General features: G+C 57.4%; 44 protein-coding genes (1 of these 44 running past the window's edge). 24 read left to right on the top strand and 20 right to left on the bottom strand.

Annotated features, from left to right (window positions below; all coding sequences use genetic code 11):
* Positions 1–182: 182 nt before the first annotated feature.
* Positions 183–608 carry a hypothetical protein gene (locus ACW5W8_RS01635; RefSeq protein ID WP_005340360.1) on the top strand — a complete coding sequence of 142 codons (426 nt, stop codon included), beginning with the start codon at positions 183–185 and terminating at the stop codon, positions 606–608.
* A gap of 360 nt (positions 609–968) precedes the next feature.
* On the opposite strand, the gene ACW5W8_RS01630 is transcribed toward ACW5W8_RS01635, so the two are convergent.
* Together ACW5W8_RS01630 and arfB are read right to left on the bottom strand one after the other, a co-directional pair.
* Entirely contained in the window at positions 969–1,460 is a 492-nt protein-coding gene (locus ACW5W8_RS01630) for a methylated-DNA--[protein]-cysteine S-methyltransferase (RefSeq protein ID WP_498626111.1), read from the bottom strand.
* Positions 1,461–1,490: 30 nt separating this feature from the next.
* On the bottom strand, positions 1,491–1,907 hold the full coding sequence (gene arfB, locus ACW5W8_RS01625; RefSeq protein WP_021230947.1) for an alternative ribosome rescue aminoacyl-tRNA hydrolase ArfB: 417 nt from the start codon (positions 1,905–1,907) through the stop codon (positions 1,491–1,493).
* 201 nt (positions 1,908–2,108) lie between these two features.
* Between arfB and glnK the strand changes: the two genes are divergently transcribed.
* The 5 genes from glnK (at position 2,109) to ACW5W8_RS01600 (ending at position 7,439) form a co-directional block, all read left to right on the top strand.
* Positions 2,109–2,447, top strand: a complete 339-nt coding sequence (gene glnK, locus ACW5W8_RS01620; RefSeq protein ID WP_033114048.1) for a P-II family nitrogen regulator — start codon at positions 2,109–2,111, stop codon at positions 2,445–2,447.
* A gap of 193 nt (positions 2,448–2,640) precedes the next feature.
* Positions 2,641–3,648: a Fe(3+) ABC transporter substrate-binding protein gene (locus ACW5W8_RS01615; protein ID WP_498626116.1), complete on the top strand. Its 1,008-nt coding sequence runs from the start codon at positions 2,641–2,643 to the stop codon at positions 3,646–3,648.
* 39 nt (positions 3,649–3,687) lie between these two features.
* Positions 3,688–5,313 carry an ABC transporter permease gene (locus ACW5W8_RS01610; RefSeq protein ID WP_498626110.1) on the top strand — a complete coding sequence of 542 codons (1,626 nt, stop codon included), beginning with the start codon at positions 3,688–3,690 and terminating at the stop codon, positions 5,311–5,313.
* An 82-nt stretch (positions 5,314–5,395) separates the two neighbouring features.
* On the top strand, positions 5,396–6,430 hold the full coding sequence (locus ACW5W8_RS01605) for an ABC transporter ATP-binding protein (RefSeq protein WP_498626109.1): 1,035 nt from the start codon (positions 5,396–5,398) through the stop codon (positions 6,428–6,430).
* Positions 6,431–6,533: 103 nt separating this feature from the next.
* The gene (locus ACW5W8_RS01600) at positions 6,534–7,439 is read left to right on the top strand and encodes a Dyp-type peroxidase (protein WP_498626108.1); all 906 of its coding nucleotides are present in this window, start codon (positions 6,534–6,536) and stop codon (positions 7,437–7,439) included.
* A 90-nt stretch (positions 7,440–7,529) separates the two neighbouring features.
* On the opposite strand, the gene argR is transcribed toward ACW5W8_RS01600, so the two are convergent.
* Positions 7,530–8,000: a transcriptional regulator ArgR gene (gene argR, locus ACW5W8_RS01595; RefSeq protein WP_005340378.1), complete on the bottom strand. Its 471-nt coding sequence runs from the start codon at positions 7,998–8,000 to the stop codon at positions 7,530–7,532.
* A 201-nt stretch (positions 8,001–8,201) separates the two neighbouring features.
* On the opposite strand from argR, the gene ACW5W8_RS01590 reads away from it, so the two are divergent.
* The 6 genes from ACW5W8_RS01590 (at position 8,202) to ACW5W8_RS01565 (ending at position 13,160) form a co-directional block, all read left to right on the top strand.
* A complete protein-coding gene (locus ACW5W8_RS01590; RefSeq protein WP_498626107.1) occupies positions 8,202–8,942 on the top strand; it encodes an ATP-binding cassette domain-containing protein in 741 nt (246 codons plus the stop codon).
* 24 nt (positions 8,943–8,966) lie between these two features.
* Positions 8,967–9,704: a transporter substrate-binding domain-containing protein gene (locus ACW5W8_RS01585; RefSeq protein WP_019445594.1), complete on the top strand. Its 738-nt coding sequence runs from the start codon at positions 8,967–8,969 to the stop codon at positions 9,702–9,704.
* A 3-nt stretch (positions 9,705–9,707) separates the two neighbouring features.
* Positions 9,708–10,358: an arginine ABC transporter permease ArtQ gene (gene artQ, locus ACW5W8_RS01580; protein WP_111806089.1), complete on the top strand. Its 651-nt coding sequence runs from the start codon at positions 9,708–9,710 to the stop codon at positions 10,356–10,358.
* 3 nt (positions 10,359–10,361) lie between these two features.
* Positions 10,362–11,024, top strand: coding sequence for an arginine ABC transporter permease ArtM (gene artM, locus ACW5W8_RS01575; protein ID WP_421344886.1), 663 nt, complete (start codon positions 10,362–10,364; stop codon positions 11,022–11,024).
* Positions 11,025–11,244: 220 nt separating this feature from the next.
* A complete protein-coding gene (gene mdh, locus ACW5W8_RS01570) occupies positions 11,245–12,180 on the top strand; it encodes a malate dehydrogenase (protein ID WP_005357980.1) in 936 nt (311 codons plus the stop codon).
* Positions 12,181–12,575: 395 nt separating this feature from the next.
* Positions 12,576–13,160: a tetratricopeptide repeat protein gene (locus ACW5W8_RS01565; RefSeq protein ID WP_498626115.1), complete on the top strand. Its 585-nt coding sequence runs from the start codon at positions 12,576–12,578 to the stop codon at positions 13,158–13,160.
* A 99-nt stretch (positions 13,161–13,259) separates the two neighbouring features.
* Here ACW5W8_RS01565 and hmpA read toward each other — a convergent pair whose 3' ends face one another.
* Entirely contained in the window at positions 13,260–14,453 is a 1,194-nt protein-coding gene (gene hmpA / locus ACW5W8_RS01560) for an NO-inducible flavohemoprotein (RefSeq protein ID WP_498626105.1), read from the bottom strand.
* A gap of 112 nt (positions 14,454–14,565) precedes the next feature.
* Here hmpA and ACW5W8_RS01555 point away from each other — a divergent pair, with 112 nt between their 5' ends.
* A complete protein-coding gene (locus ACW5W8_RS01555) occupies positions 14,566–15,036 on the top strand; it encodes an Rrf2 family transcriptional regulator (RefSeq protein WP_498626104.1) in 471 nt (156 codons plus the stop codon).
* Between the two features lie 40 nt (positions 15,037–15,076).
* On the opposite strand, the gene ACW5W8_RS01550 is transcribed toward ACW5W8_RS01555, so the two are convergent.
* On the bottom strand, positions 15,077–16,357 hold the full coding sequence (locus tag ACW5W8_RS01550) for an HlyC/CorC family transporter (RefSeq protein ID WP_429122275.1): 1,281 nt from the start codon (positions 16,355–16,357) through the stop codon (positions 15,077–15,079).
* 42 nt (positions 16,358–16,399) lie between these two features.
* The gene (locus ACW5W8_RS01545; RefSeq protein WP_498626103.1) at positions 16,400–17,188 is read right to left on the bottom strand and encodes a cytochrome C assembly family protein; all 789 of its coding nucleotides are present in this window, start codon (positions 17,186–17,188) and stop codon (positions 16,400–16,402) included.
* Positions 17,189–17,390: 202 nt separating this feature from the next.
* On the opposite strand from ACW5W8_RS01545, the gene ffh reads away from it, so the two are divergent.
* The 5 genes from ffh to rplS all read left to right on the top strand — a co-directional run bounded on the left by ffh (position 17,391) and on the right by rplS (position 20,903).
* Positions 17,391–18,767 (top strand): signal recognition particle protein, encoded by a 1,377-nt coding sequence (gene ffh / locus ACW5W8_RS01540; protein WP_005340391.1) that lies wholly within the window; start codon positions 17,391–17,393, stop codon positions 18,765–18,767.
* 177 nt (positions 18,768–18,944) lie between these two features.
* Complete coding sequence (gene rpsP / locus ACW5W8_RS01535; RefSeq protein ID WP_005340392.1) at positions 18,945–19,193, top strand: 30S ribosomal protein S16; 249 nt, start codon at positions 18,945–18,947, stop codon at positions 19,191–19,193.
* Positions 19,194–19,217: 24 nt separating this feature from the next.
* Entirely contained in the window at positions 19,218–19,739 is a 522-nt protein-coding gene (gene rimM / locus ACW5W8_RS01530; protein WP_498626101.1) for a ribosome maturation factor RimM, read from the top strand.
* 34 nt (positions 19,740–19,773) lie between these two features.
* Positions 19,774–20,523 carry a tRNA (guanosine(37)-N1)-methyltransferase TrmD gene (gene trmD, locus ACW5W8_RS01525; RefSeq protein ID WP_005340400.1) on the top strand — a complete coding sequence of 250 codons (750 nt, stop codon included), beginning with the start codon at positions 19,774–19,776 and terminating at the stop codon, positions 20,521–20,523.
* Between the two features lie 32 nt (positions 20,524–20,555).
* The gene (gene rplS / locus ACW5W8_RS01520) at positions 20,556–20,903 is read left to right on the top strand and encodes a 50S ribosomal protein L19 (protein WP_005313505.1); all 348 of its coding nucleotides are present in this window, start codon (positions 20,556–20,558) and stop codon (positions 20,901–20,903) included.
* A gap of 108 nt (positions 20,904–21,011) precedes the next feature.
* Here rplS and ACW5W8_RS01515 read toward each other — a convergent pair whose 3' ends face one another.
* Positions 21,012–21,335, bottom strand: a complete 324-nt coding sequence (locus ACW5W8_RS01515; RefSeq protein ID WP_498626100.1) for an isoamylase early set domain-containing protein — start codon at positions 21,333–21,335, stop codon at positions 21,012–21,014.
* 80 nt (positions 21,336–21,415) lie between these two features.
* A complete protein-coding gene (gene mutH / locus ACW5W8_RS01510) occupies positions 21,416–22,090 on the bottom strand; it encodes a DNA mismatch repair endonuclease MutH (protein WP_498626099.1) in 675 nt (224 codons plus the stop codon).
* A 733-nt stretch (positions 22,091–22,823) separates the two neighbouring features.
* On the opposite strand from mutH, the gene rppH reads away from it, so the two are divergent.
* The 6 genes from rppH to ACW5W8_RS01480 all read left to right on the top strand — a co-directional run bounded on the left by rppH (position 22,824) and on the right by ACW5W8_RS01480 (position 29,149).
* A complete protein-coding gene (rppH, locus tag ACW5W8_RS01505; RefSeq protein ID WP_005340421.1) occupies positions 22,824–23,351 on the top strand; it encodes an RNA pyrophosphohydrolase in 528 nt (175 codons plus the stop codon).
* A gap of 14 nt (positions 23,352–23,365) precedes the next feature.
* Positions 23,366–25,645, top strand: a complete 2,280-nt coding sequence (gene ptsP, locus ACW5W8_RS01500; protein ID WP_236356670.1) for a phosphoenolpyruvate--protein phosphotransferase — start codon at positions 23,366–23,368, stop codon at positions 25,643–25,645.
* A 67-nt stretch (positions 25,646–25,712) separates the two neighbouring features.
* Positions 25,713–26,537, top strand: a complete 825-nt coding sequence (lgt, locus tag ACW5W8_RS01495) for a prolipoprotein diacylglyceryl transferase (protein ID WP_197928713.1) — start codon at positions 25,713–25,715, stop codon at positions 26,535–26,537.
* Entirely contained in the window at positions 26,537–27,331 is a 795-nt protein-coding gene (thyA, locus tag ACW5W8_RS01490; RefSeq protein ID WP_005340427.1) for a thymidylate synthase, read from the top strand. The genes lgt and thyA overlap by 1 nt, the downstream gene beginning before the upstream one ends.
* A 223-nt stretch (positions 27,332–27,554) precedes the next feature.
* Complete coding sequence (gene nhaA / locus ACW5W8_RS01485; RefSeq protein ID WP_498626098.1) at positions 27,555–28,745, top strand: Na+/H+ antiporter NhaA; 1,191 nt, start codon at positions 27,555–27,557, stop codon at positions 28,743–28,745.
* Entirely contained in the window at positions 28,742–29,149 is a 408-nt protein-coding gene (locus tag ACW5W8_RS01480) for a hypothetical protein (RefSeq protein ID WP_498626097.1), read from the top strand. The genes nhaA and ACW5W8_RS01480 overlap by 4 nt, the downstream gene beginning before the upstream one ends.
* A 341-nt stretch (positions 29,150–29,490) precedes the next feature.
* On the opposite strand, the gene ACW5W8_RS01475 is transcribed toward ACW5W8_RS01480, so the two are convergent.
* The 12 genes from ACW5W8_RS01475 to lysC all read right to left on the bottom strand — a co-directional run.
* Positions 29,491–29,883, bottom strand: a complete 393-nt coding sequence (locus ACW5W8_RS01475; RefSeq protein WP_498626095.1) for a hypothetical protein — start codon at positions 29,881–29,883, stop codon at positions 29,491–29,493.
* Positions 29,884–30,572: 689 nt separating this feature from the next.
* On the bottom strand, positions 30,573–32,183 hold the full coding sequence (locus ACW5W8_RS01470; RefSeq protein ID WP_498626094.1) for a hypothetical protein: 1,611 nt from the start codon (positions 32,181–32,183) through the stop codon (positions 30,573–30,575).
* Complete coding sequence (locus ACW5W8_RS01465; protein ID WP_498626093.1) at positions 32,180–32,743, bottom strand: baseplate complex protein; 564 nt, start codon at positions 32,741–32,743, stop codon at positions 32,180–32,182. The genes ACW5W8_RS01470 and ACW5W8_RS01465 overlap by 4 nt, the downstream gene beginning before the upstream one ends.
* Positions 32,740–33,201 carry a hypothetical protein gene (locus ACW5W8_RS01460; protein ID WP_498626092.1) on the bottom strand — a complete coding sequence of 154 codons (462 nt, stop codon included), beginning with the start codon at positions 33,199–33,201 and terminating at the stop codon, positions 32,740–32,742. The genes ACW5W8_RS01465 and ACW5W8_RS01460 overlap by 4 nt, the downstream gene beginning before the upstream one ends.
* A gap of 205 nt (positions 33,202–33,406) precedes the next feature.
* Positions 33,407–36,100 (bottom strand): SGNH/GDSL hydrolase family protein, encoded by a 2,694-nt coding sequence (locus tag ACW5W8_RS01455; RefSeq protein WP_498626091.1) that lies wholly within the window; start codon positions 36,098–36,100, stop codon positions 33,407–33,409.
* Positions 36,097–36,777, bottom strand: a complete 681-nt coding sequence (locus ACW5W8_RS01450; protein WP_498626090.1) for a phage tail protein — start codon at positions 36,775–36,777, stop codon at positions 36,097–36,099. The genes ACW5W8_RS01455 and ACW5W8_RS01450 overlap by 4 nt, the downstream gene beginning before the upstream one ends.
* Positions 36,770–37,957, bottom strand: a complete 1,188-nt coding sequence (locus ACW5W8_RS01445; RefSeq protein ID WP_498626089.1) for a baseplate J/gp47 family protein — start codon at positions 37,955–37,957, stop codon at positions 36,770–36,772. Before ACW5W8_RS01445 ends, ACW5W8_RS01450 begins: the two co-directional genes overlap by 8 nt.
* On the bottom strand, positions 37,954–38,277 hold the full coding sequence (locus tag ACW5W8_RS01440) for a DUF2590 family protein (protein ID WP_498626087.1): 324 nt from the start codon (positions 38,275–38,277) through the stop codon (positions 37,954–37,956). Before ACW5W8_RS01440 ends, ACW5W8_RS01445 begins: the two co-directional genes overlap by 4 nt.
* On the bottom strand, positions 38,277–40,046 hold the full coding sequence (locus ACW5W8_RS01435) for a phage tail tape measure protein (RefSeq protein ID WP_498626085.1): 1,770 nt from the start codon (positions 40,044–40,046) through the stop codon (positions 38,277–38,279). The genes ACW5W8_RS01440 and ACW5W8_RS01435 overlap by 1 nt, the downstream gene beginning before the upstream one ends.
* A gap of 6 nt (positions 40,047–40,052) precedes the next feature.
* The gene (locus ACW5W8_RS01430; RefSeq protein ID WP_498626084.1) at positions 40,053–40,193 is read right to left on the bottom strand and encodes a DUF6890 family protein; all 141 of its coding nucleotides are present in this window, start codon (positions 40,191–40,193) and stop codon (positions 40,053–40,055) included.
* 44 nt (positions 40,194–40,237) lie between these two features.
* A complete protein-coding gene (locus tag ACW5W8_RS01425; RefSeq protein ID WP_275930766.1) occupies positions 40,238–40,501 on the bottom strand; it encodes a putative phage tail assembly chaperone in 264 nt (87 codons plus the stop codon).
* Positions 40,501–40,581, bottom strand: the final stretch of a protein-coding gene (gene lysC, locus ACW5W8_RS01420; protein ID WP_498626083.1) for an Rz1-like lysis system protein LysC. It continues 162 nt past the right edge of the window; 81 of the gene's 243 nt are visible here — the last part of the coding sequence; its start codon lies off the right edge, out of view; it ends in the stop codon at positions 40,501–40,503. The genes ACW5W8_RS01425 and lysC overlap by 1 nt, the downstream gene beginning before the upstream one ends.

The raw sequence follows: 40,581 nt of genomic DNA, 5'->3' as shown, positions 1-40,581 counted from the left end.
AGCGTTACGGGAGGGGCGTGAATATCAAAGCATGTTTGCATGAGGCGCTGGGGCACCCCATGCAACACGTAATTGGGACATAGCCTTTTTTATTGCCGTTTTTATTGTCCATCGATTGCCTTCGCGGGGACTATGTGGTTCAGATAGACTCAAGACAGGGAGTGAGTCGTCGCGAGGTTTATATGGAACAGAAAAATGCCATTCGGCAGGTTGCCGTCCCTTGGGCTCCGTCCCGCCAGCTACCGCCCGGTCTGGTTGTGGCCGAGCTGCATCAGGATCTCTGGAGCGACTCTCTGACCATCATGCTGGGGCGGGCACGCAGCATCGATCTGCCCCCGCAAATCCTCTGCCGGGTTTATTTTCGTCACATCTATGCCCTGCGGGTGATCGAGGATTGCGATCTGGCCGAGGGGAAGGATAGTCACGCTATCGAAGAGCAGATCCAGCTCATCACCCCATCCCGTTTTGCCAGCTGGTTCCATCAGGAGTCGGACGGTCTGCATCTGGATGAAGATCTGCAGCACTATCGCATCTCGACCTGGGATTATTGCGCCGATGTGCTGACCTCCTCGGCGCCGGAGCTGCAGTTCCTGCCCCAGAGCGAGTAGCCAGCTGTTACGTCAGAGGCGAAGGATGATCCTTCGCCTCTTGGTTTTTGGGCGTGTGCAGATTTTGTGGCGCTCAGGCCACTCAACCCGGGTGGTAGCCTGTTGTGTTGGCACAAAAAAAGCGCCTCAGAGGAGGCGCGGGGAAAAGACAGATTGGAAGCGTCACATGGGTGCTACTTGAATCAGCGAATGAGCCGTGCCATTCAAGTATGGAGCCATCATGCCAAGCTCAATCTGAAGTAGTTCTGAGGCGATTCTTCATTTTCTGTTCATCTTGTCAGCAAAGCGTGGCCACTGGCAGAAAGCCTTTTCATTTTGGCCACGATATTGTCCATTCCCTCTCCACGGTGGCTCATCGTCTCATTGGGCCAGCTCGAATGCCGTGCCTGTCTGCTCCAGCTCCAGTAGCCAGCGCTTGATGGGAATGCCGCCAGCATAGCCGGTCAGATCGCCGCTGCGTCCGATCACCCGATGGCAGGGTACTATGATGCTCAGCGGATTGCGGCCATTGGCAGCGCCTACCGCTCGCACTGCTTTGGGATTGCCGATCGCCTGGGCAATCTCGAGATAGCTGACGGTTTCGCCGTAGGGGATGTCACACAGGGCGCGCCATACTGCCTGCTGGAATGGTGTGCCACGGGCGGCCATGGGCAGATCGAACTGCTGCAACTTCCCGGCGAAGTAGGCGGCGAACTGGGCGAGATAGGGGGCCAGCGCCTTGTCATCCCGTTGCCAGTCAGTTTGCGGCATGACGGGCCGCTCCCCGTGCATGAACTCCACGTGGCGAAGGCTATCCTGATCGATGGCGACCAGCAGGGGGCCGCGGGTGCTGTTGCAAAAACTGTATCTCATCGGCTGACATCCTTTGGGGGCTGGGGGGGCTCAGTCCAGAACCGGTTTGCCGCGGGCGGACTTGATATCCCCCTTGCGCTTTTTGGCATCAACCCGCTTGCGCTGGGAGCTGCGGGTCGGCTTGGTGGCATGGCGGGCCTTGGGGCGCCAAGCTGCTTTTTTCAGCAACTCCACCAGACGGCTCATCGCCTCCTTGCGGTTCATGTCCTGGCTGCGATGGCTCTCGACCCGGATCAGGATAAAGCCATCGTGTACCCGGCTGTCGCTCAGCTTGTCGAGACCTTCCTTGTAGAGGGGCGTCAGGCTGGGAGAGTTGCGGTAATCGAAGCGCAGCCAGACGGCGGAGTCGGTCTTGTTGACGTGCTGTCCACCGTTGCCCTGTGCCCGCATGGTCTGAAATTGCAGCTCATGCCAGGGAATCGTGACGCTATTGGAGATAACTAGCATGCTGTTTTGCTCTTGTTTGGTGCATACCCGCTGACCGCTGCAGCATGGTGCCTCATTATGGGGCGTGCTGGCCGGTTATGGGGATGTGCCTGGCGAATGGCGCCGACATTAAACTCTATCTATATGAAATAAAACAATAAAAATACTTGGCATAAGAATTGAAACCCGATTCATGACACACCATGGATTGGGAGCAACCAGATGAAGCTGATTAGTGCGATTATCAAACCGTTCAAGCTGGACGATGTCCGCGAGGCCATTGCCAACCTGGGGGTGGAGGGGTTGACCGTGTCCGAGGTCAAGGGATTTGGCCGCCAGAAGGGACACACCGAATTATACCGGGGTGCCGAGTATCAGGTCGACTTTTTACCCAAGGTGAAGCTGGAGATCGCCACCACGGATGACAACGTGGAAGGGGTGATCGAAGCGATCTGCAAGGCGGCCTATACCGGCAAGATCGGTGACGGCAAGATCTTTGTTTATGACCTGTTGCAGGCGGTGCGTATTCGTACCGGCGAGAACGACGAAGAGGCGCTCTGATCGCCGGTTTGTCACCTCGCTTGCCATGGCAAAACCCGATTGGGGCTGGATGGGATTCTATCCGGCCCGTTTATTTATGCCGTGTTTAAATATGTGAACTTCCCCCGCCACTCCTCCTTGATCTCGCAATCGGAATATGCAGAATGCAAACGGCAATTGTTCTCACTCGATTTAGCAACTCAAGGAATGGATGATGAAAATGAAGATGTTGGCACTGGCTTTCTCTGCGTTGGCCGCTCAGTCGGCATTGGCGGCCGGGGAAGTGAATGTCTACTCCAACCGGCAGGATGAGCTGATCAAGCCCATCATCCAGCAGTTCGAGAAGGAGTCGGGCATCAAGGTGAACGTGGTGTTCGCCAAAGAGGGGTTGAACGAGCGTCTGGAGCGGGAAGGCAAGCTCTCTCCGGCCGACCTGATGCTGACCGTCGATATCAGCCGTCTGACCGATCTGGTGGACAAGGGGCTGGTACAGCCGGTGGACAGCAAGATCCTGCAGGAGAACATCCCCGCCAGCTATCGTGATCCGGAGAACCGCTGGTTCGCCCTGACCACCCGGGTTCGCGCCATCTACTCCAGCAAGGAACGCCTCGGCAAGCTCGACACCATCAGCTACGAAGATCTGGCCAAACCGGAATTCAAAGGGAAAATCTGCACCCGCAGCGGCAAGCATGAGTACAATGTGGCGCTGGTCTCCTCGATGATTGCCCATCACGGCATGGCCGAGACCAAGAGCTGGCTGGAAGGGGTCAAGGCCAACCTGGCGCGCAAGCCGCAGGGCAACGACCGGGATCAGGTCAAGGCGATCAAGGATGGTATCTGTGACCTGTCGCTCGGCAACAGCTACTATCTGGGCGCCATGTTGAAAGATCCGGCGCAGAAGTCCTGGGCGGATGCGGTCTATATCAACTTCCCGAACCAGGCTGACCGCGGTGCCCACGTCAACGTGAGCGGCGTGGCCATGACCAAGTATGCCAAGAACAAGGCCGAGGCCCAGAAGCTGATGGAGTTTCTGGCTGGCGACATCGCCCAGCACATGTATGCGGATGTGAATGCCGAATATCCGGTCAAGGCCGGAGTCGAGCCTTCCGCCATGGTCAAGTCCTGGGGCAGTTTCAAGTCTGACGCGCTACCGGTCAGCGATTACGCCAAGCACCGCAAGGACGCCTTGCAGTTGCTGGATGAAGTGAAGTTCGACTTGTAATCAGATGGGGCCAACGGCCCCATCAACCTCTGTGGTCTCATGAAAAATTTTGGATGGATGACCGGCAGCTGGGCCACCGCCCTGCTGCTGGGTTTACCGGTTATAGCCCTGCTTTTCTCTGCCTTCTCGGCTGAGGGGGAGCTGTTTCGCCACCTCGCCGATACAGTGCTGCTCGACTATCTCGGCAATACCCTGGGGCTGGTGGTCGGCGTGGTGCTGCTCAGCCTGCTGTTTGGCGTGCCCACCGCCTGGCTGGTGGCCATGTGTCAGGTGCCGGGGCGGCGCGCTTTGCAGTGGGCCTTGATGCTGCCGATGGCGATGCCCTCCTATATCGTCGCCTACGTCTATACCGACTTGCTCGACTACTCGGGCCCGTTGCAGGCCGGGTTGCGCGCCCTCTTTGACTGGAACAGTCCGGCCGATTACTGGTTTCCGGGCATCCGCTCCCTCGGCGGTGCCGCCTGGGTGCTGGCGCTGGTGCTGTTCCCCTATGTCTATCTGCTGACCCGCGCCTCCTTTCTCGAGCAGTCGGTCAGCCTGATCCACTCCAGCCGCCTGCTCGGCTGTACCCCGTGGCAGAGCTTTCGCCGCCTCAGTCTGCCGCTGGCGCGCCCGGCCATCATGGTGGCAGTGTCGCTGGTGGCGATGGAGACGTTGGCCGATTTTGCCACTGTCCACTTCTTTGCCATCAACACTCTTACTACTGCGGTCTACGACACCTGGCTCGGCTACGGTAGTCTGGCCACCGCGGCCAAACTCTCCTGCCTGATGCTGCTGGCTGTGGTGCTGCTGATCGCGCTGGAGCGCCGCTCGCGCAGTCGGCAGCAGGTGTTCCAGAAGTCGATGGGCCATGAGCAGCCGCTGCGCTATCCGTTCAAGGGGATTGGCCGTTGGTTGGCCGGTCTCTGGTGCTGGGGGCTGGTGCTGGCCGGTTTCGGCCTGCCGTTTGTCATCCTGCTCGATTACGGGGTGCGCTACTTCGAGTTGTCGTGGACGCCGGAGTTTGTCCGCTTTGCCGGCAACAGCTTGGCTATCTCGGCGTTGACCGCACTGCTGGCGATGGGCATCGCCCTGCTGCTTGGCTTCTTCCGCCGCCTCGATGGCGGGATAAAGAGTCTGTTGCCCCTTCGTATCGCCGCCATGGGTTACGCCATGCCGGGTACCGTGCTCGCGATCGGGGTGTTGGTGCCGCTCACCGCCCTCGACTTTGCCATCAACGATCTGGCCGAGTGGCTCGGTCGTCAAGGCCCGGGCTTGCTGCTGACCGGTACCATCACCGCCATCGTGTTCGGTTATCTGGTGCGCTTCGTGGCCATTGCCATCGGCTCGGTGGAGAGCAGCATGGGCAAGATCTCCCCCAGTCTCGACATGGCAGCCCGCTCCCTGGGGCAGGGGGATGGCGGCATGCTGCGGCGGGTCCATCTGCCGCTGGTGCGCCGAGGTCTGTTTGCCGGTGCCATGCTGGTATTCATCGAATCCATGAAGGAGCTGCCCGCCGCCCTGCTGCTGCGGCCGTTCAACTTCGATACCCTGGCGACCCACGTCTACCAGTTCGTCTCGGACGAGATGCTGGAGCGTGGCGCGCTGGGGGCCATCGTTATCGTGCTGGTGGGGTTGTTGCCGCTGATCTGGGTCAACCGCAGTCTGGACAGTCCGGGCCACTGAGTCGCCACGTCGGCCAATGAAATTGCATGCGGTGCGCTGAACCAAAAGGCCACGCGCCGCCAGAAACGAGAGGAAGTCAGCCTTGTCCTGTTTGCAGGTTGAAAATGTCAGCTGCCGTTACAACGGCCGCAATGTGCTGGAGCAGCTCTCCCTGACGGTGGCAGACAACGAGATTGTCTGCCTGCTGGGGGCCAGTGGCTGCGGCAAAACCACGCTGCTCAAGGCGATCGCCGGGCTGCTGCCGTTGGCTGAGGGCTCGACTCGCCTCGGCGATACCCTGCTCGACGGGCCGGGTGCCAGCGTGCCCCCCGAGGCGCGCAATATCGGCATGATCTTTCAGGATTACGCCCTCTTCCCCCACCTGACGGTGGCTGACAACGTCGGCTTCGGTCTGACCAAACTCGAGCGCCGGGCCCGCCAGCAGCAGGTGGACGAGGCGCTGGCGCTAGTCAATCTGCAGGGGCTGGGGGATCGCTATCCGCACCAGCTCTCCGGTGGTCAGCAGCAGCGGGTAGCCATCGCCCGGGCGCTGGTGTGCAAGCCGCGGCTGATGCTGCTGGATGAGCCCTTCTCCAACATCGATACCCAGGTGCGGATGAAGCTGATCCTCGAGATCCGCGCCCTGCTCAAGCAGCAGGGGATCGGCGCCATCTTCGTCAGCCACAGCAAGGAGGAGGCGTTCGCCTTCGCCGATCGGCTGGCGCTGTTTCGCGCTGGCCACATCGAGCAGGTGGGCCAGCCGGAGCAGCTCTATCGCCGCCCGCAAAATCGCTTCGTGGCGGAGTTTCTCGGCGGGGTCAACTATCTGGCTGCCGAGGTGGTGGACAGCCACTGTGTGCAGACGGCGCTCGGTGTCATCTGTGGCAGCGAGCCTCATGGCCGGGCGCTGGGCGAGCAGTTGCAACTGATGCTCAGACCCCAGCAACTGCTGCTGGAGAGCGCCGCAGATGGGGAGCTCAAGGTGGTGGAGCAGCAGTTCCTCGGCCACCATTGTCGGGTGCTGTTCGAGTGTGGCGAGCTGCAGCTGGAGGCGAGCATTGGCGAGCCCCTTGATGGGATGCGGGCACGGATCAAGGTTGCCCCCCATGGGCTGGTGTTGTTTGACCCTTTGCCCTGAACGCGTGATATCGTCGTGAAATCAAAGAACTGGATCCACTCTGGTTTATAATCGCGCAACGCAAATAGCCCGTAACGCTAACGCCTACTCAGGGGAGAGATATATGAAAGCCCAAGCCGGGATCTGCGCAGAGTCGAATCTGCACGCCCTCTATCTGATGTTCAATCGCACCGGCGATGCCGCCGAACTGGTCGGCCGTCTGGCCAAACTGCCCGCCTTGTGGCAGGCGGTCGCCGCCGATTTCCCTGATGCCGGTTTCAGCGGTCTGGTTGCCGTTGGCGCCGATGCCTGGGATGGTCTCTACCCTGCCGCCCGTCCGCCCCAGTTCCGCAGCTTTATGGCGCAATCCGCCAACGGTCAGGAAGCCCCCAACACTCCGTTTGATCTCTTTATTCAGCTGCGTGCCGATCGGGTGGACGTGCTGCACCACGCCGGTCATCGCGTGATGGCGCTGCTGGCCGGACTGGTCGCGCTGGCCGAAGAGGTGCGCGGTTTCCGCAATCTGGATTGCCGCGACCTGACCGGTTTCGTCGACGGTACCGAGAACCCGCAGGATGAGCACCGTGCCGAAGTGGCGCTGCTGGCCGATGGCGAGTTTGCCGGTGGCTCCTACATTCACGTCCAGCGCTGGGTGCACGCCATGAGCGACTGGGAGAAGCTGGCGCAAAAAGAGCAGGAAGACATTATCGGTCGCACCAAGCCCGACAACATCGAGTATGAGTCTGCCGCCAAGCCGCTGACCGCCCACATCAAGCGGGTCAACCTCAAGACCCCGAAGGGCGAGTCGATGGAGATCCTGCGCCAGAGCATGCCCTGGGGCACCATGACCGAGCAGGGGCTCTACTTCATCTCCTGCTGCCGCACGCCGCAGCACTTCAACGCCATGCTGGCCAGCATGTACAAGGGGGAGGGCAGCCACTTCGACCACCTGCTGCGCTTTACCAAAGCAGTGACCGGTGCCGCTTTCTTCGCCCCATCGGAAGGTTTTCTGATGGCGCAGGGCAAATAAGCCCGCCTGACGAAGACTCAGAAAACAAAAATCCCGGCCTTGGCCGGGATTTTTCGTTCTGGCTTGACTGCTATGACGCGGTGGCGGCCATTACGGGGTCTGTTCGAACAGCTCGAGGGCGGAGAGGTAGAGCTCTTCGATATCGGTATCGCTGGTCGGGGTGATGAAGATGGTGTCGTCACCGGCGATGGTGCCGAGGATCCCCTCTGCCTTGCCAAGGGAGTCGAGCAGGCGGGCGATCAGCTGGGCTGCGCCCGGGCTGGTGTGGATCACCACCAGTGCGCCGTTGTGATCGACGTCCAGCACCAGATTTTTGAGCGGGCTGGAGGTGGTGGGCACGCCCAGTTCCACCGGCAGGCAGTAGACCATCTCCATCTTGGCATTGCGAGTGCGAACGGCGCCGAAGCGGCTCAGCATGCGCGATACCTTGGACTGGTTGATGTTCTCGAAGCCAAGCTCTTGCAGGGCGGTGACGATTTCTGCCTGGGAGCCAAAGCGCTCTTCTTTCAGCAAGGCTTTAAAGGCCTTGGCCAGTTTTTCTTGCTTGTCGTTGTGTTTCATCTTGGTCTCACGAATGAGGAGGTGTGGCGGCCTGCGCGATACAGGCGGCAGATACGAACAGCGGTGCCATTTTGCATTCATATGCCGTTTTTTGCAAGGAAGCGGCGCTTGTTCTGCATATTGATTCAAAAATGGCTTGCATCAACCTTTATTAGGGATAGAATCGGGATGAAATTTTGAAAACTTATTCAATTGGGCTGTATGGGTATTGAATTAATAGGTATCGAGAAGTCCTGGCACAAGGTGCCGGTTCTGCAACAGGTCAGCTTTCGGACATCCCCCGGTGAAACCTTGGTGTTGCTGGGCCCGAGCGGTGCTGGCAAGAGTTCCCTGCTACGGATGATGAACCTGCTGGATACCCCGGATACGGGTGTTCTGCGGATTGGAGAAAGTGAATTTTCTTTCCCAAACGCCCTCTCTGCTGCCGAATTCAACCGCCAGTCCCAACTGCTGCGCCGCAAGGTGGGCATGGTGTTCCAGCAGTACAATCTCTGGCCACATCTCACTGTGATGGAGAATCTGATTGAAGCGCCGGTCAAGGTGCTCGGCATGAGCAAGGAGGCCGCCATCGAGAAGGGGGCCTATCTGCTGGCCCAGCTGCAACTGGCCGACAAGCGCGATGCCTGGCCGGCCCGTCTCTCCGGCGGTCAGCAGCAGCGGGTGGCCATTGCCCGTACCCTGATGATGGATCCGGAAGTGCTGCTGTTTGACGAGCCGACAGCTGCTCTCGATCCCGAGATCACCAAGGAGGTGGCCGAGATCATCCGTAACCTGAGCCAGACCGGCATTACCCAGGTGGTGGTGACCCACGAGGTTGACTTTGCCCGCAAGGTAGCCAGCCAGGTGATTTATCTGGAGAAGGGGCGGATCATCGAATCCGGCACCGCCGCCATTTTCCAATCCCCGCAAACCAGCCGGTTTGCCGAATTCTTGATGCATTGATACTGAATCGATAAGGAAGCTGTCATGAAAAAGAGTCTGTTGTTGGTTGCTGCCATGGGTCTGTTGAGTACCTCCGTCATGGCCAAGGAGATCAAGTTCGCCACCGAGGCCACCTACGCGCCGTTCGAATACCTGGATGACAAGAACGAGTTTCAGGGTTTTGACATCGATCTGGCCCGTGCCATTTGCGAGCAGGCCAAGCTGGAGTGCAGCTTCCACAACCAGGCCTTTGACAGCCTGATCCCCAGCCTGAAATTCCGTCGCTACGATGCCGCCATCGCCGCCATGGACGTGACGCCGGAGCGTTCCGCGCAGGTCGATTTCTCCGACATCTACTACGAGAACTCGGCCGTATTCGTCGCCAAGAAAGGGGCCTTCAAGGGGCCGGAAGAGATGGTCGACAAGACCGTCGGTGTGCAGAACGGTACCTCTCACCAGTCCTATCTGGTGGATAACTGGGTGAGCAAGGGCCTGCTGACCGTGCCTTACGCCAGCTACCAGAGCGCCTTCCTCGACATGATGAATGGCCGTACCGACGGTGTCTTTGCCGATACCGCCGTTGCTGCCGATTGGCTGAAGCAGCACAAGGAGTATGCGGTGGTGGGTGCGCCGGTGACCGATGCCAAGTACTTCGGTACCGGCTTTGGCATCGCGGTCGCCAAGGGCAATCAGGAGCTGCTTACCCAGCTGAACAAGGGGCTGGCCGAGATCAAGGCCAACGGCACCTATCAGAAAATCTTCGACAAATACTTCGCGCAGTAAGCCATGTTGAGCCTGTTGTTGGATGCAGCCTGGATGACCCTCGGGCTGGCCTTGGCATCACTGGTCGGGGGCATGGTGTTGGCACTGGCGTTCAGTGCCGCCGAGCTCAGCAAACAGCGTGCGCTGGTGTGGCCGGTGGCCACCCTGACCACGCTGATCCGTGGCCTGCCCGAGTTGCTGGTGGTGCTGTTCATCTACTTCGGCTCGACCCAGGTGCTGTTCCTCATCACTGGCGAGTATGTGGAGTTCAGCCCGTTTGCCTGTGGCGTGCTGGCGCTCTCCCTGCTGTTTGCCAGCTATGCGACCCAGACCCTGCGAGCGGCGCTCAATGCGGTGCCTGCCGGGCAACGGTTGGCGGCGATGGCGCTGGGTCTTGGCAAGGGCCACATCTTCTTTCGTATCGTGCTGCCGCAGGCGTGGCGGCACGCCCTGCCTGGCCTTGGCAACCAGTGGCTGGTATTGCTGAAAGACACCGCGCTGGTGTCGCTTATCGGGGTGAACGAGATGATGCGTCAGGCGCAGATGGCCTCGGCCAGTACCTATGAGCCGTTCACCTGGTATGCCGCCGCGGCCCTCATCTATCTCGCCATCAGTCTGGTGAGTGAATATGGCCTCGGGCTGGCTGCCCGCTACACCCGCCGCTACGGAGGCTAACTGATGCACGAGTATCTCGTTACGTTGCTGGGCGGTCTGGTCACCACGCTGGAGCTGACCCTGTTCAGCCTGCTGCTGGGGATTGTGTTGGCGGCCCTGATGACCTGGGTGCTGGAGCTGCGCCTGCCGGTAGCGACCCAGTTGGTGCAGCTGTGGGTGCTGCTCTTTACCGGTACGCCGCTGTTGATCCAGATCTTCCTTATCTACTACGGGCCGGGTCAGTTCGAGTGGCTGAAAGCCAGCCCGCTCTGGCCGCTGCTCAAGCAGCCCTGGTTCTGCGCCGTGCTGGCGCTGGGTCTCAACACGGCGGCCTACTCCACCCGGTTGTTCAAGGGGGCGCTCGATGCCATCCCGGCTGGTGAGGTGGAGGCGTGTCGTGCGCTTGGTTTCAATGGCCGCCAGACCTTGTGGATGAAGGTGCGCCACGCCGCCCGTCATCTGGTGCCTGCCTACTCCAACGAGGTGATCCTGGTGCTCAAGGGGAGTTCCCTCGCCAGTACCATCACCATCATGGACATTATGGGGCTGGCGCAGGGGTTGAACGCCCAGACCTACGATACCTTGGCGGTGTTCGGGGTGGCTGGCGGGCTTTATCTGGCGATGAACGGATTGTTAACAATTGGTTTTCGCTGGTGTGAAAAACGGGCGCTGGCATTCCAATCCTGAGACCTTCGATCTACCTCTTTATGGTAAGGAGAAGTGCAGAAAAACTGTGCTTCTCCTCCAACTTTCTGTATTTCCCTCCAATTTTTGCTCCCGCATGTTTCGTGGCTCACAGAACCCGTGACTGCAACTGTTATCAGATTGTTTTTTATGGGGGGATCCATTAAGGTTGGGCGCACAACAACAAACAACCTTAAACCTACGCTTAAACATGGAGTTGATCATGAAAGTTGCCGTTCTGGGTGCCGCTGGTGGCATCGGTCAAGCCCTCGCTCTGCTGTTGAAAAACCGTCTGCCGGCTGGCTCCGAGCTGAGCCTGTATGACATCGCCCCGGTTACTCCGGGTGTGGCCGTTGACCTCAGTCATATTCCTACCGACGTCGCCATCAAGGGCTTCTGTGGTGAAGACCCGACTCCTGCGCTGGTTGGGGCCGATGTGGTGCTGATCTCCGCCGGTGTGGCACGCAAGCCGGGGATGGATCGCTCCGACCTGTTCAATATCAACGCCGGTATCGTCAAGAATCTGGTCGAGAAGTGCGCGGCCACTTGCCCGAAAGCACTGATCGGCATCATCACCAACCCGGTCAACACTACTGTGGCTATCGCCGCCGAAGTGCTGAAGAAAGCCGGTGTCTATGACAAGCGTCGCCTGTTCGGTGTCACCACTCTGGACGTGATCCGCGCCGAGACCTTCGTGGCCGCCGCCAAAGGGCTGAACGTGGACAAGGTTCGCGTCAACGTGATCGGTGGCCACAGTGGCGTCACCATCCTGCCGCTGCTCTCCCAGATTGAAGGCGCCTCCTTCACCGCTGAAGAAGTGGCTGCCATGACCAAGCGCATCCAGAATGCCGGTACCGAAGTGGTAGAAGCCAAGGCCGGTGGCGGTTCCGCTACCCTCTCCATGGGTCAGGCGGCTTGCCGTTTTGGTCTCTCCCTCATCAAGGGTCTGCAGGGCGAAGCCAACGTCATCGAGTGCGCCTACGTGGAAGGCAACGGCGAGCACGCCACCTTCTTCGCGCAGCCGGTACTGCTGGGCAAGAACGGCGTCGAAACCGTACTGGATTACGGCAAGCTGAGCGCGTTCGAGCAGGAAGCGATGGAAGGCATGCTGGCTACCCTGAAAGCCGATATCCAGCTGGGTGTCGATTTCGTCAAGTAAGCGAGTCAACCGTGCCAACAAGGGAGCTTCGGCTCCCTTTTGTATTGATGAGATCCGCCCGGCAGGCTAAGGGGATGGGGCTTGGTGCCGATAACAGAGTGCAGCAGGAGATCCTTATGATGAAACCCCTTACCCTTCTCGTTCTTGTCGGTGCATTCACCGCGCCCCTCTATGGTGCCGAGGCGGTATCGGCTGCCGTATCAAGCGATGCACCTGCAGCAAGTGCATCGACACCGACCGCAAGTAGTGCTGCGGTGGCAACGGCCCCTGTCTCTGCTGCTACGCCTGCGCCCTCTGAGGCCGTCCCCGTCTTGCTTCCGGCTGAGCCGGTCACGCCCGTTGCCAGCAGTGGTGAGGGGGCCGCGCCGCTGCCAAAACCGGCTGAGCCTGCCGCTGTGGTGGCGCCTCCCGCACCTCTGGCCGCTGGCGAGTTGCAGGCGGTGCCGCTCTATCGTCAGGACGAGCTGCTCAACTGGATTGAGCAGGGGCGCCACCTCACTCAGGTGAAGCAGGATCGCTGTCAGTTGACTCAGGATATCGAAGCGCGCGCCTCGGTGATGAAGATCCCGGCCTATCAATTCCTCTGGGGGGATATGTTGGCGTGGGGTGTCTGTACCAAACCCAATGCCAAGATCGGGGTGCAATATATGTGGGAGGCGGCCAATCAGGGGTTGGCGCCGGCGCTGGAGCAGCTGGGTCGCTACTACTGGAAAGGAACCCTGGTGCAGAAGGATCTGGTGCGAGCCGAGACCCTGATGCGCGAGGCGGCCAGCCTCGGTTTTCTGCGGGCCCGCATCGAGTGGGTCGAGATGCTGTTGCAGGGGATGGGCAGTCCGCTCGATTATGAGGACGCCTATCGCTGGCTCCATGGCTCCGTCATCGGTGACAAGGCGCTACACCAGAAGGCGGCGAGTCTGCTCAACCGTCTTGGCAACCGGATGCCGGCCAACGTGGTGGCCCGCGCCAAGGCGATGCACTGATCCAAAAAAATGACCCACAGATCTGCACCTGTGGGTCCGGTTCCAGCCGCCGTGCCATGACAGGCCGGAACCTCACTCTGTTATATGGCTGCCTGCGCCTTAGAGATCTTGGTGGGGGCCAAAAACTTCGTAATGGAGCTGCCCGGCTGGCACCCCAGCCGCCAGCAGCTGCCGTTTGATCTCCTGCATGAAGCCGACAGGGCCACAGAAGTAGTAGTGGGCCTCTGGCGTGATGCGCTCCTTCACTGCAGTCAGATCCATGGTGCCGGCCAGATCGTAATCTTGACCTTGTACGTCACAGGCCTCCGGCTCCCGATACCAGGTCCGGCTCAGCAAGTTGGGGTGCTGGCGGGATTTTTGCTGAATATCCTCCCGGAAGGCGTGTACAGCGCCCTGTTCGCAGGCGTGCAACCAGGTGATATCAGCCTGATGGCCGCTCGCTAACAGCTGGTTGAGCATGCTCATCATCGGCGTCACGCCGACACCGGCGGATAGCAGTACCACCGGGGTATGGCTGTCGGCTTTCAGGTAGAAATCACCGGTGGGGGGCATCACCTCGATCTTGTCACCCGCCTGCAGGTGATCGTGCAGCAGATTGGAGACCTGACCCTGTGGCTCGCGTTTGACGCTGATGCGGTAATCCTGCCCGTTGGGGGCATCGGAGAGGGAGTACTGGCGGATCTCCTGATATTCCAGTTCGGTGTGAACCAGCTTGATGCTGAGGTATTGGCCCGGTTTGAAGGCCAACACCGGCTTTCCATCTTCCGGAGCCAGCAGGAAGGAGGTGATGAGGGCGCTCTCGGCCCGCTTCTCCTTGATGATGAAGGTGCGGGTACCTTGCCAGCCGCCATCCTGATTGGCCTTTTCCTGATAGATCTCCCGCTCGCGGCCGATGAAGATGTCGGCCAGCACGCCATACGCCTTGCCCCAAGCCTCCAGCACCTCGTCGGTGACCGCACTTCCGCCCAATTCTTTGAGCGTGGCCAAGAGATGACTACCTACAATGTGATATTGTTCCGGCTGGATCAGGAATCCGGTATGTTTGTGCGCAATCCGCTCGACCGCACCGGCGAGCGCTCCCAGATTGTCGATATTCTTAGCATACGCGGCGACTGCATTGAACAGGGCCAGCGGCTGGCCGCCACTGCGTTGGTGGGCCAGGTTGAAGATATCTTTCAGCTCCGGGTTATGGCTGAACATCCGTTGGTAGAAGTGCTGGGTGAGGGCAGGGCCTGCCGATTCGAGCAGCGGAATAGTGCTTTTGATGACGGCAATGGTGGTTTGATCTAGCATAGGGGCCTCGTTGTTAATTGAACATCTAAAATGCCATTTAATAAGTGGCATCCTAGATGTTTATTTGATTTGAATCAATACTCCACTTTTCGCATTGCGCTAATCAGGTTTTATGAGACTAACCAGTTATACAGATTTCGGATTGAGAGCCCTGCTCTATCTTGCCACCCTGCCGGAAGGGGAGTTGTCGAGCGTTGCCAAGGTATCGGCCCTGTATGGCGTTTCCCGCAACCACATGGTTAAGGTGGTCAATCAGCTGGTGAAGCTGGGCTATCTGCAATCCCAGCGGGGCAAGCATGGCGGTATTCGTATGGCTTGCGATCCGGCCACCATCAACATCGGGCAGGTGATCAGGGCGCTGGAAGGCAATCTGGACGGCATTGACTGCGGCTCGCCCGCTTGCCACATCGTCTCTGTCTGTTTGCTCAAGAGTGCGCTGAAAGAGGCGATGGATGCGTTTCTTGCGGTAATGGACAGCTATACGCTGCAAGACCTGCTGGCCAACCGCGACGAGTTGCAACGGGTGTTTGGCGAGTTGATCCCGACGCTGGTGCTGGAGCCGGATGGCGAAGACGAATACTGAAAATGAGCAATAGAAAAGGGCTGCCACTGGCAGCCCTCTTTTAATCTTGTGAATCCGACTCCGCCCGGTACGATGCCGGCATGATCCGCGCCATTTTCACCATGTTGTTCTCCACATCGAGGATCTCGATAGGATAACCGGCCAGCCGGATCCCGATGTTGGGCTGGGGGATCTCCTCCAGATATTCGAGGATCAGACCGTTGAGGGTGCGCGGGCCGTCGATGGGCAGGTGCCAGTTCATCTCCTTGTTCAGCTCGCGCACACTGGCCGAGCCTTCCACCAGAAACGTGCCGTCCGGCTGGGGGTGGATCTCGTCACTCGGCGCTGGCGTCATGGAGGTGGTGAAGTCGCCCACGATCTCTTCCAGAATATCGTCCAGAGTGATTAGCCCCTGAATATCACCGTATTCGTCGACGATCAGGCCGATCCGCTCCTTGTTGCGCTGGAATTTGGCCAGCTGCACGTTGAGCGGCGTTCCTTCCGGAATGAAGTAGATCTCGTCCACTTCCCGCAACAGGCTCGATTTGTTGAACTGGTCCCTTGCTACCAGCCTCAGGGCATCGCGCGCATGCAAAAAGCCGACAACGTCGTCGATATTATCGCGATAGAGGAGGATCTTGGTGTGAGCGCAGTGGGCCAGCTGGCGCTGGATGCTCTTCCAGTCATCGTTGATGTCGATGGCGTAGATATCGCTGCGTGGCACCATGATGTCCTCGACCAGCATCTTGTCGAGATCCAGAATGCTCAGCAGCATCTCCTGATGACGTTGGGGGATCAGGTTACCCGCCTCATTGACTATGGTGCGCAGCTCCTCGGTGTTGAGGGAGTCATCCTTGTTGGGATTGATCTTCAGCATCTTGAGCAGGCCGCTGGTGATGCCGTTGATCAGCCAGACCAGCGGTGAGAGCGGCACCATCAGCCCCTTGAGGATCCAGGAGGCGGGATAGGCGATCTTCTCCGGAAACATGGCGGCCAGGGTCTTGGGGGTCACTTCACCGAATACCAGTACCACTAGGGTCAGGCCGAAGGTGGCGATGGCGACCCCGAGATCACCAAACAGCCGGATACAGACGATGGTGGCGATGGCGGAGGCGAGGATATTGACCAGATTGTTGCCGATCAGGATCAGTCCCAGCAGGCGATCGGGGCGGGCGAGCAGTTGCTCGACGCGACGTGCTGCTTTGTGTTTGGTCTGTGCCAGATGCCGCAGTTTGTAGCGGTTGATGGACATCAGGCCGGTTTCGGAACTGGAGAAAAAGGCGGAAAGAAGGATCAAGATAACGAGAACAATCAGTAATGTACTCGTTGAGATGCTGTCCAAAAAGGGCTCCTGTTGGATGGTATGGCTAAAAGAGTATAGGTGTCAGCTCAACAGCACTTCTTTGACGAAACGACTGCCAAAGTAGGCAAGAGTCAGGATGAAGCTGCCGATCAGACTGAGTGTGATGACTTTACGGCCGCGCCAGCCATAGGTGTGATGACCCCACAGCAGCAACACGTAAACACACCATGCCAGGATGGAGAGCACTGCCTTGTGGGATTTGCCCTGAGCGAACATGTCTTCGAGGAAAAAGAGGCCGGAGGCGATGGAGAGGGTCAGCAGTAGTACCCCTGCAGAGATCAACTGAAACAGCCGTTTTTCCACTGTCATCAGTGGCGGCATGGCTGGCAGGTTGCTGATTTTTCGAGATTTAAGCTGTTTGTCCAGACAGGCGAGCTGCAGCGCAAACAGACAGGCGATCATCAATACCGAGTAGGCCATCAGGGCGAGGCCGATGTGCAGCAACAGCTGGGGATGGGCCTCCAGATGGGTTATGTAGCGACCCGGGATCAAGGCGCTGGCCGCCAGCAACAGGGCCGAGAAGCTGTAGACCACCGGCAGCAGGATCCAGCCGTTGAAGCGGCGGGTCACGCAAGTCATGAAGCAACAGATGATGAGGCTGACCAGCGAGGCAACGTTGAGCATGCTCAGGTTCTGGCCGTAACTCTGCAATACCTCTGAACCGAGGGCGCTGGCATGGGCGATCAGGGCCAATCCGATACAGGCAAACAGGGAACGCTGTCCCACCGGCTTGGCGCTCAGTAACAGATGCAGGGAGGCGATGATGGCCAGCAGATAAAACGCCAGGGCCAGAACAGAGATTACGATCATAACCAGGTCGTTGTTGCACAAGCTTTTGAGGGTAAGAGGGGCAGTATACCTTGCACGAGAAGTGCTCGCCAGTTGTGCAACGGCCGATCTGCCCATATATAGGGAGAAGGTCCCTGTTGCTACGGTGCGGCGAATAATCGTCCTCGCGCCCGCTCTGGGTTATAATGCCCCCAATTTATTACGCCAAGAACCGGAATCCGTCATGTTTGAGAATTTGACTGAACGACTCTCGCGCACCTTGCGCAATGTCAGTGGCCGTGGTCGCCTGACCGAAGACAATATCAAGGAAACCCTGCGTGAAGTCCGCATGGCGCTGCTCGAGGCGGATGTCGCCCTGCCGGTCGTGCGGGATTTCGTCGCGCGTGTCAAAGAGCGCGCAGTCGGGCAGGAAGTGGCCAAATCCCTGAGCCCGGGCCAGGCATTCATCAAGATTGTGCACGGTGAACTGGTCACCGTGATGGGGGAGGCCAACGAACAGCTCAACCTGGCTGCCCAGCCGCCAGCGATCATCCTGATGGCCGGTTTGCAGGGTGCCGGTAAGACCACCACGGTTGGCAAACTGGCCAAGCTGCTTAAAGAGCGCAGCAAGAAGAAGGTGCTGGTGGTCAGTGCCGACGTTTATCGCCCTGCGGCGATCAAGCAGCTGGAGACCCTGGCGAGCGACATCGGCGTCGACTTCTTCCCGAGTGATGCCAGCCAGAAGCCGGTTGACATCGCCACCGCCGCCATCGATCAGGCGCGCAAGAAATTCTATGACGTGGTGATCGTCGATACTGCCGGTCGTCTGCACGTTGATAGCGAGATGATGGCCGAGATCCAGGATCTGCATGCCACCATCAAGCCGGTCGAGACCCTGTTCGTGGTGGATGCCATGACCGGACAGGATGCCGCCAACACCGCCAAGGCGTTCAACGAAGCGCTGCCGCTCACTGGCGTGATCCTCACCAAGGCGGACGGCGACGCCCGCGGTGGTGCCGCCCTGTCGGTGCGTCACATCACCGGCAAGCCGGTCAAGTTTATCGGTATGGGTGAAAAGACCGATGCGCTGGAGCCGTTCCACCCGGATCGTCTCGCCTCCCGCATCCTCGGTATGGGCGATGTGCTCTCTCTTATCGAAGAGGTCGAGCGCAATGTCGATAAAGAGAAAGCGGCCAAGCTGGCCAGCAAGGTCAAGAGCGGCAAAGGCTTCGATCTGGAAGATTTCCGCGAGCAGCTGGCTCAGATGCGCAACATGGGCGGCATGATGGGGATGCTCGACAAGCTGCCCGGCATGTCCGGTCTGCCGGATAACGTGAAAGATCAGATGGATGACAAGCTCACCGTGCGAATGGAGGCGATCATCAGCTCCATGACGCCGAAGGAGCGTGCTCACCCCGATCTCATCAAGGGTTCCCGCAAACGCCGTATCGCCGCAGGTTCCGGTATGCAGGTGCAGGATGTGAACAAGCTGCTCAAGCAGTTCACCGAGATGCAGCGCATGATGAAGAAAATGTCCGGTAAAGGCGGCATGCGCAAGATGATGAGCCAGATGAAGAACATGATGCCCCCCGGTTTCGGTGGCGGTCGCGGCCCGTTCTGATCCGGCCTGCGTGTTGATGGGGGTCTGCAGCGGCAGGCCCCTTTTCATTGCCGCTCTGCGTAAAAAATGGCTGGCTTGGTTGCAATTATTACGAATCCAAGTAGAATTACGCGGCTTATTTTAAGCTAGGGTCCGCGTGTTTGCGGGCCTTGTTCATTAGATGTTAATGAGGACGATATGGTAACCATTCGTTTACAACGTGGTGGCGCGAAAAAGCGTCCGTTCTACCAGGTAGTAGTTTCTGACAGCCGTTGCGCCCGTGACGGTCGCTTCATCGAGCGCGTTGGTTTCTTCAACCCGGTTGCTGCTGGTCAAGCTGAAAAGCTGAACCTGGACCTGGCTCGTATCGAGCATTGGGTTGCTACTGGTGCCGCTGTTTCTGACCGCGTTGCCAAGCTGATCAAAGACGCTAAAAAAGCTGCTTAATCAGCCCAACGGTAAGGAGTTAAGGTGGAAAAACCTGTAGTTCTGGGCACCCTGGGTACCGTTTATGGCATCAAGGGCTGGCTTAAAGTGAACTCCTTCACCGATGTTGCCGAAGCGATTTTCGATTACAACCCCTGGCTGATCAATCAGAACGGGGTGTGGCGTGAACTCAAGGTCTCGGCCTGGAAGCGTCACAACAAGGGTCTGATCTGCAAACTCGATGGTATCGATGTGCGCGAAGATGCCCTGGCATTGACCAATGTCGAGATTGGCGTACCCGCCGATCTGTTGCCTGCGTTGCCCGAAGGTGAGTTCTACTGGCGTGACCTGATTGGTTGCTCCGTGGTGACCACCAAAGGATACGACCTGGGCAAGGTGACCGAATTGATGGAAACCGGCTCCAACGATGTGTTGGTGGTTGAGGCCAATGTAAAAGATGCCTTTGGTGCAAAGGAGCGGTTGATTCCGTTCTTGGAAGAGCAGGTGATCAAGAATATTGATCTGACTGCTCGAACAATCGAAGTTGATTGGGATCCTGGTTTCTAGTTTCCCGCGCTAACACGGGTGCCGGAGGTTTCTTATGTGGATTGGGGTTATTAGCCTCTTCCCTGAAATGTTCCGAGCCATTACCGAGCACGGGGTAACGGGTCGGGCCGTCAAGAGTGGCCTGCTGCAGATTGAGTGCTGGAACCCCCGGGAGTTTACCCACGATAAACACCGTACGGTCGATGATCGTCCTTATGGTGGTGGGCCCGGCATGTTAATGATGGTTCAGCCGCTGCGTGACGCGATTCATGCAGCCAAGCAAGCAGCGGGAGACGGGGCGAAAGTCATCTATCTCTCTCCTCAGGGACGCAAGCTGACTCAAGCGGGCGTAACCGAGTTGGCGACGAATCAGAAACTGATTCTGGTAGCCGGTCGATACGAAGGTATCGATGAACGCGTGATACAAACCGAAGTCGACGAAGAGTGGTCTATCGGGGATTACGTGTTAAGTGGTGGCGAGTTGCCTGCCATGACCCTGATCGATGCGGTTTCGCGTCTGGTCCCGGGGGTTTTGGGCGATCAGGCCAGTGCCGAGCAAGACTCCTTCACGGATGGCTTGCTGGATCATCCCCACTATACTCGGCCGGAGGTGTTGGATGGATTGGCGGTGCCCGAGGCGCTGACAAGCGGCAATCACGAAGTGATTCGACGCTGGCGTCTCAAGCAATCGCTCGGACGAACCTGGCAAAGAAGGCCGGAACTTATTAACAACCTAGCTCTGACTGACGAGCAAGAATCACTTCTTGCCGAGTATGTCCGCGAAGTGCGTGACAGCGTTAAGTAGAGTTTTCAGTTTATCCTAGGTAAGGAAAGACAATGAGCAAGATTATTCAGCAGCTTGAACAAGAGCAACTGCGTACCGACATCCCGGCTTTTGCCCAGGGCGACACTGTACGTGTTCAAGTTCGTGTTAAAGAAGGTGGTAAAGAGCGTCTGCAGGCTTTCGAAGGCATCGTTATTGCCAAGCGTAACCGCGGTCTGCACTCTGCTTTCACCGTTCGCAAGATCTCCAACGGCGAAGGTGTTGAGCGTGTATTCCAGACTCACTCTCCGCTGATCCACAGTGTAGAACTGAAGCGTCGTGGTGATGTTCGCCGCGCCAAACTGTACTACCTGCGCAACCTGTCCGGCAAAGCTGCTCGTATCAAAGAGAAGCTCAACTAATTCGATTCGAATTGGTGTCGGTATGTCGGCAAATAGCTCGACAGGTAGTGAAAAGGCTCGCCAATGGCGAGCCTTTTTTGTATCCGTCTATTGGCTCTCTGGTTGCCGTTACTGGATGACCCGTACCACCGAGTTGTCACGCCCGAAAGGGCCAGGCACATAGTCATCCGCTGCCCAGTCATTCTCGTAGAGGGTATCCCCTGCCGGGGTGATGAGCTGGTAGCAATATTCGAAGTACCCCGGGCCGTCGGTCGGCAGATTGAGGGTGGCTTTGAACTCGCCGCTCTTCATGCGTTTCAGCTCGACCGGTTGCCACTGGGTGAACTCGCCAATCAGCATCACCTGTTCCGCCCCTGCAGCCGCCTCTTTCTCTACTGCAAAGGTCACCTTGACCTCGGGCTTGGACTTCAAAAACTGTTTGATCAGTGGCATGACGCCTCCTTGTCTGTGAGTTAAAAATGGCTCCTGTCTATTTTTATACCACCATATGACAAAGATGTTGATAAGGCAGATCAAGTCGGCAAGGCAAAATAGTGTTGCAGCAAACTGTGGGTAAAGTCGATCTTGAGATAGAAGCCGCGCGGCAGGGTCATGATGGGTTGCCCATCGCGGCCGATGGCGCGAGTCAGCGCCTTGTTGTTGGCCGCCTTGGGCCGCAGTTGCATCACCTGGCCGTGGCGGGCGCTGATCTGCTCCACTTCTCCCAGCACTATCATGTCCATCAGCTCCTCCCAGTCCTGACGCAGTAGTCGATCTTCCTCTTCATTCGGGCTCCACATCAGCGGCATGCCGACCCGCCGCTCGCCAACCGGGATCTCGCGACTGCCTTCCACCGGGATCCAGAGCACCCGGGAGAGCTTGTTGCGCACGTTGGACTCCTCCCAGCGCTGGCCGCTGACGCCGATCAGCGGGGCGACGCAGACGAAGGTGGTCTCCAGCGGTTTGCCTTGAGGATCCACGGGGATCGTCTTGAGTTCGATCCCCAGCTCCGGGAAGTCCTGCTCCGGCTTGCTCCCTGCGCTGGCACCCAGTTGCAGCTCGATCAACTGACCGACCCACCCCTTGTCACGGCGCAGGTCTTTGGGCACTGCGACACCAGGCTCGGCGGCCAGCTGCGCCAGCGTGAAGCCGGCCATGGCATAGGCGCGGCTTAATAACTCCTGCTCGGATTGGGGATTGCTTGGCATAGTTGGCTCCATCTTGCTCGCCATATTCTAACAGGGGAGGATCCCGAGAAGGATCGCTGTTTTTATAACCGATCCTGAGTGGGTAAGATCAAATGCAGAGAATTTGGGAGCTATCAGCTCATCGTTATGATTTTAAAAGGTTTTGTCTATCTTATCGAGTATTGTTCCAGGTCTGGTTTGACCTCGAAATAGTTGTCCAAGGGTTTGTGCATGATGTTACACACAGTTATCCACAGAAATCTTGGATAAGTGGATGAAAGTGGGTGGAGTCGCTGATATGTTACAAAAAATTGTGAATGCCACCCCATTTTTACAGGGTAAACGGGGTAGATATTGTGCCACTCCTGTGGATAATTTCGCCGAGGTGGATCTTTGAGCAGTTGAACTTGTTCACAATCCGGATCATGGATCTGACTCTTGGTGGAACATGGATCTAGATCCAGTTGTTCTATCTCAAAATCATGAAAAATAATGATTTTTTATATTTTATGTCGCGTGGTGATACGGAGAGGCACTTTTCGCGTACAGTTAAAAAGTACTGTATATACCCGCTTGCTAACAGCTTTATGCACAGCCTGGGTGGGCAACTTGGGGGCGCGGATCCTTGGATTTGTTTATAAGTATGTTTGAAATTGAAAGTTATTCATGAAACAGGGGATTCACTCCTTGTTTGCTGCCACGGAGTGAATGTGGAACAATCTCCTTATAGATTCAGCCTTTATAAGGTGATCACGTGATTGATGGCGACGGATTTCGTCCCAATGTCGGTATCGTGATCTGTAACCGTGAAGGACAAGTGTTGTGGGCTAAACGCTATGGGCAGCACTCCTGGCAGTTTCCGCAGGGGGGAGTTGATGATGGTGAAACGCCAGAGCAGGCCATGTATCGAGAGCTGTATGAGGAGATTGGCCTCAAGCCCGAAGATGTGACCATCATGGCCACCAGTCGTAACTGGCTAAAGTACCGTTTACCCAAACGTCTTGTCCGCTGGGACAGTTCACCGGTCTGTATTGGCCAAAAACAAAAATGGTTCCTGTTACAGCTGAATTCGGGCAAGGAGTCGCGGATCCAGTTCGGCTGTCATGGCCATCCCGAATTTGATGACTGGCGTTGGGTCAGCTTCTGGTACCCGGTGCGTCAGGTCGTCTCGTTCAAGCGGGAGGTTTATCGCCGGGTCATGAAAGAGTTTGCCCCGCTGGCGATGCCAGTGCCGGCAGTGCAGGTCAACAAGAAGGATGGGCGACGCAATCGCGCCCGTTAAGGAGCACAGATTAGTTGTTAACGGAACTGAGACGTATCGTCGAGAGCATGGCCGAGGCCAACACCCTCGAGCAGGCCTTGCAAGCATTGGTGAGCCAGACCCGGCACGCCATGGCAGTGGACTGCTGCTCCGTCTATGTCTCGGAACCCGAGGTGCGCCGCTATCGCTTGGCGGCTACCGACGGCTTGGCCCCGTCCGCAGTCGGCAAGGTGACTCTGCCCTACGAGCAGGGCATCGTCGGTCTGGTGGGTCAGCGGGAAGAGCTGATCAACCTGGCTGATGCCCCCGCGCACCCCAGTTTCAAATTCCTGCCCGATGTCGCCGAAGAGGCGTTCCGCTCCTTCCTGGGCGCCCCCATCATGCACCAGCGTCAGGTGGTCGGCATTCTGGTGGTGCAGCAGAAGGAGAGTCGCCGCTTCGATGAGGGGGAAGAGTCCTTCATGGTCACCCTGGCGGCCCAGCTGGCGGCGCGGATCGCCCAGGCGCAAGCCAAGGGGTGGTTGCAGAAGACCGACTGGAGCAAGCCGTTGCGCGGTATTGCCGGTGCCAGCGGCATCGCCATGGCCAAGGCCTGGGTGTGGCGGCCCCGCAAGGCGCTCTCGTCCATTACCCCGCGCAAGGATGAAGACCATGCCAGCCAGCTGGCGCGGCTGGAGCTGGCGGTTGAGGAAGTGCGGCACGACTTGGAGAGTCTGGCGCTGCGTTTTCGCGAGAGCTACAGCCAGGATTCGGTGGCGATCTTCGATATCTACCTCCATCTGCTGAACGATCCCGGCTACATCAAGCCTATTCGCAACAAGGTGAGCAAGGAGCACTGGACTGCGGTCTCTGCAGTCAAGCTCATCAGCGATCGCTTGATCGAGCAGTTCAAGGGGATGAAGGATCCCTACCTGCAGGAGCGCTCCACCGACGTGAAGGATATTGCCCAGCGGCTGATCAGCCGGCTGGTGCAGAATGAACCTGAACATATCTCCATCGGCGAGCCGGTGGTGCTGGTTGCCGATGAAGTGACCGCCACCATTCTGGCGGAAGTGCCCCGCGAGTATCTGACCGGGGTGGTCTCGCTCAAGGGGGGGACCAACTCCCACGCGGCCATTCTGGCCCGTGCCATGGGGGTGGCCGCCATCATGGGGGTGGATCTGCCCCTTGGCGACATCGGCGGTCGCATGCTGGTCGTCGATGGCTACAGCGGTGATCTCTTTATCGAGCCCAATCAGGTGATCCTGACCGAGTATCGTCAGCTGCTCAATGAAGAGCGGGCGCTCGATACCCTGGTGCGCAGCGTCGACAACCTGCCATCCGAGACGGCCGATGGCACCAAGGTCTCCCTGCTGCTGAACGCCGGTCTTAGTGCCGATACCGAAATCTCGCTTAATCAGCTGGCGGACGGGGTGGGCCTCTATCGCACCGAGATCCCCTTTATGCTGCAGGAGAGCTTCCCCTCCGAGTGGGAGCAGACTGCCCGCTATCGCGGCATTCTGGAGACCTACCGCAACAGGCCGGTCTGCATGCGGACGCTGGATGTGGGCGGCGACAAGCCGTTACCCTATTTCCCCATCGTCGAGGAGAACCCCTTCCTTGGCTGGCGGGGGATCCGGATCACCCTGGATCACCCGGAGCTGTTTCTGGTACAGCTCAAGGCGATGCTGAGGGCCAGCGAAGGGCTGGACAATCTGGCCATCATGCTGCCGATGATCAGCAGCGTCAGCGAAATCAAAGCCTCCCGTCGTCTGCTGGATCAGGCGTGGCGAGAGGTGTCGGAAGAGGCGGCAAGCCGCGATGCGGTGATCCGCTACCCCAGCCTTGGGGTGATGATCGAGGTGCCCTCAGCCCTCTTTATCTTGCCGGAGATGGCGCCGCTCATCGACTTCTGGTCGGTGGGCAGTAACGACCTGACCCAGTACCTGCTGGCGGTGGATCGCAACAACTCCCGGGTTGCCAACATCTACGATGCCTTCCATCCAGCGGTGATCCGCGCCTTGCAACAGCTGGTTGATGCCTCCCATCGCTACCAGAAGCCGGTGTCGGTCTGTGGCGAGCTGGCCGGTGATCCGGTTGGTGTATTGCTGCTGCTTGCCATGGGCTATCGCCGCTTCAGTATGAACACCCACAACATCGCCCGGATCAAGTACGTGCTGCGTCAATCCACCCTGAGCGAGTTGACCGAACTGATGGCTGATGGCCTCAAACATGACAATCCCCACGTGCTGCGCGGCCTGTTTGCCCGCTATCTGGAGGAGCATGGTTTGGGCGGTTTGCTGCGAGCCGGTCATAAATCGAAACAGAGTGATTGATAATCATGCCTTGTCCCTGCTGACGAATGATCGGAAAATGCGGCTTTTATTTTGACTGGGGCCGCATATGCAGCACGATGGATATTGGGTTTTCTCGCAGATTGATCCCGTAGCATTCAGTTTGGGACCACTATCGGTACGCTGGTATGGTCTCATGTACCTGTTCGGTTTCGCGTTTGCCATGTGGCTTGCCGGTCGTCGCGCCGATGCGCCGAACAGCGGCTGGACCCGCAATGAGGTGTCGGATCTGCTGTTCTACGGTTTCCTCGGGGTGATCCTCGGTGGCCGTGTCGGTTACGTGCTGTTCTACAACTTCGATCTCTTCCTTGCGGATCCCACCTACCTGTTCAAGATCTGGACCGGCGGTATGTCGTTCCACGGTGGTCTGATCGGGGTGATCACCGCGATGATCTGGTTTGCCCACAAAACCAAGCGCCACTTCTTCACCGTGGCCGACTTTGTGGCACCGCTCATTCCGTTTGGTCTCGGCGTTGGCCGGATCGGTAACTTCCTCAACGGTGAGTTGTGGGGGCGGATCACCGATGTGCCCTGGGCGATCATCTTCCCGGAGGCGGGTCCCGAGCCGCGTCATCCCTCCCAGCTTTACCAGTTCGCGCTGGAAGGGGTGGTGCTGTTCATCATCCTCAACCTGTTCTGGCGCAAGAATCCGCCGCGTGGCGCCATCTCCGGCATGTTCCTGCTGTTCTACGGTCTGTTCCGCTTCCTGGTGGAGTTTGTACGCCAGCCGGACAGTCAGCTCGGTCTCTACTTCCAGGAGATCAGCATGGGCCAGATCCTCTCCACACCGATGATTATCGCCGGTGCGCTGATGATCTGGGTTGCCTACAAGCGTCCGCAGTTGTTCGGTAATGCCATGAAGGAGGCGAAATAATGCGAGCTTATCTCGACCTGATGCAGAAAATCCTCGATGAGGGCACCGTCAAGTCAGACCGTACCGGCACCGGTACTGTCTCCCTGTTCGGCCATCAGATGCGCTTCAATCTGGCGGAAGGTTTCCCGCTGGTCACCACCAAGAAGTGCCACCTGCGCTCCATCATTCACGAGCTGCTCTGGTTCCTCAATGGCGATACCAATACCGCCTATCTGAAGGAAAATGGCGTCAGCATCTGGGATGAGTGGGCCGACGAGAATGGCGATTTGGGGCCGGTTTACGGTGCCCAGTGGCGCTCCTGGCCTGCGGCTGACGGGTCTGTCATCGACCAGATCCAGAAGGCGGTGGATGACATCAAGCACAACCCAGATTCGCGCCGTATCATCGTATCTGCCTGGAACGTGGGTGAACTGGACAAGATGGCGCTGGCTCCCTGCCACGCCTTCTTCCAGTTCTATGTGGCGGACGGCAAGCTCTCCTGCCAGCTCTACCAGCGCAGCTGTGATGTCTTCCTCGGACTGCCGTTCAACATCGCCAGCTACGCCCTGCTGACCCACATGATGGCCCAGCAGTGCAATCTGGAAGTGGGTGACTTCGTCTGGACCGGCGGTGATGTGCACCTCTACTCCAACCACATGGAGCAGACAGCCCTGCAGCTCTCCCGCGAGCCGCGCCCGCTGCCGACCCTGGTGATCAAGCGCAAACCTGACTCCATCTTCGACTACAAGTTCGAGGATTTCGAGATCGAGGGTTATGACCCCCATCCCGGTATCAAGGCGCCCGTCGCCATCTGATAGCAAGGCGCCTCAGGGCGCCTTTTTTATGCAGTTAAATAATTGAAAATTCATTTTATTGATTAATAAGACGGTAGGCAGAGACGAGGAAAAACCTGCTTATAGCAGATATGTTCTATTTTTCCTTCGGTTTTTTCGTTGTATTGAGCAGCAAGAAACGATTTTCTATTGGTTGTTGCAGGAGATAGACTCAAACCAAAGCAATACGGTGGAAAATTTAACCATGAGTGACGTAATCAAAAAGTTCCTGAAGCTGGAGGCCGCCTCCGGAATAATTCTGATCCTGGCGGCCATGCTGGCAATGATTTTAGCCAATACCGCGCTGGCTGGCGGGTATCAGGCGTTTCTCGACACGCCGGTGCAGGTGCGCATCGCGGCCCTCGACATCAACAAGCCGCTGCTGCTCTGGATCAATGACGGCTTTATGGCGATCTTCTTCCTGCTGGTTGGTCTGGAAGTGAAGCGTGAAATGCTGGAAGGGGCGCTCTCGACCCGGGTTCAGGCGACCTTCCCGGCTATTGCCGCGGTTGGCGGCATGCTGGCTCCAGCACTGATTTATGTCTTCTTCAACTACTCGGATGAAGTGGCCCGCGCGGGTTGGGCGATCCCGGCTGCGACCGATATCGCCTTTGCCCTCGGGGTGATGGCGCTGCTTGGCAAGCGGGTGCCGGTGAGCCTCAAGGTCTTCTTGCTGGCGCTGGCGATCATGGATGACCTGGGGGTCATCATCATTATCGCCCTGTTCTATACCCAGCAGCTGTCGCTGGAGGCGCTGGCCATCGGTATGCTGGCAACCCTCACTCTGCTTTGGATGAATCGTCGTGGTGAGGACAGGATCAGCCTCTATATGCTGGTCGGTTTGGTGCTCTGGGTTGCGGTGCTCAAATCAGGTGTTCACGCAACCTTGGCCGGTGTGGTGGTGGGCTTCATGATCCCGATAAAAGGCGTGCGCTATGAGTCTCCGCTCAAGCATCTGGAGCACTCACTGCATCCCTGGAGCGCTTACCTGATCCTGCCGCTGTTTGCCTTTGCCAACGCCGGGGTATCGCTGGAGGGGATTGGTCTCTCCTCCCTGCTTAGCCCGGTGCCGCTGGGGATCATGCTGGGGCTGTTTATCGGCAAGCCGCTCGGGGTGTTCACCATCAGCTGGCTGTCGGTCAAGCTGGGCATCGCCCAGTTGCCGCCCGGCGTTAACTTCAAGCAGATTTTTGCGGTCAGCATTCTCTGCGGTATCGGGTTTACCATGTCGATGTTTATTGCATCGCTCGCCTTCGAGCATGGCGGGTTGGACTACGGCAGCTACTCTCGCCTCGGCATCCTGGTTGGGTCCACCCTGGCAGCTGTAGTGGGTTATCTGGCTTTGCGATTGGCACTTCCCAATAAAGATGGGGACCAGAATGCGGAGGGGTTATGAGAAAGCAACTGTGGTTACTGACCATATTGGCTAGCCCTGTGGTGTGGGCTGGCGGTTTTGAAGAGTGTCGGCAGGATGCCGCCTCGGCGAACTGCTCTGCCTATTTGAATGGAGTGGTAGACAGCGCCCTGCTGCTGGGGGACAAGCAGGCCAAGGCTCGCTTCGGCGAGACTTTCTCCGAGCGGGCGCTGAGCAGCCGGGCTGGCGAACGGGTCAAACACTCCAACAAGCGTTATTGCGCTGACCGGATGCCGGACAAGGCCCGCCTCAAGGCCAGCCTGATGGAGCAGTTTGGCGCGAACAAGGTTGACTCGGTCAGCGACATGTATGACATTCTGGCGGTTGAACTCAGCTGCTACCGGAGTCCGCGCACAGCGGGAACCCCATCGGATGTCACACCTTAACTACAACCATCTCTAGTGTTTCATTGATTTATTGTTGTTTAAATTCAATGGTTTGTGGTTGTTGCTTTGGTTTGTGGCGGCAAAGTGGCGGCAGGGTTTTGGCTCTGCCGCCACTTTGTTTCTCACTCGATATCTGTCGATCACCCTCCCGGCGTCTGGGAAATAGGCTTACCTTCTCCCCCTTGATGGCGACAGCGATTCTGGTGATCGGTGTCCTGGTGTGTCCACATCGATAGCCACTCCGGCAAGCGTGACCGGACACAATTTATAAAAAACACGTTTTCCGTGAGCGCGTTCACTCCCGCCGCAGGCTGGCTCCCCTCGCTGCAAAATTGCAGTTCTCAGATCACCCCAAAACAAGTGCAAGCCATTGATAACAAATGGCTAAACACCAATGCCGCCGCCGCGCTGCGATCGTTCAAGATCGTCCCAATCCCCACGGAAAACACGTACACCCCAGCAAAATCAACAACTTGCATTTTTACACCTGCGTAAATCTGGTGGCGATAACTGAAAAACAGTGAAAAAAAGATCCTTCTTTGCAGATCCTCAACGCGCCCCAGATCCTTTATCTGGCGCGGTCTGGGCATATGGTTTTGCGGTAATCCACTTTTGCAAAAAATTTTATTGATGCGGCGCGCAGGCGGGAGCGGAAGAGCGCGGATTCCGTGACGCAGACGCCGCCGTGGGCTTCTCTGCCACGCGCTGGCGGCTGTGAGCGGTGTGGATTCCAAAGCTGCTCTGTTCCAGTTGTGAATAATCGTGGAATTTCACAACGAACAAGGCCAGCTCGAAAGCTGGCCTTGCTGGATTTTTGCATTGGTCGGTGGACTAGGGTCTGACCGCCGCGAGGATACCTCCTCAACCTCCCTCTGTTTAAGTTTGACAGGCTCAAGTCCACATCCTGTTCAAACCGATCCGGCCCGCTTTGGTGTCCGGCTGCTATAGGTTCCCAGTGAATATAACACAACTTAGATGGCGTTCAAGCTGTCGAAACACGGCACGAGACTGCCGTTAGTATGAGTACGGGTACTCATACTAATTAAAATCAGAAAATGCTAGGTAATATATTGATAATTAACGTGATCTTGTTGATTGGTAGTAACTGTGACCTGACAACACTGTGCGTTACTGGTTTGGCTCGGCGCTAATGAAAACGCATAGGTACCATGAAATTAAGTGATTGAAAGTAAATGGAATCTTGTAAATATCAAGCCGATCTCGTATGCGTCAGTACAAATGATGCCTGTTCAGTCCATTTCAATTTTGGAACCCACAAGCGGCCCTGTGCTTCACGTATGATGTGCTCCTGCCTGATGGCGCCCCTAACATGCGGCGCCCTTCCCTGGCCATGCTCAGGCGCTGTCAGGCAGATAGAAGAAGGCCCCGCAGATGCGGGGCCTTCTTCGCTTGGCTCGGTGGGTTATTCGATGATGGGTGAGAGGGTGGTGGCCAGCACTCCTGCCTGCTTGCTGTGGCCAGTGAAAGCCTCGGCATTGGTTGGCCCTGGCCCACCGTGGTTGTGGCTCGCGGCGGTGGCGGCCAGCTGCTCCACTACGTTCATCAGCTGGTTGAGCAGGCGGAAGATGTTGATTCCCTCGGTACCCATCCACGAACGTGGCGCCTCGAAGTGCTGTAGCTCACCGGCCAGAGCCTTACGAACCAGCGTGATATCCTCTTCCAGATTGCCGCCTGTGGTGGTGCTCATGTTGCCAGCGCTGCCCAGGATCATATCCTCGGCCGTCAGCAGCTCGATATCCCCGAGCGCCTCGATGCGCTTCATAGCCCCGACTACTTCCACGCTGTTGGCCAAGACGTTCAGCTGGTGCTGGCCGAACTCGCCCAGGTACTCGTCGGCCTCGCGGATCATCCGCAGTGCCTTGTCGTGCTGGCTGCGGTCAGTGTGGCGGGTTTGGTTGCCCACGGTATCGGTACGGCTGAACACCTCGGCCCGTTGCTGTTGCAGCTGCTCGCCCGGCTCGATATCTGGCAGCGGCCAGCCAGTGCCCAGGATGGTTCGAATGAAGGGGCGATCGGCCCTACCGAAGGCGAACCCCAGTTCTACCAGCGACCCCTCGACCGGGAACTGCAGCAGCCCCTGCTCAGGCCCGCCGAACATCACCGGCAGCGGTACGGCGCGATAGAGCGGCGTCTGTTCATCCGGCTTGCCATCCTCGCCCAGCAGTTGCACATCCACCGCATAGCGCGGGCGGAATGGATCATTGAGCTGGCCAAGGACTGCCCTGTCGCTGATTGCCTCGACTCGCCCGAACTTTGGCAGGTGCATCTTGTCGGCCAGCTCGGGGAACTCCCCCTCCATCTTGCGGCGCTCTGGCGACTTGACCGGTTTATCCGGGGTTGCGGTGGTGAGCGTCATCTCATCACCCTTGAGGCGCACCCGCACCACCCGCTGACCGTTGACGATGGCCCCCGGGCGCATGGCCGGGATCGGTGCTGTGGTGATGGTGTTGCCAGCCTGACGGGCAGAGAAAGCCGGATCAATCTCGACCGGCCGACCCGCCCAACGGCTATGGGCATGACTGCCCACGAAGATTGAGCCATCCGGCTGTTGATGCCAGATGAAATCCGGTACCGAGAATGCGCGGCCCGCGTTGTTCAGCAACTGATAACCGGTGCCCGCGCTGGTGAAGTTGGGGATCTTGGTGTCGGTGTAGTCCACCCCATCAGGTAGCAGGAAGGTGAGGCTGGTTTGTTCAGACAACCACGCCAGCACGCTGCGCAGGGTTGGGTGCTGGATGCTGATAGGGAACCGGCTACCCAGTACCCCCGCCAGTTCACGGCACATCAGTTTGCTGGCGCCGTTGGCGGCTGGTTGCACATCATAGACATAGCCGGTGAACCAGCGGCGCAACTGGCTGTTATAGCCAATGTCCACGGTCATCACCTGCCCCTTGCTCGCTGCCCCTTCAATGGTCATCGAGGCGCGGCCACCGGCTGACAAGTCCAGCACCATGTCATGGTCTACCAGGTGACGCTGCTCGCCACCTACCGTCATATTGGTCGCAAGTTTCACGCCATTACATCTCCCAGCTTGTCATCCAGCCACTTGACCATCCTTTCCCATGAGCTCAACTGCTCTTGCTCTGTAGTGGCTGCTGTTGGGCTGGCTGTATTGGCTGTCGATGCGTTCTCAGCTCCCTGCCCTACAGTCACTTTTGGCTTTGGCTGGCGCTGCTCTAGCTTCTCCGGTACCGAGTTATGCTCGCGCAAGGTGAATTGCACCTGCCACGCCAGCAGCCCCTCCTGCTCGTTGGCGGTGATGCGCCCCGCGAACTTGGCCTGGCGCACTTTCACCCCCTTGGCCAGCAGCGAGCCGACCCGGTAGATATGGCGCTGCCCGCCGTCTTGCTTGGCTGCGGCAAGCTCAAACAGCCTGTTCAGGGTCTGCTCATCGTTGAACGGCACCAAACCAGACACATCGAGCTCCTTGGCCTTCTCCCCCTGCTCCGAGCTGCTGGTCGAGCTGGTTTGGCCGCTGTTGTCCTTGTCCTGAAACTGCATCGATGCAGAGATCCGCATCGACTTCATCACAATTGGCTCACCGTCCAGGGTGAGCATGGCTGTCCGGCTCATTTGGTTAACTCCTGCCAGTAGGTGAGCGGCTCAGGGGAGAGCAGCAAGGCGCCAACGGCGTAGCTGTGGTCAGGGTGATCGCTTCCCTTCAACTGGGCTGCAAGGCTCGCCGGATCGCCATAGCCGTGCCAGCTCCACATCTTGCCGGCCAAGCTCGGCTTGGTGGCCAGCTCGGCGTCCAGTTCTTCGATGCGGGCGGCTCGTTTGCTGGTCAGCGCGGCCAGCTTGGCGCGGGTGGTGTCCGGTGATGGCGAATTGTCCTCGCTCTGCTGCAATGCCGAGCGAGCGGAAGAGACCAGCAGGTGACGTCGCAGCGGATCCCAGATCAGCGGGTCGCCCGCCTTCCAGCGCGGCACCATGGCCGCTACCGGCTGGGCCATCATGTCGTTCTCGGCAGTGATGCGGCGCATGGTGGCACACCACTCCGGCAGCGGCATCACAGCGCATACCTCAGCCAACTTTGCAGCCAGCTCCAGCTCGCTGTTTGCGGTTACCAGCCACGCCACTGCATGGAGCTGGCCAGCAGGAAGATGGTGATCAGCCCCATCCTGAAGTTTTTCGGCGATGCGCTTTATTGCCTCATATGAGGAAAAAATACCACTACCTTCATATGAACAAAAAAAACAAGAATAATTACGCATGTTAACTTGTCTGGCCTTTTACTCACCGAGATACAAAATAAGAAATCTCATTGCTTAAATTTTCACCCAAAATGAATGATAGGGGATGACCAGTTAATACCTTCGATGTTGTTACATCAACCAAATTATCTATTTTTATTGAAATCGATCTATCATGATTCACTTTAACAGTAAAGTTATGCATGCCGATCGAAATTTCATTTAAAACTGTAGTCTGACCACCCCACAAATCCACTATCACATTGCCACCAATTTTCTTAATTGAAAGCCATGGTGATGTAGACCCAACAACAGGTGCAATTTCCAAAAAACACATGTCATCAGCTAACACGTTACACCTAAATTCAATAGTGTCACCTGCCATTATCGAACGCTTAAAATCTCTACCTCTCCGCGCCGGTGGAAAGCTTTCACCGACACAACTCACATTCCTAGGCAACAGAGTAACACCAGAAAATGACATTTTACCCGTGTCACTAACTAACCCCATACTAGTGTAAATACCAACTAAATGCAGACCAGCATACAAATTGCAAACATCTGGAGAAATAACAGACCTGTAATCAACAGCAATACCATTACTCTGATCCATCATCCCGCTAAATTCTTCAGACTGTATTGAATTGTCGTGCGTTGCCATGACAAAGCCGCCATCAATCCAACTAAGACAATTAATTCCGATTACAGTCCGATCAGTTGGGTTATCCAAAACAACAGGTATATTTATTTTTTGATCTGAATCATCAGAACGGCATATTATGGTATTACCATATCTACTATCAGACACCTGCAAAAAACGCTCATTGCTAAATGTGTCACTGTAGTTAACGTTAGAAATCCCAAACCCGTCAAAATCATCACGCAGAGATCCATAAGACAATAATGGCATTGCCAAATTACGCCCGACCATTGCATACCCTTTCTTGCTAGGGTGAACACCGTCAGGAGTTAGATCACTTGCCTTTACACTTCTCAGCGTCTTCTTAAAAAAATAATAGTTATCAACTAAATCTACCTTCATTGTTTTAGCAACACTTCTAATTGCATCGACAAATGAAGGCAATCTAACATTTGCCTTCTCAGTAATCCCACCAGATACAAAAGTAGTGTTTGGCGTAACCAATACAGGAACCTTTCCATATTTCCTGCAAGTATTAACAAATAATTTCAAATTTTCTGTAAATTCCGCCGTGTCTGATCCAAACGAATTGCAGTCATTTTGTGCGTGGTTACAGTATACTATTTTTGAATCTGATTTTTTCATTACATCATCAAATGTTTCACGGTAACCATCCAACCCATAAATCATAGATTTAAGGCTTCGTCCAGGCATTGTCTTGTCAACAATTTCAGGAGCGTTTTCTCCATATACGGCATATAGAGTAGACCTCAACACAACAGCTGGGTTCTCCTTTTCAATTTCTGATGCGTTACCACTCACAGAGCCTGCAAAGGTAGAGTCTCCATGCATTTCACCCTTGATCTTAATTCCATCATTAATCATTCCTTTCAGCACAGAGCAATCATCAAACATGATGTAATCTTGTGTTTTTAAATATTCAACATCTACATGTTTTGCCGCGCCGCCAACTAAATCCACCCCATTATCTTTAGATAGCTGGCCCCTTAGAGTTTCAAGATTTTTTTGCTGCCAATCAGATTTATTTTCAGGCAGTTCATCTTTATCAACAAATTTCGGTAACTGGCCACCCCATGAGTACACCTCTCCTTTTTTTTCATCTAGTAATACCTGCTTCTTATTCTCGATAACGTGTTCAGATCCAAACTTTCCTATCAGGTCTAATCCCGCCTCCGCCATTGAGCGTATCCACAGAGCAAAAGTGTCTTGTATAGCTCCTGAGCTACCGCCTGCACTATCCCCTCTGACATCCTCGATGGTGCTGTCAGCCAGTATGGATCCCAGCTTTGCCACATAATGCTGATATCCGTTGCTGTCTACATGGTCTGTCAGATCCGCCACGCTGGTGATGATGGTGAAGTGGTTCTGGTGTTCTGATAGCAGCGAACCGGCTCGATACGCATCGACCCAGACGCCGATTGGCTTGGTGCCAGGGTGGATGACCTCCGGCGCCTTCAGTTCGACCCGCAGGCCGCCGACGATGGCCACGCCCTTGGTGACCTGATAGGCGCCATCCTTCTCGACCACCTTGAAGCCGTCACCGATAAAGGTGTGATGGCCATAGAGATCGGCCTGCAGCTGGCGGATATCTTCATCCATCCCGCGCAGGCGGGCGGCATAGTCAATCTGCCAAGTGCCTGCATCCACATTGGTGATGGTGGCCTCAGCGGCCTGGTCGTAACCCATCAGCATCGACTTGACCAGGGAGTTACCGGTCTGGCCGGTAGTCTGGTCGGTCTTGAGCTTGGTCTCGCGCCCTTTGTAGACAATCATCCCGATCACCCCGTTCTGCTTGTTGCGCAGGTACATGGCGTTGAACGAGAAGTCGCCGACCGTGGTATCCATCACGATGGTGTAGGCCACCGCGTTGTTGTTGATGCGGCCGCGCTGGTCCACGTTCTGGCGATGCACGATCTGGCTCTGCGGCGGCAGGCCTGTTTCCGGATCGATGGGGGAAGTGATATCCAGATTGGGGATATCAGCCAGGATGAACTCATCCATCACGACAGGCTGCTCAGTGGTCAGGCAAGACTGCCAATATTGTTCGAATGCGTTGGTAATGACCTGGCTCATCATGACTCCTTGCGGGGCAGGGTGGCCCCAAAAACGTGTTGAATGAAATGGATGTGACCGACCCGCAGGTAACCCTTGCAGGCTGGTTTATTGAGGGTGGCGGCGAATACCTGATGTCCCATGTCGATACGACCTGCATGCAGATATCCCATCGCCGGATAGAGCACCTGGAAGCGGTAACGGCGGCAGGTGCGGCCGTAGTGCTGGATCAGGGTCTCCATCAGTTGCTGGTTTTTAGCCATAGCTCTATCAGCCACCTCGATGGTGATAACGTCCCACGGGGTGCCGTCCTGTCGCTCATACAGTTCGCACCAACCGATGCCAAGACGTTCAAAAATGCGCTTGAAGCCCGCTACCTCTCCCGAGTCCTGAGCGTTGATAAAGGCGAACTTGACGCGCTTGCGGAACAGGGTGAGCGGCTCCCCCTTGAAGCGGGTGATATCGCGCTCCCATGCCAGCAACGCCAGCATGGCCTCTGAACAGGTCAGCGGGTCTTGTTGCGCCAACGGCTGCAACAGCCAGCCACGCATCCGGCGCCAGAACGCCATGATGCCCTTGGCCAATAAAGCGGGTTCCTTTACCCCATCAGCGATGGTCTTGCCATCCTCCCACCACGGCGCCTTACTCTCCGGCAGCTCTGGCGCCAGTTCTTGATGATTGAGCTCGTTGGCTTTAGTCATTGAGCGTCACCTCGATGGTGGCCAAGCGCGGGATCTCGAGACCAGAGACGATATCCATCTCGGTGAAGTGCAGGCTCTCGATCTCGGGAAATGCTTGATGGAGCTCGCGCCCCAGCTGGCTCAGTGAAAAGCGTGATTGCGGCCATGTGCGGGTCACTGCCTGGTAGTCGGCTGATTGCCGGAATGCCGCCTGGATCAGCAGCTTCACCTCGCTGACCAGCGCCAGCCGCTGCTCAGCGGCCAAGTTCTCGACCGGCCACAGCTCAAGGTGCAGGGAGTGCTCGGTTTCCGGCATGGCCATCACCTGCAGATCATCCCCGTGGCCGTGGTTGCCCTGGTTGTTCACGTAGTCATTGAGCTTTTCGATCAAGCTGGCGGGAGTGGTACCCACCTCCAGCAGGATGAAAGCGTTGGCGGTACCCGGCCCCCGCGGTGCATCGTGCTCGAAGAAGATGTGATCGGCGCGAATGCCCGCCACGCTGGCCAGCATGGAGCGGTAAATGGCATCGATGTGATAGCGACCCACGGCCGAGAACTGGTTCTTGATGCGCAGGCCCAGCGCGTCATTGCTCTCGGCATCGGCGCCCTGGGTGGTGATCCACTCCTTCTCGGAGTTTCGCGCTGACAGGATGCCGGTGATCGGCTTGCTCAGCAGGTTGTAATAGCCTGGGGCCAGATTCCATGCCACCCCGGCGAACTCGGCCTCGCAGACGACACGCGCCACCGCTTCACCCGCAGGGCTCACCACCGCCTGCACCGGCTTGACGCGGTAGATGGTGCCGTTGATGCGCTCAGTGGTGACCCACACATCATCCGGGATCGTGGTGGCCTCTGCCGGATTCACCTTGGTGAAGCTGACGATTCCCCTGGTCTTCTGGGCTGGCTTGCGGGTCAAGTCCACATCCCATGCCTTGAGATCCAGATAGCTGTCGGTCGCCGTTGCGGCAAAGCTGGCAGGCAGCACATGGCCCGCCAGCAGGATACGGATCAGCCACAGCGCCGGAGTGATGACCACGGCGCGCACCAGCCGCCAGAACGGGCTCACATCGCTGTCGTTGGTGATGAGCGAACCGGCGGCCTCCACCTCCTTCTTGAGCTCGACCTCCATGGCCTCTTCGGTTGTCGGTACCCCACTTTTTGCCAGCAGGGCCATAAAATCCACGGTTGGGCGCAGGTTCACAGGGTTACCTCCAGATCGCCAAATTCATAAGTGCGGGCGGTGACCAGGATGCGGTCGGGGGCCTCTTCGCTGATCACGATGGTGCCGGGGATCAGCCGGGTGTCGTTCTCGACCAGCAGCTCGATTTCGGTCATCACATCGGCGCGTAGAGTTGGGCTGCGCTCGCCGATCAGCTTGCTGGCCAGCCCGGACTCCATGATCCGGTGCTTGATGTCCTGACCGATGCTGTGGCGGTCTTGGGTGTAACGGGGTTGGCCACCGGCATCCAGCTGCCACGCCCCGTCTACCACCCAGATATCGATATATTTGGGGTCGCTCATCACGGGGTCTCCAGCCATGCGTTTTCGGCCATCTGCTCAGGGGTCATCGGGTTCTGGTTGTGCATATGCACTTCCCCGATGCTCAGGACTTTGGCCGGTTTCTGGTTGGCGTTGGTGGCGGCCGCGTTGGCCTGGATCAGCTGCTGGCCAATCCCACCCGATGGGATGCTGCCGCCCCCTTCGCGATAGCGAACGAGCGGGGCATTGATGTTGTCAGGGTTCGGCAGGTTCAGATCAGGCATCGAGCCCGCTTCGATGTTGACGCCCGGGATCATGTTCAGCTTGTCGATCAGCCAGTCGATGGACTTGCCGAGCAACTGGAACACACCCCAGTCAGAGAACGTCTTTTTCAGGTCGTCCCAGTAGTAGATGACCGCCGCCACCGCTCCGATCAGCAGCGCGATGCCAGCCACGATCAGGCCGATTGGGTTGACAGCCAGGGCGATGTTGACTGCCAGCAGAATAGCTCGGAAGGTTGCCAGCCCTGCGTTAAGCAGGCCGAGCGGGGCTGTTATCAGTGACCAAGCGATACCCAGCCCCAGCGTCGCCATCTTGGCAACCCCGGCAACCAGCATCCACGTGCCTGTGACCATGCTTAAGCCAACGATGGCCAGCGCGGCATAGCTGATCACCTTGGTCAGGTTCGGGAACAGGCTCGTCCAGCGCAGCACATCGTTGGCGCCATCGGCAAAGGCTCCCACCACGGCATTGATGGCGGGCAGCACCACCCCGAACGCGGCGGCACGGATGGCGAACCACGCCTGTTCGACCCGTTGCCACTGGTCAGTCATGGCGGCTGCCATCTGTTCGGCCTTGCCCATGCCGTGGGTGTTGGCCAGCGCGTTGATATTTACTCCCAGCGCCTTGGTGTTGGTCATCAGCAGTTTGATCATGTCCACAGCCATATCAGAGCCAAACGCCTTTTTGAGCTCGCCGCCCTCTGCAAGGGTGATGGTGTCGCCATAACGCTGCTTGAGTTTGTCGAGAATATCTAGCACCGGCAGCATGTTGCCGGCCGAGTCGGTGAACTGCATGCCGAGGGTTTTCTGGGCACCGCCCACCCCCGCCAGAAACGCACTGAACTTGGTGCCTGCCTCGCCGCCGCTCATAGCTGATTGCAACATGCCGAGCACGGCAAACTGCTCATCCATCGACACTCCAGCTAATGTTGCAGATGCTCCAATCCCTTCGAAAGCATCGGCCATTCCCTTACCGGTGGTTTTGAACATCTGTACCGCGGTAGCGGTCTTTCCTGCCAAATCTTCTATCCAGTTGGCTCTCCCCATGGCAGTGGCCTGCTGCTCGAAGATGCTGTACATGGTGCCCATGTAGTTGGTGATGGTGGCGGTGTCGGCCTTGGTAGCTTTGGCCAAGGTGGTGGAGGCGCGGGTAAAGGCGGGCAGCTCGTTGCCTTCCAGCCCTGCGATCGCGGATTGGATATCGTATGAGGAACGGACAATCTCGGCGGCAGATTCGCCGTACTTCACTGATAGTGAGAGGGCTTCGCGCCCCAGTGCGCCGAGCACATCCTTTTGCACATCGAGCGAGGCCACTTCCCCCAGCGCCCTGTCCATCTCGATGGCCGGGCCAAGGGCTGACTGGATCGCCATGCCACCGGCGGCCACCGTGGTGGCCCCCATCGCCATATTGCTCCAACCCTGACGACCGGCCTTGCTGACCTGGTCAATTTGGGCATTGATTCCTTGCAGCGGCTTGGTGACCTGATCCACCAAGGCCACCTGCATCATCAACTTTTCCATCCAGGCCATAGGTCGCTATCCGTTGAATGCTTTTACGATGCCCTCGGCCACAGCGGCGGCGTTGGACTCTCTACTGTGCTTGTCTAACCAGATGGCGCGGGCGAGGTTATCGAGATCGTCATCTTCGTGTGGCAGGTAGTGGCGCCGCAGCGCCATCACCTGCTCAATCGAATTGCGCTCGATGGCCTCGGCGCGCGCCGTCAGTTTTTTACGGTGATTTCCAGTGCAGGTACGAACTTCGAATTGATGGCTCCAGCCAGCTGCATGGCGGCACCCGGCATTTTCAGCAGCTCATCCAGATCGTCCTTGCTCTCCTGGCAGACGATCTTTTTCAGATAGTTGTGGGTCGGTGCCACCTTGTCATTGGGCATCATGCCGTTGAGCAGGCTGTTATAGGCCACCATGGTGGGGGCGAACTTGAGCTCTTTACCGGCTACTTCAAGGGTGATGATTGGTGTTGCCATTAGTTGTTTTCCTCTTGTTCAATCCAGTGGTTCAGGGTGTTGATTTTGGTTTGGCAGCGGCGCATGGCCGTCTGCAGGGT

Source organism: Aeromonas aquatilis (assembly GCF_054052405.1).
The sequence above is the reverse complement of the archived record's forward strand: the minus strand, read 5'-3'. Positions and strand labels throughout refer to the sequence as shown.

What these genes read in the sequence shown, in the direction of transcription:
- ACW5W8_RS01635 (WP_005340360.1), top strand. Translation starts at nt 183, where the DNA reads ATGGAACAGAAAAATGCCATTCGGCAGGTTGCCGTCCCTTGGGCTCCG.
- ACW5W8_RS01630 (WP_498626111.1), bottom strand. Translation starts at nt 1,460, where the DNA reads ATGAGATACAGTTTTTGCAACAGCACCCGCGGCCCCCTGCTGGTCGCC.
- arfB (WP_021230947.1), bottom strand. Translation starts at nt 1,907, where the DNA reads ATGCTAGTTATCTCCAATAGCGTCACGATTCCCTGGCATGAGCTGCAA.
- glnK (WP_033114048.1), top strand. Translation starts at nt 2,109, where the DNA reads ATGAAGCTGATTAGTGCGATTATCAAACCGTTCAAGCTGGACGATGTC.
- ACW5W8_RS01615 (WP_498626116.1), top strand. Translation starts at nt 2,641, where the DNA reads ATGAAAATGAAGATGTTGGCACTGGCTTTCTCTGCGTTGGCCGCTCAG.
- ACW5W8_RS01610 (WP_498626110.1), top strand. Translation starts at nt 3,688, where the DNA reads ATGAAAAATTTTGGATGGATGACCGGCAGCTGGGCCACCGCCCTGCTG.
- ACW5W8_RS01600 (WP_498626108.1), top strand. Translation starts at nt 6,534, where the DNA reads ATGAAAGCCCAAGCCGGGATCTGCGCAGAGTCGAATCTGCACGCCCTC.
- argR (WP_005340378.1), bottom strand. Translation starts at nt 8,000, where the DNA reads ATGAAACACAACGACAAGCAAGAAAAACTGGCCAAGGCCTTTAAAGCC.
- ACW5W8_RS01590 (WP_498626107.1), top strand. Translation starts at nt 8,202, where the DNA reads ATGGGTATTGAATTAATAGGTATCGAGAAGTCCTGGCACAAGGTGCCG.
- ACW5W8_RS01585 (WP_019445594.1), top strand. Translation starts at nt 8,967, where the DNA reads ATGAAAAAGAGTCTGTTGTTGGTTGCTGCCATGGGTCTGTTGAGTACC.
- artQ (WP_111806089.1), top strand. Translation starts at nt 9,708, where the DNA reads ATGTTGAGCCTGTTGTTGGATGCAGCCTGGATGACCCTCGGGCTGGCC.
- artM (WP_421344886.1), top strand. Translation starts at nt 10,362, where the DNA reads ATGCACGAGTATCTCGTTACGTTGCTGGGCGGTCTGGTCACCACGCTG.
- mdh (WP_005357980.1), top strand. Translation starts at nt 11,245, where the DNA reads ATGAAAGTTGCCGTTCTGGGTGCCGCTGGTGGCATCGGTCAAGCCCTC.
- hmpA (WP_498626105.1), bottom strand. Translation starts at nt 14,453, where the DNA reads ATGCTAGATCAAACCACCATTGCCGTCATCAAAAGCACTATTCCGCTG.
- ACW5W8_RS01555 (WP_498626104.1), top strand. Translation starts at nt 14,566, where the DNA reads ATGAGACTAACCAGTTATACAGATTTCGGATTGAGAGCCCTGCTCTAT.
- ACW5W8_RS01545 (WP_498626103.1), bottom strand. Translation starts at nt 17,188, where the DNA reads ATGATCGTAATCTCTGTTCTGGCCCTGGCGTTTTATCTGCTGGCCATC.
- ffh (WP_005340391.1), top strand. Translation starts at nt 17,391, where the DNA reads ATGTTTGAGAATTTGACTGAACGACTCTCGCGCACCTTGCGCAATGTC.
- rpsP (WP_005340392.1), top strand. Translation starts at nt 18,945, where the DNA reads ATGGTAACCATTCGTTTACAACGTGGTGGCGCGAAAAAGCGTCCGTTC.
- trmD (WP_005340400.1), top strand. Translation starts at nt 19,774, where the DNA reads ATGTGGATTGGGGTTATTAGCCTCTTCCCTGAAATGTTCCGAGCCATT.
- rplS (WP_005313505.1), top strand. Translation starts at nt 20,556, where the DNA reads ATGAGCAAGATTATTCAGCAGCTTGAACAAGAGCAACTGCGTACCGAC.
- ACW5W8_RS01515 (WP_498626100.1), bottom strand. Translation starts at nt 21,335, where the DNA reads ATGCCACTGATCAAACAGTTTTTGAAGTCCAAGCCCGAGGTCAAGGTG.
- mutH (WP_498626099.1), bottom strand. Translation starts at nt 22,090, where the DNA reads ATGCCAAGCAATCCCCAATCCGAGCAGGAGTTATTAAGCCGCGCCTAT.
- lgt (WP_197928713.1), top strand. Translation starts at nt 25,713, where the DNA reads ATGCAGCACGATGGATATTGGGTTTTCTCGCAGATTGATCCCGTAGCA.
- thyA (WP_005340427.1), top strand. Translation starts at nt 26,537, where the DNA reads ATGCGAGCTTATCTCGACCTGATGCAGAAAATCCTCGATGAGGGCACC.
- nhaA (WP_498626098.1), top strand. Translation starts at nt 27,555, where the DNA reads ATGAGTGACGTAATCAAAAAGTTCCTGAAGCTGGAGGCCGCCTCCGGA.
- ACW5W8_RS01480 (WP_498626097.1), top strand. Translation starts at nt 28,742, where the DNA reads ATGAGAAAGCAACTGTGGTTACTGACCATATTGGCTAGCCCTGTGGTG.
- ACW5W8_RS01465 (WP_498626093.1), bottom strand. Translation starts at nt 32,743, where the DNA reads ATGAGCCGGACAGCCATGCTCACCCTGGACGGTGAGCCAATTGTGATG.
- ACW5W8_RS01455 (WP_498626091.1), bottom strand. Translation starts at nt 36,100, where the DNA reads ATGATGAGCCAGGTCATTACCAACGCATTCGAACAATATTGGCAGTCT.
- ACW5W8_RS01450 (WP_498626090.1), bottom strand. Translation starts at nt 36,777, where the DNA reads ATGACTAAAGCCAACGAGCTCAATCATCAAGAACTGGCGCCAGAGCTG.
- ACW5W8_RS01440 (WP_498626087.1), bottom strand. Translation starts at nt 38,277, where the DNA reads ATGAGCGACCCCAAATATATCGATATCTGGGTGGTAGACGGGGCGTGG.
- ACW5W8_RS01435 (WP_498626085.1), bottom strand. Translation starts at nt 40,046, where the DNA reads ATGGCCTGGATGGAAAAGTTGATGATGCAGGTGGCCTTGGTGGATCAG.
- ACW5W8_RS01430 (WP_498626084.1), bottom strand. Translation starts at nt 40,193, where the DNA reads ATGGCGCTGCGGCGCCACTACCTGCCACACGAAGATGACGATCTCGAT.
- ACW5W8_RS01425 (WP_275930766.1), bottom strand. Translation starts at nt 40,501, where the DNA reads ATGGCAACACCAATCATCACCCTTGAAGTAGCCGGTAAAGAGCTCAAG.